This window comes from uncultured Dokdonia sp. (assembly GCF_947492535.1).
Lineage (GTDB): Bacteria > Bacteroidota > Bacteroidia > Flavobacteriales > Flavobacteriaceae > Dokdonia.
In genome coordinates this window covers 57,672-115,342 of the sequence record NZ_CANLNH010000005.1, presented here as the reverse complement: position 1 = coordinate 115,342, position 57,671 = coordinate 57,672, and the positions used below count along the sequence as shown (strand labels likewise).

The following is a 57,671-nucleotide window of genomic DNA, read 5'->3' as shown; positions in this document are numbered from 1 at the left end:
TCAAAACGACGTTTTCTGTAAGCCTCAGCTATATTAGCACATACAGATCTTGAACTTCTCCTTATTTGATCTGTTAAAGAATATTTCTCTTCTTTCGGAAATAACTTAGAAGTTTCAAAAATATCCATGGCGAGTATAAAACTACGTTCATAAGCCAAAAGAGATTTAAAACTCATATCTTCAAATTATTACTATTTAAAACTGCTTACTGCAACTGAATACTGCTTACTAGTCGGCATAGCTTATTTCTGCATTCTACTCATTGCTTGCATCATCTTACGGCCTCCGCCCCCTTGCATCATTTTCATCATTTTACTCATTTGATTAAACTGCTTGAGTAATTGATTTACTTGTTGCACAGAAGTTCCAGATCCTTTTCCTATTCGTTTCTTACGACTAGAATTAATCACAGATGGATTTGTACGCTCGTCTGGTGTCATTGAGTGAATAATAGCTTCTATATGTTTGAAAGCATCATCATCAATATCTACTCCTTTTAGCATTTTTCCAGCACCAGGTATCATCCCCATAAGGTCTTTCATATTACCCATCTTCTTCACCTGCTGGATTTGCTTTAAGAAATCATCAAATCCGAATTGATTTTTAGCAATTTTCTTTTGAAGTTTACGTGCTTCTTCTTCATCAAATTGTTCTTGTGCACGCTCTACAAGAGAAACAACATCTCCCATCCCTAAGATACGATCTGCCATACGAGAAGGATAGAATACATCTATCGCTTCCATTTTTTCTCCAGTACCTATAAACTTGATAGGCTTGTCTACTACAGATTTAATAGAAATCGCAGCTCCACCACGTGTATCCCCATCTAATTTTGTTAAGATAACACCATCAAAATTTAGAATATCATTAAAGGCTTTGGCAGTATTTACTGCATCTTGACCTGTCATAGAGTCTACAACAAATAATGTTTCTTGTGGTTGAATTGCCTTATGGATATTTGCAATCTCATCCATCATTTCAGTATCAACCGCAAGACGACCTGCCGTATCGACAATCACTACATTATGTCCGTTTGCTTTCGCGAAAGCAACACCAGCTTCAGCAATTGCTACTGGATCTTGATTATCTCTATCTGAAAAGACATCTACTTTAATCGCATCTCCAACAACATGTAACTGATCTATCGCCGCTGGACGATATACGTCACAGGCTACTAATAATGGCTTCTTTGTTTTCTTCGTTTTAAGGAAGTTAGCTAACTTACCAGAAAATGTTGTCTTACCAGACCCCTGAAGTCCGGACATTAAAATAACACTTGGATTCCCCGAAAGATTTATTCCAGAAGCATCACCTCCCATAAGTTCCGTGAGCTCATCTTTTACAATCTTAACCATAAGCTGGCCAGGTTGTAAGGTCGTAAGTACATTTTCTCCAAGAGCTTTGTCTTTAACTCTATTGGTAAAGTCTTTTGCTATTTTAAAGTTTACATCGGCATCTATGAGTGCTCGTCGCACTTCTTTAAGTGTCTCTGCAACATTTACTTCTGTAATACTCCCGTGTCCTTTGAGTACGTGGAGGGCTTTATCTAACTTATCACTTAAATTATCAAACATATCTTACTACTGAAAAATTGAACTTCGATATTTGATTATCGAGGTTGCAAATTTAATGATTTGAAGCATATATACATAGTCGTGACGCAAGGGATTCTAGTCTTAGAACTATAATTTTTTATAAATATGTCTATAAAAAATGAGCATACTATATAAATACAGTATGCTCATTATACATAAAGGCTAATTCTTAATAGGAATTACTCTTCGCAGATTACGGGTTGTAACGTAATAATTCTTGTTATAAATTCCATTGTTTGAGGGTTTTCTATACGCACATAGAGTTCTCTTACGTTTGTAAGAATTGCTGTGTCTGTAGCAATAGGGTTTGTACCTGCATTTGCATTTGCTTCTGAAGTATAGAAAGTAACTTGCCAATTTATAGGATCTGGTAATTCTCCCATAACATCTACTTCTGGTTGCGGAGCAGCTATTACAATGATACAATCTATATAATTTTCTAATGTAAAAAATGCTTCTTCTGGTGTATCTTCTTCTTCACATTCTTCAAAAACTAGCGTTGTACAATATGCATTAGGCTCACATTCTTTTTCAAGGATAAAATGTGTTTCCTCGTCAATTTCAATATCAATTACTTGATTGGTTATCTCATTTACTTTCCAATCAAAATTCCAATCTTCTCCTACTTCTTCTTCAGTATCAAGATTGATATTTATATGAAGCTCATCTTCAATAAAATATAAAATCCAAGTACCATTATACGCTTCACCTCTGTAATAAAAAACAACAATTCCATCATTAGCTACTTGAAAAACAGCGTCTGTATATATACTATATCCTATATCATCAGGAAGTTGAACTTCCCACACACATTCTACTAATATGGAAGTTCCATTCCCTATCGTTTCTTGTTGCTCTTCTTCTATACAAGCATCTATTGCTGCTCTAAGCTCATCTTTATCATTAATAACAAGTGAAGTCCCATCATCTAGTACGCTAGATATAGGAAAGCTAACATTAATATACTGTCCTTCTGATACCATGCCAAGCACATCACTAAATTGTGCATCGTCAGTCACAATAACGGTCGATTGAATATCAATATTTTCATTATAAATGACAACTGTAAATGAGTATAAAAAATCAATACAGGTAACATTTGTTGCAGCAGGATCATCTGTTGTGACACGACCTAACAAAGAAAACAATTCAGAATCTTCTGCAATAAGATCGGCTTCTGTGACTTGAAATAAATCATCTAAGTCTTCATTACCACAGCTTACTAAACAAAAAAGGATAGGTATACACAAAAGGAGGTTTCTACATTTCATAAAAAAGGAGTTATTCATAATTAGGCTATTATTTTAGGATCAAAACCATTTGTTTTTCTATTCTTAAGTATATGCTTTCGCGAAAGCGTATACAGAAATCAAACTATTATTTTTGATCATCTATTTATATATCGCCCATCCATTAAAAAGGTTGCGTGCTATAAGAAAACAATACGCATAAAAAAAGACTAACAATATTGTTAGTCTTTTAAATAATATATATAATGTATTGATTAAGCTTCTCTTTTAGCTTTACGAGCTTCTATTTTTTCTTTTACCATTTCTACAATAGATCCTCCTACCCAGTAAGGGATCACAAATGTTAATAAGAATATCATTAACCAAAAACCAATAGTTAATATCGTTAAGAATGCAAGAAATCCTAAATATTGATCAAAATCAAACATGAGTAATTGTGTTTTCTAAATTTTGGTCAAAGATACCGTATTAAATTCTATTTTCACAACAGAAATTTCAGATTTATTGACAGGTTATTGACAGTAAAATTGAAACCTAAATTTGTAAATTTGCTATTTAAAAATAAACTCACAAATGGAATATAGAATTGAGAAAGACACAATGGGGGAAGTTAAAGTTCCCGCAGATAAATTATGGGGTGCTCAAACAGAACGATCTCGTAATAATTTTAAAATAGGAGCTCCAGCTTCTATGCCTTTAGAAATTATATATGGTTTTGCTATTCTTAAAAAAGCGGCAGCATATACCAATTGTGAGCTAGGAGGTCTTCCTATTGAAAAGAGAGATCTTATTGCTCAGGCATGTGATGAAATCTTAGAAGGAAAACACGATGATCAGTTTCCGTTAGTTATATGGCAAACAGGTTCTGGTACACAAAGTAACATGAACGTAAATGAAGTAATTGCTAATCGTGCGCATCAACTAGCAGGGAAAGTGATTGGTGAAGGAGAAAAAACATTACAACCTAATGATGATGTAAACAAATCACAATCTTCTAATGACACCTTCCCTACTGGAATGCATATTGCAGGTTATAAGAAGATTGTAGAGACAACATTACCTGGAGTACAAAAGTTAAGAGATACCTTAAAAGAAAAAGCAACAGCATTTAAAAATGTAGTTAAGATAGGACGTACACATCTTATGGATGCTACTCCTTTAACATTAGGACAAGAGTTTTCTGGATATGTATCGCAATTAGATCATGGTATAAAAGCATTAGAAAATACATTAGACCACCTTGCAGAACTTGCATTAGGAGGGACTGCAGTAGGTACAGGACTTAATACTCCTAAAGGGTATGCCAAACGTGTTTCTGAATATATGGCTCAGTTTTCTGGTTTCCCATTTCGTACTGCCGATAATAAGTTTGAGGCATTAGCTGCACATGATGCTATTGTAGAAACACACGGAGCGCTAAAACAATTAGCTGTTTCTTTAAATAAAATAGCAAACGATATCCGCCTTATGGCTTCAGGACCTCGTAGCGGAATTGGAGAAATTACCATTCCTGCTAATGAACCTGGATCATCTATCATGCCTGGTAAAGTTAATCCTACACAATGTGAAGCATTAACGATGGTTTGTGCCCAAGTAATTGGAAATGATGTTGCTATCAGTGTTGGAGGTTTACAAGGTCATTATGAACTAAATGTATTTAAACCAGTCATGGCTTCAAATTTACTTCAATCCGCACAACTTATTGGAGATGCATGCATTTCATTTTCAGACCATTGCGCATCAGGAATACAGCCTAATGAAAAACGAATTAAAGAATTACTTGATAATTCTCTAATGCTAGTTACTGCACTTAATACGAAGATAGGATACTATAAAGCAGCTGAAATTGCGAATACTGCTCACGCAAATGGTACAACATTACGAGAGGAAGCTGTAAACTTAGGCTATGTAACACCTGAAGAGTTTGATGAATGGGTAAAACCTGAAGATATGGTGGGAGAGCTTTAAGATTCTTACAAAAGATACACAAGTATAGACAAAATACACAAAATCACCGATTAAATACTAATTTATAAATATATATTCCTATATTAGCACCCTAGAATTATGTGCTAATGCGGTTGATGTTTTTTATCATTAGTGTATTCTTTGTGATTACGGGGGTGTCACAGGAATCAATTTCCTATTACAAGACAACTACAGATCACCAGAATACAATATCAGAATTAAAAGAAATAGAATTCTCTAACATAGAGGATATAAATCTTGGAACAGACAATGGCATCTATTGGTTTAAAATAGATGCTATTGACTTACCTCGTTCTATCATAGAATTACATACTTCCCATATTAAGGAGGTATCTTTATATGATGCTAATGGAGATGAAGTTGGATTGATGGATGCAACTCGATATCCATCTTTTTTTGTCATAAATAAGACTGTACAATATCCATTATATCTCAAAGCTGAATTCCCCTTAGAAGCTCATTTTCTAATTGATATTCTAGATGAACAAGCATTTGCTAAACATGAAAAAAACAGCTTTTTAGGGATTGGTTTCTTCTATGGAACTGCACTTGCGCTGTTATTAGCAACATTAATATTTCTTATTACTACAAAAAACACACAATTCCTTTTTTACGGGATTCTCATTGCTGCTGTCTGTATCTCTATTATGACAAGAGATAATATTTTATACTTCTTTAATGCAAAACCAAGCATTATTAGTAGTATTGAATTATTTGGACATTTTCTAGTAGGGCTTTGTGCCACCGGGTATGTATTTAGATATCTAAAGCTCAAAAACAACAAAAAGCTTATACAGTCTATATTTGTTGTGATTAGTAGTATTTCATTTATTTCTTTATGTATTTATTGGATTTCAAATACGCATTGGAGCTTTTTATTAACTGACTTTACAACCATATTAAGTGTTTTATTATTATGGTCACTAACACTCTATAATGCAAAAAACACAAAATATCTTCTCATCATGATTGCTATTTATACCTTAGATATTATAGTGATGACAGATGCGTTTTTACTACATGGTCTAGGCATGAGTGTCTTTAATTTTTCTTCATTACACCTCAGTATTGTTTCCTTAGTTAATTTTACATTAATCGCACTTGCATTAATATTTAGTTTTAGAAAATTACAAGGTAAAACGGTGATTATGAAGCATCAAATAAAGATGCATTTAGAACGCCTTACACAATTAGATAGCTATAAAAACGTGCAAGATTCTAATGATCAATATTTAGAATCACTTATTCATCAATTTGAACTAGAGAATATTGAAATTAAGGTACTCGATGGTATTTCTAAAGGAATGACAAACGAACGTATCGCAACCAAGCACAATCTTTCTATTGAAAAACTAAAAACAGTAACTTCTAATTTATACCAAAAATTAGGCATTGAATCAGATCAAGATGCAACTACGCTTTTTATGAGTTAGGCTTTCTTATAATACTTAGCGTACTTTCTGTACGACAAGAACCCAATAATAGCGATAACTGCTGCAGATATGATAATTTTTTCATTAGCAATATCTCCGCCACTTTGATACGCATGTAATCCTGACAGATAGAAATTTACACCAAAGTACGTAAAGAGGATACTTCCTAAAGCAATAATAGAACATAGACTAAAGAACCATCTCCCGCGTAATCCAGGAATGAGTCGCATATGAATAACAAAAGCATATACAATTAAAGATATTAATGCCCATGTCTCTTTAGGATCCCAACCCCAGTAACGTCCCCAACTCTCATTAGCCCATTGACCTCCCAAGAACGTTCCAATAGCAAGTAACACCATACCTACGGTAAGTGCCATTTCGTTAATAACAGTAAGCTCCTTTATATTAAGATCCATCTTCGTCTTATTTTCTTTTGTTGTAAAGATCATTAAGAATAGAGATACAATTCCTAAAATAGCACCTAGTGTAAAAGGGCCGTAACTTGCTACAATGACAGCTGTGTGTATCATTAGCCAGTAGCTATTCAGTACCGCTTGTAGGTTTGCTATTTCTGGATTCATCCAGTTCATACTTGCAGCCCATAAGATAAATCCTGTTACAAAAGCAGTACTTGCAATTGTTAAACTTGAACTTTTTCTAACTGTCAATATATCTATTAAACCTCCTAATCCAGCGCCGATAATAGCAACAGGAGTAAGTGCTTTATTAACATTCTTTAAACTGTATATTTTTTCTGTTACTGTCCAATTCTGAATGGATATTGCAAGCCCAAAAAACATCGTAGCCCAAGCTACATACAATACAGATTCATACGCATCAGACCATGGTGCATGTCCTGAAATGTACCAACGCCAAATTAATGAACCTGTATGCAATAAAAATAAAATGGTTACTAGAAATGCTCCAATCTTCACCATCAAAGAAACAAATTTACTAGGGCTAAAAATCTCTGTGATCACAAACGTCATCATAAATAATGCGACAAGCATGTACAACCAATATAGTTTTTTAAAGGGGTCATTATTATTATACAAGATTTCCGCATCAATCCGCTCTGCAGTAGGCATAATATCTCCTCCTAGTCTTCTTTGGAATCGTTCAATTCCTTCCAAAATCTTATCAGCATCCGAATAATCTCCGTCTACTCTTGCCTTTCGAAGACTCAATAAATAGGCTGGGAAAATTTGATGTGCTACTACAGAATCGGTAGCGCGATACCCACCATCTCCTGCTGCAATAGGAGAAAGCCATAAATTATTAGGATCATTAGGCTTAGGAAGAATTTTTAAAATCTTTTTAGATAGCGTTCTATCTAACAACCCTAATCGTAAGGCAACATCTCTAAATTCTTTATCAATTATAGTAGGAGTTCCTTCACTAAAGGCTTGTGCTAAATAAGGTTCTAACTTGTATTTTAAATCGTCTGTAAAGAAATCCATAACTCTAAATTTCTTCACATCACTAGGCACTCCAATAACATTACGGATACTATCGTTTCCTTTTTTAAGATGCAAGATATCTACGTAATTCCATATAATAGGATTCTCCATCATAGAGATCATTACCTGATCTGCATTTAATCCCGCATAATGATCGGTACGACTTATTTTACGTAAGAGCATACTTGCATACGTATTGATAGGCATCATACGCCCTCCATCATCCTGAATAATCATACGCCCAAACTTAGCCGCATGTTCTGCAGGTACTGCATTTGCTACAATAGCCGAATCTATTTGCGTTTTTGTAGCTTCTTCATTTGTATGGTTTCCATGTTCATCTCCTGAAGATAATATTGGAAGTACTGGCTCTTCTTTTTCTTCTAAAGGTGTAATCGTATCTTGAATTACAACAGCAGAGGTATTGATATCTTGTGAAAATGCTGTTTCCGCTTTCGCGAAAGCGAATAAAAGAATAAGTACGGTAAGTTTTGCTTTTTTAGCTTTGATCTTATCCAATGATCTTTTTAAGTCACCAAAACGAGACCCTTTATCAAATAAAATAAGCATCATCCCTAAATACAGTAAGAAATACCCAATGTAGGTAACCCAAGTTCCCCAGAAATCATGGCTTACCGATAGAATGGTGGTACGCTCTTCATCCTTAAAACTCGCTTGAAAAAAACGATACCCTTTGTGGTCTAACACATGATTCATATAAATATCATAGTCAAAGGTTTCATCACTTTCTACTGTAATTTTACTCGTGAAAGATTCATAACTGTTTTGTGTTCCAGGATATTTTTTTGCAATAAAATCTTTTAATTTAATCGCAAAAGGAAGTTCTAAAGATTTACTGCCATAAGATAAATACATCTTATAGCCCCCTACTTCAATTTCTTTTTTATTATTACTATATCCTTTTCCACCAAGTAATCCTATTGTTTTTGTCTCACCATTTGCTGTTACATCAACAAATAAAGCATCTTGCTGGTTTTTTTCTTTAAACTCTTTTTCTATAATTCCAGATCTTCCTTTTACAGCAGGTTCTGGTATTACAAATAAGATGCCTTGTAGATTATATAGTGATCGTAATTGTAGCGGTTGCACACTATCTTTTACAAACGTATAATCTGTTTGCGTTGCCATCACTTTATATTCTCCTTCAAAAGGAGATTGTACCGTATAATTTTCTCCATCAAACCCTATATTGATAGCACCATCTGTTGGTTTATTAAATGCATACAATACATTGTGCATACTCACAAGTTCGCCTTCTTTAAGATAATGCTCATGCCTTCCACCTCCATCTCCAGTCTCTACAACTTTAAGGTGTAAGGCTCCTGCTTCATCTTCTATAAATCCATCTTCTGCACCGTCTATGAATTTATTATATTTTATTTTTATAGGGTCTTTATTAAAATCGGTATTCCAAGTAAACGTATTACTGAGTCTCGGTGAAAGCATTAATTCTTTATCCAAGGTTCTTTGCATAGGCTGCCCATCAATCTCTCCCTGCACTAGTACTTCTAAATACGTTTTTTCACTTAAAAACGTATTTTCCGTCTCGCCTTCTGAAATAGGCATTACCCCTTCAAAACTTATATATCGTGTAATACCAGCACCTACAAGGATAAGAATAAAAGAAATATGAAAAATTAAAGTAGTGATTTTCTCTTTTCGCAAGAGCTTAAATCGAGCAATATTTCCTAAGAAATTAATGACGAATAGAATGTGTATTAATGTAAACCACCAAGAATTATAGATCCAAACTCGTGAATAAGGTGTAGGAGACGTTTCTTGTCCGCGGTCTAAAAAAGTACCTACTGCCATCGCGACAAAGTAGGTTATAAAAAGCATTCCCATCAATCGAGTTGAGAACAAAAAATTTACAATTTTCTTTTGCATAGCGTTGGGCTAATTTTCCGAGTGCAAAGATAACCCACAGAAGGCAAATAACCGTATAACTGCCCCTGTTAATATTCGTTAAGAAATAGATTGCTTTATTGTCATGATTGACTTCCCAAATACCCATTCTCACAAATAGCATAATACCAACAAAAGCCCTATTTTTACCACGATGATGACGATCAATCTTATCGGAACAGGAAACGTAGCTTGGCATTTGGCAAATCAATTGGCTAAGATTCCTGAGTGTACCTTACAACAAATAGCAGGACGTTCTTTAAAAAAAGGAGAAGAATTCAGCCATTTAGCAGAAGAAGTTACTACGATAACATCTTTAAAACCAGCAACTATCACGATCATTGCCGTATCAGATACTAGTATAGAAAACGTAGCTAGTCTACTACCTTACCAAGACACTCTAGTAGTACATACATCAGGAAGTATACCCTTAGAAACAATTCCGCAAGACCGTAAAGGCGTTTTTTATCCATTACAGAGTTTTTCTAAAAAGGATACCATAGACTTTACAAACATTCCTATTTGTATTGAAGCAACGACCCAAGAAGACCTTGAAACATTACAAAAGCTAGCCCTATTTTTAAGTTCAAAAGTATATCACATAAATAGTCAGCAACGAAAACAAGCACATCTTGCTGCCGTATTTGTCAATAATTTCGCAAATCACTGTTACACCATTGCTCAAGAATTATGTGACACACATCAACTTCCATTTGAATTACTACACGCATTACTAGAAAAAACAGCACAAAAAGCGATAGACCACTCCCCTAGTGATGTACAAACGGGACCTGCAAAACGCAATGACACAAATGTCATCGCAGCGCATGTAGACATGCTTCAAGAAGACGATCATAAATCAATATACCAAACCCTCACAGCATCTATTATAGCACATTATGGAAAAGAGTTATAAAGAATACCTTCACCAAATCACCACCTTTATTTTTGACGTAGACGGTGTCCTTACTGACGGAACCTTAAAGATCACTACCGACGGACAAATGCATCGAGAGATGAATGTAAAAGATGGATATGCCTTAAAAACAGCGCTTAATGAAGGCTATAATGTATGTATCATTTCTGGCGGCACCGATGAAGGTGTACGTCATCGTTTACAAGGATTAGGTATTAAAAATGTCTATTTGGGAGCGCATCAAAAGGTGAATCAACTTACAGAATATATACAAGAACACGGTATCCAAACAGAAAACATTCTATACATGGGAGACGACATTCCTGATTATCCTGTGATGAAAATGGTGGGATTACCTGCCTGTCCGCAAGATGCCGTTAAAGAAATTAAAGAAGTTTCAAAATACATCTCACATAAAAATGGCGGAAAAGGCTGTGTACGTGATGTTATTGAACAAGTACTTAAAGTACAAGGTAAATGGATGCGCGAGTTTGATGCAGGGAGTCATTAACTGGTAGCCTTTAATTAAAAAAATATTTAACATACCTATTTATAATCATCAAAATCAAATGGATACCATAAAAACTGATCGTCCTAAGAAAACAAATTATAAGAAATGGGCTTTTATTCTATGTATCATCTGTATTTTGTTATGGATAGCCAGTACCGCTGTACTACTTAGTATTTCTACTACTATTGAAATAGAAATACTCGTTTTGATGTTAAATATATTTGGAACCATTAGTAACATTTCATTGATCACAGGAATGATACTAACAATTTTAAGTATTTCAAATAAAGAAAAGAAAAATTATCAATATTACACGTCCATCATAGTGTTCCCTATACTTATACTCCAGACAGCTCTAGTATATATACAGACATATATCGGTTAATATTTCACTTAAAGTATGGAAGGATTTTCAAGTAGTATTATTCAGGGTGATTTAAAAAAAATCATATACTACCTTACTTCTGGTCAAAATCTAACTAATGAAGAATTAGAAACCTACAGTAAACTAGCAAGAGATAGAGGCATTGCAATTATAGAAGCATTAATACTATTACATTATCCGAATGCTATTGATTCATATACATCACTTCAAAAAGAACAACTAATCATAGCGCTTTTAAGCCAATTTAGTCAAGATGTCTATGCTTCAAATTGGCAAGACAATATAGAATATGATGTATGGAATTGGGCAAGCAATCTATCGAAACCTCCTGACTATTTTACTAAAAAAAGAGTTATATCTGATTCAAAAATCATTTTAGAGACAGGAAATTTAATTCAGTTATGGGCAACGTGGGATACAACCAATGAAAAACCAATACCTATTCCTTTAAATCAGTGGATAAAAAAGACAGGATTATAAAGTAGATACACACATTATAATCTATAAATAGTATTGATCCCGCTTTCGCGAAAGCGCACAAAACCACAACCCCTTAATTACCAACACTGTAATACAGCTCCCTATTAATGTTTAAAAAAGACGCTAATTGACTACTATCACTACTATAGTGTAACATTTTTCACTTTTTGAGACTGATATAATAACCTTCTTGAAAAAGGAGTTCCTTAAATCAATTTTTTTACCGAAATTGAACATCCATTTAAATTACGTACAACATTAAAAACGATCCATACCTATGTCTGATGATTTTGACTTATTAGAAACCAATGACGCGTCTCAAGAAAAAACTGAAAAAGTAGATGTTAACTGGGGAAAAGCTGTAGATACAATGAAATCCAAGCTTGCTCAGGAAGATGATCCTGAAATGCGCCAAAAAATCCTAAACGCAACACTAGATGATGTGGTAGGAATGGCAGAAAAAGACAGATCATCGCTACTAGATGCAATCAAAGACCTTACCGATTATCAAGACGAAGTAGGGATTATCTTTGAGAAATTCTCTACCCTAAATGCTAATGAGCAAAAAGTAATAGACGATGCTCAAAAAGCCTTAGAGCGTGCAAAGATGGAACTTGAAGATGCCCAAAATGTAAAAGATAGCTGGTGGAATAATCTTTGGGGGCGTAAAGCAAAAATCCAAAAGAAAGTAGAAGAACTTGCCGCTAAGCAAAAAATACGTGATGGTGCAGATTTAAAAGCAAAGCAAATGTTTCAAGAGCGTATTGAGTCGGCAGATATACAGACTCTTTTAAATGAGCTTTCGTATAAGTCGCAAGCAGCTGTGACGCGTCTTAAAAATCGTGAAGTAGAAATCAAAGAGGTAGAAGACAAACTACAAGTAGCGATTGTTGAAGCAAGTAAAAATCATAACAAAGCGCTTGAAAAGAAAAAGGAAACAGAAGATAAACTTGAAGAGCAATATGCGCTTTTAAAACAAGCACGTCAAGCATTGGAAGAAGTTACAGATAAGCAATCTACTGACTATTCTGAGGCAATTTCAAAAATCACCATTTTAGAGCAGAAAGTAGAAGAACTAGAAGGTCTTAAAAATGCCTACACGACATTAGCTGCGAGTAAAGACAGCTTTGTACACAAGCATAATTTAACGATCAAAGTATTGACTTCGTTACGTAGTAATTTACAAACGCACAGAGCAAAGCTAAAAAGTGATACTGATGAGCGTTTAAAGTATTATGATGGTTATGTGGTTGCTTTAAAAGCACGTACCGATCAGGAATTTGCTGCGATCTTAGAACACCTAGGTGTGAAGACTGATGAGCATATTGGGCAGACATTAGCGGCTATGCATACTGCTAGTTCTAAAGCACGTCAGGATATGATGGACAACATCCCAGTACACGAAAAAGTAATGCAAGGAGTATACAGCAGTTATGCCGAGTCATTGCAAGAAATTCGTGAAAAAGATGCAAATATTCAGAAAGATTTTGCCAACCGTTACGGAATTGACATGAAAGAAATTTTTGAAGAATATTATGCAACTGATGGCGATGCACCTACTGGTGACGGTGAACCTACTCCAGAAAAGAAAGATGATGCTGGAGATGATGATCTTTTAGGATAATTTTATAAATACGCTTTCGCGAAAGCATATACAACACCTATACAATCTCATTATAAACTTCCCCTTCAAACAAGAGGGGGAATATGAGATATGGTGAACGTTTTTTAATTATTAAAATTTCACTTTCACTTAAAAGAATACTAGTAATAAACCATGTCTACTCATGAAGATCCAAAAGTTAAGGTTACCAAAGTAATTTTATTTATTGTAGTTGGGGCTTTTATCATGTATCATCAAAAATACAAGATGCCAAAGGAAACTGTCTATGATCTTCCTGTAAAGTATGAAACAAAAACATTAGGTTGGATATTACAAGTAAAAAAAACAGATGGATATAGAAAAAGTAGTAGCACTATAACGTACCAATATTTGATTGAAGGGGAATGGAAAAGAAAAAAACGCACAATAGAAAATAAGTATATAGACCAAGTAGACCTTAGGAAAGGAACATATTATTATGTAGGTTATGATGAGCAGAACACAAATAATTCTCAACTTCTAATTACAGAGCCTATATCCAAAAGAGAAGGTCGCAAAATGAGAGACAGTATCTTAAATTTATATAACAAGTAATATCTTAAATGCCCATAAACGAAATCATAACACCATTAGATAGTGCTACTTTAGAAAACAAGGAGCAATACAAGGTGTATTTTAAAATTGTCAAACACGCGTTTGAGGAGCTTGTCAAAGCACTTAAAGAAGAACAGTTATGCACGCCTTCTGAAACTACCTATATCAAGCAGTATTGTGATTTACTCACCTATACTTTAGAAGCCTTTAGAGTAAAATATCTCTTTGATGACGAAGAAAAGATGAAAGTAGATCTTACTGAATCTGGACTTCCAAATTATTCGGAGTTTCGATATCTCGTGAATGATATGGAGCTTAAAAATGAATACATTCAAAAACTTCCCGCGATAGAAACTTTAAAGGATGAGTTTCTAGAAACACTCCTAAAATACAAAGAGCCTATTTCTGATAAGAAATTACACCAAGCCTCTTCTATTGTCTATTATACGTCAGTAGAAAGTAAATACTTATTCAAACGTTTTGTACAAGGAAAAGTAATTAAAACGGCACCTTCGGCACCTACAGAATTTATGGTAAGCTGGGCATTTTATGATGTAGGTGTCAACAGACCTTTTATTTGCTTTATGTATTTCGATTTGCATAAAGTAGATATGGAAGAGTATATTGAAGACATCTACAAAGTACTGGAAGCCACTGCAGATCGTAGTATCACCTTAGATAGTATGGCCTATGCGATTGATAAAAAGTTGCCAAATCTATTACCTAAAAGAATAAAGAAAATAGATTTGGGTCCGATCCATAGTGTATTTGCCAAAGATGAATTACAAGTGACACATGCGATCTTACAATCTATCGTTGATAAAAGTCTAGATCTTTCTGCCTATGCCGTATCAATTACTATCAATGAAACATTTTCTAAAGATAGTATTCTAGAAGGAAGCATTTTTAACAAACAACACCTTCAGGTCTGGGAAAATAAAAGACCTGAAAATTATTTATTTACATCACACCGAGTGATGCAATTACTCTACGATAAAATTCCTGATAAAGTCTACGGACTCACCAGAGACCCTATCGAAATTGCAACACTTAAACTATAACTTATGGAACACAATACAACCTTCCCTATAAAATTAAGCGAACTTGCCACCTTACGTGATGAAGCGACTTCTTATCTTAAAGGAGTACAATGGGAACAAGGAAGCAAAGCACAACGCCGTGATAAAAATCAAAAAGACGAATCCATCTTATTATACCTTTCTAAAGCGACAAACGGAGGTGGTAGTGATGTCACGTCAGTATCTAAAACGATACTCGCTCTTAAAAAGAGACTCCTCCCCGACTCTGTCGCCATTCCGTTGCATTTAAATCAAGCATTATATGCATTACAGGAAGGAATCACGACTGGGATTTGGCTGAAGGATAGTTATTTTGATGCCTCTGGATTATCGATTCTTAATGAACGTAAATCAACATTAGATACTAGCGGAAGACGTGAGTACGAATCAAAAATGCATACGGCTACCGCTTTTATGTTGTATGGTACAGCATATCGAATTTTATTTGATATTAAAGAAGCAGCTTCAGATGATTTGAGTGTCATGAAAAACAAATTTGCAGGCATTCCTGAACTCTCATTTATGAGTCCGCTGAAAGGAATTTCCTGTATGCTTTTTTACTATGACAAATATTTAAGTCATCCAGACATTATAAAATCGGATGATGATGTTTTAGACTTTACTGTTGTCTTTTTTGAAGCTATTATTAGCGAAATCCAACAGCGTATTGGTTCGCTAGAATATACAGACACCATTACAGATAGAACGTACAAACTAGAAAAAAGCGAATTTGCCGTTTCTGGTTGGGAAAACGTATTTGAAGGTACGGCGGTAAGTGTGGAGTTTAATAAAATACAATTTGAAGAAATTGTAGGAAACCGTGATGCCAAGCATTTCGCACGCCGATTGACAGAGCGCATGCTGAGTTATGATTTTGAAGCAAAGAAAAACCCGTTTCAAGAATTGGGTGGTTTTATGCCTGTTTTTATGGGGTATGGAATTCCAGGAACTGGAAAATCAATGCTTATTGCTGCGATTGCTACACGACTAAAAGAACATTGTGACCATCTAGATATTCCATTTTTATTTCATCCCATGCCAGACACACTGATCTCTACCTTCCAAGGAGGATCGGCAGAAAAAATGGTACAATGGATGAAGCCCATGCAAGATCCTTCAAAGTTGATCTTTGCTCCTATTGATGATGCAGAAAACAACTTACAAGAGCGTACCGCACAAGGAGTTTCGGCGGGAGTAAAAGAAGTGATTGGTGTTTTCTTACGATATACAGAAGGAGCCTATGCGATTAACTATGGTAATAGTTCTATTGGATTGTTTACCAACCTTCCAGAAATGTTGGATAAAGCGGTGATCTCACGTGTTCAGGGACGTTTTAAAATAGATGGTGCGCGTACCATCCCTGATTTTATAGATCAAGATTACATCTGGTGGAATAAACTAGAAAAGTCGATGCCTGACTTTGTCAATATGACAAATCCAGAGAAATATGAATTCTTAAGCGAACAAGGACTTGCTAAAAACTTAGGAGAAATCTTAAATCAAAGCGAGAAACCTACAGAAGCTAAAGTCCTAGAAATATATGAGCAAGTAGCTTCTAAACACAAACAAACAGAGCACTTATTTTTTGCCGAGTTATATAAAGAGATTCAAAAAGCATTTCCGTTTTTCTCTTCGCGAGATATTCGAAATATTCAAAGTGCTATCTCATTACGTCTCACCGATTTTGATTTACCTGAACAGTGGTTTGAAGACCCATCGGCGTATTTCAAAAAAGACTATGACAGCAAACTCGTGCTATTACAAGACTTGATGAAGCAAAATATGAAAGGCTTGAACTTCTCAGATATTCGTCGTCAGGAAGTAGTGCGTTACTTAGATAATGTCGCTACTATTGCTGATACTGATTTTAAACGTAAAGTAGATGGACGCATACATGATATGAATGTACAACTAGAAGCAAGACGTCGTTTTGAAAGTGGAGAATAACCTAGCAAGGGGATTGAGTGATTTTTCGCCTTCGTGAAAATAGTATCGAAATTACCGACTATGAAAATAAAAATAGAGCGTTACTCTATTTTGAATGATTGGAGAAGAATTATGAGATACCCGCTAGAGTTTACCCTTAGAGATAGTCGAAGGGCAGACATATGATAATAATGAGATATCCGCCTTCGCGGATATGAAAAGAAGAGTTTCCCCTCTAGAAAGAGGGGATTAAGAGGTGTGTTAAAGCTGAGTGAGCTTTTGAATTTGAAATATATTAAATACGCTTTCGCGAAAGTTAATAACAAACTAACAACTAGATTATTAAATCAGTATCTAATTGATTATTTTGAGACTTTAAAACTGATTTAAAAAGTATATGAATAATAAAAATTTACTTAAATGGTTTGGAATTATAGGTTCAATAGCGTCCATAGCTTCTGTGGTTTATATTTTTCTTCCAAATAATGAAAATATAGAGATAGTAGTAAATACCCAAAATGTAGAACGTCTTACACAAACTCCTGGAGATGGTGAACCAAATTTTAAAGTAGATTATAGATATAAAGGAGTAGAAATACAAAATTTATGGAAATACAGTATTCAATTTAAAAATAATTCTGATAAAACAGTAATAGGTCGTGGAGCTCAAAAAAATATATTAATGGATGACTTCACTTTATTATTAAAAAAAAATTATACTGTTCTTGATTATAAAAAAGTAATATCAGATTTTAATAATAATCTTATTGTAGATAGCACTAATGTAAAAATTGCATTTGAACAATGGAGACCTGATGAAATCTTAGAATATTCTTTTTATGTTAAAACAGGTATAAATATAGCAGATACATTATTATTTTCACAGCCAAATTTTAGACAAATAATTGACGGTGATATTATATTTACTAATCAAATTCCAAAACCTAACAAAAAAGAAACAAGTGGTTTTATTCCTAAAGAAATAAAACTTATAGGTAGTATTATATTAAGTATTATTATACTTATTTTAATAATCATTTTCACAATAATTGTTTTTTTATTCCCATTTTCATTAGCTAAAGATATTAAATGGAAGAATAAAAACTTATTAGAATATAATTTATTAGTAGATAATTATTTTAATAGTACTCAATACCCTAACAAAGATAAAATAGACTTAGATATTGATAAATTAATTTACAAAAACAATCCTAGTTCTATGCTAATTGAAGATTTTTGGGAAAAATTTCACGGAGAGAAATATCCAAATACTACTGTCGGGATTAATGAGGTTAAAACTTATAAATCAATACTAGCAATTATAGGACTTCTATTTACTGATATATTCTTAATATTTATATTCTTAGACTTAGTATATCATATTATAAACTAACAATAATCAGACACCCATCTTCGTGGATACTAAAAGATGAAAAAATTAAAAGAAGCAGGGTTATATGGAGGTGCGTTGGTGCCTGTATCAGGATCGTTAGCACAGCGTTATAACGAGTGTCTTGCGATGTTAGGTGTTGCACCCACTGCATTAACTAGCTTTGCGATAGATGCTATGGGGTGGAGTCCCGAAATTGCGCTCGAGAAAAAAGAAAATTATTACCTCAACATTGGAGAAGCAAACACGAATGCGATTATTATTTCGCCAGAACAACGGTATAAACCTGTACAAATGCCTAGTCATAGTTTTGATCGGGATTTGATGGAAGCCGTTTTTGCTGCCAATAGCAGAATCATACGAGATATTACTAAAGACTCAGCTATTTGTGTTCATATTGATCAGCAGATTGATGCCTTTTATGAACCGTTTGACTTATTACGATACGATACCATTACCGTTACCTTTGAAATTCTTAATCAGTTAGATCAAAAACAAGCAGAGCAAAACGAATTGATTAAGGAATTTCAGGAAGGAAACAATTTTATCAATCGTGAGCTTCATAAAAAGATCATCGAGAACGCTAAAGAATATGGAGATTTACGCCATCGTAAATTGAATATTGATCCACTACCGCTTAAAGTGAGTTCGTTCTATACGAGAGCTTTTGGTGGTGTGTTTGTCTTAAAAGATTTTATTAATGACATTATGATCTTTGAAGACAAAGCGGTATTTGATAAAGCGATTGCAGATACAGGACATGAGGTGGCTTTATTTCATAAAGATCATGATGAGCTTATTGATAAATTGGTGAACGATTTTATCATAGACGGTGATCTTAAAAAAGCATCAAAGTCAAAACGTTTTGACCGTATTAAAAAACATCGATTTGTAGAACATTCTAAGGAGGTAACACATTCTTTTATTGAAATTCTAGACAGTCATTTTTTATTTAAAAAATACATTACGGGTCTTGACATAGACATACAAAAACAACTGAATGGTGTCGAGTTATTCTTCCAGAAAAGTATCATTAATAAAGAAATAAAACAGGAAGATTATATTGATACTGCGTATTACAAAGCATTGCATCAACCACATTCATCACTGGAGGAAGAGCAAGCTGATTTAATTTGGAAGCTCCTTATTAAAATCCAACCCAATGATCCGTTGCACTTATATTGGTATGACAAAGCACAGTTTTATGATACGTATCAAACATGGCCAGAAACGTATCAAGATTGGGTGATTACGTTGATTTTAGAGGAGAATGAATGATAATAGAGAAGAGAAAAGAGAACAGAGAGAAGAGAATATATAATAAGATATCCGCCTTCGCGGATATAAAAAGAAGAGTTTCCCCTCTAGGAAGAGGGGATTAAGGGGTGTGTCACTCATAAACATTTATGTTTGAAACATCGCTTTTAGCACTCCTAATATGAATCATACTATTGTAACATAACCTGCATAAACGCTACATATAACTAAAGACACCATATAACCATGACACTAGAAATCATCATATTCGTTCTTGCTATTCTTTTAGGCATTGTGCTCTATTGGAGAGAGTCTAAAAGTAATGCGGTGTATCGTTTCATCAATAAGCTTACACATAATGATGAACTCCAAATGAAACCCGATAATCGTAAAGGTTTTTTATATCTACAACCGTTTTTAATGCGGCTTGTATATGTCACATTACTATTTGTCATAAGCGCTATTATTGTGCGTTTTGTTACCCCCATCAATGCATTTTTTGTACAGTATTTTGTATCGGCTATTGTTGGCGTTATGATTGGAACGTATATCGCTTCGGCATTTTTATTTGCACGTGATAGTAGTAAAAAAGAAAATCTTGAGAAAGTATTTGACAAAGGAAAAGAAGCAGTTCAAGAGTTTGCAGAAGATGTAAAAGAGCATTTTGACGCAAAAGAACAGCCAACTCCAGAAACCAAGGAAACACCTACAGAAGAAGCTCCTAAGAAAAAAAGCGCTAGAGATCGTTTTAAAGATAAAGGAATGATTAAGTGATTAACGATTGGAGATTGTTGAAGTAAAAAATAAAGTAAGGTGATTGAGTGATTTTCGCTTTTCGCGAAAATAATATCGAAATTACCGAATACTGGAAGCAAAAGAATATAGAGAATAGAACATAGACTTAAAATAGCGTATTACTTTATTTTAAAAGAGAATAACTACGCTTTCGCGAAAGCGTATTAAGAAAGAGTAGAATTAATAATGATAAGATACCCACCAGAGTGTATCCTGAATGATACTTAAAGGGTGGGTATGAAAGAAAGTATGAGTAAAAACTGTCCATCAGCACCTATAAATAAAAAAGAATATATTTCTGAAATAGGTAGTATATTAGTTAAGGAACATGGAAAAAAGAAGTATTATAAACCTGAAGAGGTGAAAAAAGCTTCAAAAGCAATCTAAGTATTATGAATCGAGTGGTATAGATTGGCATTGCTGGGCTATGTGTACGTTTTCTTCTCATTCAGATTTTGATGCATATCATGCAGCTACTGGAGAGGTTTGCGATTATATAGCCATGAAAACTGAAATATTAGGAGGTATCACAACCTCTACCGCTTCGGCTATTACATCGGTAGATTGGTTATCTATTCCTGACATAGACATTGATGCTTCTTGGTTAGATTTTGGAGAAGTATTTGGAAGTATATTAGAAGGCGTAGGAGAATTTATAGCTGGTATATTTGACGGAGTATCATAAATAAGTATACGCTTTCGCGAAAGCGTATAATTGAAGAATTAAAAACTAACAACCAATCAAAACAAACAACCCATGATAAAATCCTATTGGAAAAAAGGCGGAAAACAAAAACGTATTGTCGTAATCAGTGCGATTGTGCTGATCTTGTTATTATTCTTCTTACGAGATGACTATCAGCCTGCATTATTGTTTGTACGTAAGTATATTTTTATCATACTGATCAGTAGTTTGTTCTTGTGGTTTATGTTGAGAAAATTTCGCGCAAGCGCACAAATAGGAAAGCGTATTTTATACCTAGTGGGGATTGCTGCTTTTTTTGGGGTTTTATGGTTCGCAGGATGGAAAACAGGATTGTATCAATATATGCAAACGTATAATGTATACAACAATCTAAATCTTGTCGAAATACACGAACTTCCATTAACGCAAAATGAACGTATCCAGCCGTACAATAATATTGTAACCATGGCATATGAATCTATTGGAGAAACACTAGAAGTATCGCCTCCACAATTGGTACGTATTGATACTGTCAATCAATGGACCATGGCGGTACAGCCATCAAAAGAGTATTCGTTTCAACGTATGAGTAACAATACCGAAGAGCTTTTTACCGTAGAAAGCACTTCTCCTTTTCCTCGTTTTGCTAATGAAAATAGAGTGCCTGTTACATTTGCTATAGGGGAATCTCTCGCGTTTAGTAGGAATACCTATAATGCAGTTGTGCAACGTTTTAATTTTTTCCAACTATTTACACTTGAACCTAGTCAGGTATATTATATGAAAAATGACGATGGGAAATGGGTACAGGTAGTTAACTTAATTAAGTGGAAAGGATTCTTTTTTCCATATCCGTCCTATGGTGGTGTTATGATTATTGAATCTGGAGAACACTCTGTTGCTGATTACCTAGAACGCGTTACGATTGGAAAAGGAACCTATGTTCCTCCATCCAAAACGCAGGATTATCCCTTTTTAACGAAGCAAAATACACTAAGTGAAGAAGTTTCTAGACTACAAGCAAAGTCACTCCAATTTTTAGGAGGCTTTACAGATCCGTTACCATGGAATATGGAAACAGCAGTAAAAATTCCAGACCTAGAAGATGATGAAAATCAGCAACCATTTGTCACTGATTTTAACTGGAGTGGTATCGAGACACAAGCGTATAGTGGTTTATATCATTGGTTTGGGTTAGAGCCTATAGGTGAAGAGCGTACGAGCTTATCATTTAGTGTTCTTATTCCTGGTGATGGTACAGATAAATTATATTACTACGACCATGCTGCTAAAAAAGAAGGACTGGCTGGAGTTTCAGCAATGCCATTAAAAGTAGTTGAATCTCGTAAGGAGTATGATTGGTCTGTCAATAAACCTGTAGAATTTAGACCTTTTATTAAAGAAGTAGGCGGTCGTAAGCGTATGTTTATGATAAGTACTATTGCTGCAAAACGTGATGATAGTAAGAAATTTGATGGTGCTGCAACACCAGATCTTGCACTTATTGATGTAGAATATAAAGATGTGATCTGGGTAGATGCTAAACATCCATCACAATGGGAAAGTACCATTCTTGAGCAATTAGGAGAGACTTGGAAAACTTCTGAAGGACTTACTGATGAAGATTTATATCCTTCTAGAAACGAAATAGACATCGAAGGGGCTAGAGATCTTACAACAATTATAGAAGCTACTCAAAACACCATACAAGAAACCGTAGAAACAAAAACAGACTCTATTATTACTGAGATTAAAGAAGTTGTAAAAGATTCTTTGCAACATGAAAATTAATTACGCATACAAATAGTAGTTAAAAATTATTAGTTTCTTTTATACTCTAATTAATTTATAGTATTTTGTTCTAAATACACCACACAGAACAAACTAAAGTGAACTATTTACGTCTCATTCGATTTCCTAACTTAATCATGGTGATTGTGATGCAATGCATTATTATGTTTGGATTTTTCAAACCTTTTGACATTGAACTATCCTTAAGTTCGTTAGGCTTTACGTTTCTTGTAATAGCTACTGTATTTATAGCTGCTGGTGGATATATTATTAATGATATAATAGATGTTACTGCTGACAAGATTAACAAACCTAAAAAAAGAATTATAGGTGTTTCTATAGATCCTAGACGTGCAAAATTCTTTTATTATATATTCACTTATGTTGGAGTTGGTTTTGGGTTTGTGATTACCGCAGTATTAAAAGAACCTTTATATTTCTTGATTTTTCCAGGAATTGCTTTCTTACTTTATTTGTATTCTAGGTTTCTAAGAAAAATAGCATTTGTAGGTAATCTTTTGGTGAGCCTTACAGTGGCCTTATCCATAATGATTGTAGGCATATTTGAATTATTTTCTATCGATGGTTATTATGATAATGAATTAAAAGCTTTTCTTTTAGATATTATTTTGAATATTTCAATAGCTGCTTTTTTAATTAACCTTATTCGAGAAATTGTTAAAGATATAGAAGACATTCAAGGGGATCATGTGGCTAGGTATCGTACATTGCCTATTATTTTAGGTGCACAAAGAACTGCTCGTATCGCCTCTATTTTATGCCTTATCACACTTACGCTTATATCTTGGTATACATTTACTTTTCTATACGACCATAAACTAACAGTTGCTGTACTGTTTTTTGGAGTTATTGCGCCTCTAGGATATGTAGCTACACGATTATGGGAAGATGATAAAAAAAGTCATTTCACAAGACTTTCACTTATCTTAAAAGTAATCATGTTTATAGGTATCCTAACGATTCCATTAATATCACAGACTATTGCAGATGCTATCTAAACGATTACAGCACAAAAACATCATCCTTGCTTCTGGTTCTCCTCGCAGACAACTTTTTTTCAAAGAACTTGATTTAGATTTTACCATCCTACTCAAGCCTATTGATGAAATCTTTCCAGAACATTATAAAGGAACTGAAATTACAGATTACCTTGCACAATTAAAAGCTGCTGCATTTACTGATTTACAAGAAAATGACATTCTTATTACCAGTGATACTATTGTGTGGCATCAAGATAAAGCACTTAACAAGCCTGAAAATAGAGATCAAGCATTTGAGATGATTTCAAGTCTTTCTGGGAATACGCATGAAGTAATGACAAGTGTTTGTTTTACTTCTCCAAATAAACAGGTTACCATTAACGATACGACAAAGGTCACTTTTAAAACACTTACAGAAGAAGAGATCAATCATTATATAGATAACTACCAACCGTATGACAAAGCGGGTGGTTATGGTATACAAGAATGGTTTGGATATATTGCAGTAACTCGATTAGAAGGATCCTATTTTAATGTGATGGGATTACCTACTCATAAAGTTTATGAAACGTTAATACAGCTTGCCGACTCTTAAGTTTTTAGTAATTTTAGCTTAAAATTTTAAGCTATGTCATTTCCCACAAAGATATTCAGATTAGAACGTACATTATTTTTTCTAATGGTTACTGTTGCGCTTGTTGCTTTATTTGTCAATTGTAAAGGAAACACAGAATCAACTACTATACAGGAAATGCCTGTTGCAAATAGCACGCTAGATGCGACAAAGAATAGAAACATTTCTCAAGAGTTTAAAGACTATTGGTATGCAGGAAAAGCAGAGATCTCTTCCTACAAATTGGAGCAAGCACGTTATGGAGAATTACGTGACGGTACTGCAGCGCTAATTTTTGTGACGGAAGATTTCCTCCCTGAAGTCCAAGTAAAAGCAGATCGTCAAAACGATACTAACGTCCCTGTACTAAAGGTAAATGCAACTAAAAATTTTAATACAGGAATCTATCCATATTCTGTAATGTCAAGTACCTTCTACCCTGTTTTTGAAGAAAAGCATGCCATTAAAGTATCCCAAAGTATGCAAGAATGGTGCGGACATCAATATGCCCAAATTAATAATAGAGAGCAGTTTGAGGTAAACTCGCATTCCTATTTTGAAGGTGAAGCAGATAAAAACTTTTCTATTCCGAAAACTACATTAGAAAACGAATTATGGGCACAATTACGTATTGATCCAACAGCATTACCTACAGGTAATTTTAAAGCCATTCCTGATTTTTCATTTACACGTATGAAACATGTTCCTATAAAAGCATATAATGCAAAAGGAACATTAACCGCTACGTCATACACTCTAGAATATCCAGACCTAAATCGTTCTTTAACTATTAACTTCTCTGGTTCTTTTCCGTATACGATTGAAGGTTGGGAAGAAACTTTTGTAGATGGATATGGAGCACGCGCCAAAGAACTCACCACCAAAGCGACTCGCATCAAAACCATCAAAAGCGCCTATTGGGGAAAAAATAGTAACGCAGATGCTGGTTTACGTACGGAACTCGGATTGGAATAATATAGATTTGAGATTAACGATTGCTGATTTTTGATCTAATATAAGGGGTGGTTGTTTTGAGCTTTTTGTAATTTTTTCAATACAAAAAATGAAAACTTTGCGTTCACATACTCCATAACGCAGATGCTGGTTTACGTACGGAACTCGGATTGGAATAATATAGATTGGAGATTAACGATTGCTGATTGCTGATTGTTGATTGCTGATTTTTGATCTAATATAAGGGGTGGTTGTTTTGAGCTTTTTGTAATTTTTTCAATACAAAAAATCAAAACTTTGCGTTCACATACTTCATAATGCAGATGCTGGTTTACGTACGGAACTTGGATTGGAATAATATAGATTGGAGATTAACGATTGTTGATTGCTGATTTTTGATCTAATAGCGGGGTGGTTGTTTTGAGCTTTTTGTAATTTTTTCAATTCAAAAAATCAAAACTTTGCGTTCACATACTTCATAATGCAGATGCTGGTTTACGTACGGAACTTGGATTGGAATAATATAGATTGGAGATTAACGATTGTTGATTGCTGATTTTTGATCTAATATAAGGGGTGGTTGTTTTCAGGTTTTTTGTTTCTTTTTCCAAAACAAAAAAATGAAAACTTTCCGTAATACACACCCATGATTTTTGTTTCTTTTTCCAAAACAAAAAAATCAAAACTTTGCGTTCACATACTTCATAATGCAGATGCTGGTTTACGTACGGAACTCGGATTGGAATAATATAGATTTGAGATTAACGATTGCTGATTTTTGATCTAATATAAGGGGTGGTTGTTTTGAGCTTTTTGTAATTTTTTCAATACAAAAAATGAAAACTTTGCGTTCACATACTCCATAACGCAGATGCTGGTTTACGTACGGAACTCGGATTGGAATAATATAGATTGGAGATTAACGATTGTTGATTGCTGATTTTTGATCTAATATAAGGGGTGGTTGTTTTAAGCTTTTTGTAATTTTTTCAATACAAAAAATCAAAACTTTCCGTAATACACACCCATGATTTTTGTTTCTTTTTCCAAAACAAAAAAATGAAAACTTTGCGTTCACATACTCCATAACGCAGATGCTGGTTTACGTACGGAACTTGGATTAGATAGACTTATTTATAATTGAAGCATGTATAGTTTCAATAAACTCTGATGTAATAAATGGTTTCATAATATATCCATCCATTTTATAACTATTAATTTTCTTCTCTACCTCTTCTGATGATGCAGCCGTTAGTGCTACAATAGCGATCTCTTTATCAAATTCTCTAATAAGAGTTGTTGCTTCATATCCGTTTAAACCTGGCATATGTAAGTCCATTAAAACACAATCAAAACACTCATTTCTAACTAGATCTATTGCCTTATAACCAGAATCTACTACTGTAGATTTTATACCCATTTGATCAAGAATTTTCTTAGTGACTAACTGATTAATTTTATTGTCATCCACTATAAGAATATGCTTATCTACTAAGTTCTTAACAAGTGCTTCATTCGTTTGTTTCTTAGATATAGACGCTTTATTTTTCGAGAACACTAACTCAAAACTAAAAGTCGAACCATTATTTAATTCACTCTCAATGGAAATTTTACTACCCATAGTAGTTAATATCCTTTTAACAATAGAAAGCCCTAAACCTGATCCTTTATAGGAATTTTCTTTTTCAGAATACTCTTGATAAAATTCTTCAAAAATTTTAACTTGTTTTTCTTTAGAAATTCCGATTCCATTATCTTTTATCTCAAAAAATATTTTAACAGTATCGTCAGAATTTTCAATAAGCTTTGCTGCTATACTGATCGTCCCATTTTTGGTAAACTTGATTGCATTAGAAATTAAATTAATGAAAACTTGTGATAATTTTAAAGAATCACCCAATAGTGATATTGGAATATTTTCATCATAAGACACTTGAATTTTATTATGACTATTCCGAAGCGCAAACTCAAGACTCTCAATAATATTATCTATTAAATTTTTAAGTTTAAATTCTAACAGTTCCAATTTCATCGTACCTGACTCTACTTTGTTAATTTCAAGAACATTATTGATTAATGACAATAAGTGATTTCCTGAAAAATTAAGAGATTCTAGGTATTCTTTATGTTTACTATTTACATTTTCATTTAACAGTAATTTTGAAAGTTCTATTACAGCATATAAAGGTGTTCGAAGTTCATGACTAATTTCTGAATAAAAATGGCTCTTAACTTTTGATAATTGCTCAGCTTTTTCTTTAGACACATTGAGTTCTTTATTTTTCTTAAATAAAAAATACAAACTCAATAAAAGTCCAAAAACAAAAAGAGTAACTACTGTATTATATGTATTCGTTCGTTTAATGATAGCTTCCTGATACTCTTTTTCTTTTTCGACTAAAAGCAATTTTTCTTTATTCTCTTTTAGAAAATTAGTAGCCTCTATTTGTTTGGCCTTTTCAAACTCTTTAATTTTATAAAGTGAGTCTTTTAAGATTAAAGTCTTTTTTACTAGATCATATGTTTTATCAACCTCCCCATATTCTGCATATAAAAGAGCATTTTCTTGATATACGTCCAATAATGCGCCTAAATAATTATTTTTTGTTGCAAAATCTACACTTTTATTAAAATACAAAAGATGATTTTCTTTATCCCCTATCTTAAAATAACCATACGCTAATTGCTGATACGTTTTCCCTACAACACTATATGTAGGATAATATCCACCTACACTATCTATGATAGCTAATACTTCATGAGAATGTCTAATTCCATCAAAAACATCATTATAATGAATTTCATTATCTGCTTTATTAGATAATGGATAAATTTGATCACTTAGGTAACCTCCAGCTTTGGCAAGTCGTATTGTTTTATCAAAAAAAACATTTGATTTATCGATACTATCAAAATCTTTGTAATTAACTCCAATATCATTATAAGCCAAAACAAGATTAAAAGTATCTTTCTCTTGTTCAAAAACATCTTTAGCCTTAAATAAATAATAAAAACTTAACGAGTCCTTATTTATATAATAATTACAATTACCCAAGCCAGAATAACACCTACCTTCTAAAATTTTATCTCCAGTTTCTTGAGCGTACTGCAAGATTTTCGTGTACAACTCAACAGCCTCACCATACTGACTCTTTTCAAATAAATTAAAGGCTCTCATAACCTCTTCCGTTATAGAGTCTTGCTCAACCTCTTGTTGTTCTGACACTTGTGCATACACCTGAAAGTGTGTGCATAAAAAAAACAAAAAAATATAATATCTACTGTTCAATAACTTTAATTTGAAAAAGCAAAATACAAAAAATACCATTTAATCGACCAAAAATAGCATTTAATCGATGATTTTAAAGTTTCAGCTTATAAATAACTTATACATTTAAATAATTCAAACCCTTCATAAATAACACGTAATCTATTCTTTAAAAATGGCATCTCTAATGGTGATTAAGATTCAAATCTTCCTTTTTGTTAAAGAAAACGTAAAGGATTTCTGCTCGCAGTCATTTTGGTTATATTTGAAAAGACTCAATACACCACACATAATGCGTACTATCACTTTTGTATTTGCACTCCTTTTTTGTTCGCTTTACGCGAAAACAAACGCTCAAGGAATTACAATTAAACCTAAGAAACCAGGTGCTTCAGCCATTTATGAAGACATTAAGAAACTCAACTTCTTAGGCTCTGTTTTATATGTAGCGGCACATCCCGATGACGAAAACACCACTGCTATTTCCTATTTTGCAAATACGGTAAAAGCACGTACCGCCTATTTATCACTTACTAGAGGTGATGGAGGTCAAAATATTATAGGGCCTGAGTTACGCGAACTTCTAGGTGTGATTCGTACTCAAGAACTCCTTGCTGCGCGTGCCACCGATGGCGGAGAACAACGATTTACAAGAGCTAATGATTTTGGCTATTCAAAACATCCCGACGAGACCCTTGCTATTTGGAATAAAGATGAGGTCTTGAGCGATGTAGTTTGGGCAATGCGTACCTTCAAACCCGATGTGATCATTAATCGTTTTGATCATAGATCGCCAGGGTCTACACATGGTCATCATACCTCAAGTGCAATGTTAAGTGTTGAGGCTTTCGACCTTGTAAACGATCCTACTAAATATTCAGATCAATTAAAGTATACAGAAGTATGGCAGCCGCAACGCCAATTTTTCAATACCAGCTGGTGGTTTTATGGGAGCAGGGACGCTTTCGCGAAAGCGGACAAATCCAATCTCGTAAAAGTAGATGTAGGCACCTATTATCCTGGTTACGGACTTTCTAACACCGAAATCTCTTCACTAAGTCGTAGTCAGCATAAATCGCAAGGGTTTGGAAATACAGGTACCCGCGGAAGCAGTGACACCTACTTTGAATTGTTACGTGGTGAAATGCCAACAAATAATGATGTTTTCCAAGGGATCGATACTTCATGGGGACGTGTAAAAGGAAGTGAAAAGGTAGCTTCTTTATTAGCGTCTGTTGAAGCTAATTTTGATCATGCCCATCCAGAAAAAAGTGTTCCTGAATTAGTACAAGCCTATGCAGAACTTCAAAAATTAGAAGATCAACACTGGAAAACCATAAAAAGTAAAGAACTCCAAGAATTAATTGCAGCTTGTTCTGGCTTATATATAGAAGCAGTTGCCAATACGCAAACAGCAACCTTAGGAGAAGAGGTAACATTAAGACTTGAAGCAATTAATAGAAGTGATGTCGATATGACATTAAGCAGCATCAGAGTTCCTACTAAAACAAGTTTACCTATTGCAGATAAAGAACTTAAATCTAAAAAACTCGCTAACAACGATAGATATCGAGGAGAAGATAAGTTTACGGTTACTAAAGGATTAACCTCTACCAATGCCTATTGGTTAGAAAACCCAGGTACATTAGGAATGTATCGTGTGGATGACCGCAGACTCATCGGAAAACCCGAAACACCAAGAACACATGTCGCTTCTTTTGAAATTAGTATTGATGGCGTTGGTTTTATCTTTGACAAACCCATTGTCTATAAATATAATGATCGTGTAAAAGGAGAAGTGTATGAGCCATTTGAGATCGTTCCTGAAGTATCAGCCGGTATAAAAGATAAAGTCCTCATTTTTGCCAATGCAGATGCAAAACAAATTCCAGTGACAGTAACTGCGCATAAAGATGCGCTTTCTGGAACAGTGCAACTTGATATTCCTACTGGTTGGAATGTATCTCCAAAAAGTGTTCCTGTAACTATAGCAACTAAAGGGGAGCAACAAATTATTAATTTTACAGTAACGCCACCTTCAAATCAAAATGAAGGCATCATCATTCCCAAAGTGACTATAGGAAACACTACCTATGATAAGGAATTGGTTAAGATTGATTATAGTCATATTCCGTTGCAATCGTTATTTCTTCCTGCGCAAGCAAAAGTAGTACGACTCGATATAGAACGTAGAGGAGATTATATAGGGTACATTCAAGGAGCAGGAGATGCTGTCCCTCAAAACCTAGAACAAATAGGATATCAGGTGGCTATTATCAAACCTGAAGAAATCACAAAAGAACGCTTAGCACAATTTGATGCAGTTGTTGTAGGAATACGTGCTTATAATGTGGTAGAAGAACTACAAAGTAAACAACCTACCCTTTTAGAGTATGTAAAAGAAGGCGGAACGTTGATTGCGCAATACAATACAAGTGGTCGATGGGGAAATACAAAAATAGGGGCCCCGTATCCTATGAAACTTTCTCGTGACCGCGTAACAGATGAATATAGTGATGTAAAGGTACTTGCTAAAGACCATCCGCTTATGAACTTCCCTAATAAAATCACTCAAAAAGATTTTGAAGGTTGGACACAAGAGCGTGGCCTCTATTTTCCTAATGAATGGTCTGATGAATACACACCAATATTATCTATGCAAGATAAAGGTGAAAATGCTAAAGAAGGTAGTTTACTCGTTGCTCCTTATGGAGAAGGGCATTATATTTATACAGGGCTAAGCTTTTTTAGAGAACTTCCTGCAGGAGTTTCTGGAGCGTATCGTCTTTTTTCAAATATGCTCTCTATAGGAAAAGAAAAACCTAAAAAAGTAAAAGGATAACCTTATGAGTAAAGAACCTAAATACGTTTGGAAAAAATCCTACACTGTAGTTCTTATAGCTAATCTGGTGTATTTTATTTTATTTTTCTTTTTAATGAAACAATACGCTTAGTATGGAAATTATTGATTGGATTGTTCTCGGGGCAACACTGGTATTTATTGTTCTTTATGGAGTATACAAAACACAAGGAAGCAAAAATGTAGAAGATTACATACGCGGAGGAAACACTTCAAAATGGTGGACGGTAGGTCTATCTGTGATGGCGACACAAGCCAGTGCTATTACATTCTTATCTACAACGGGCCAAGGGTTTTATAGTGGAATGGGATTTGTTCAGTTTTATTTTGGACTTCCTATTGCCATGGTGATTATATGTCTGGTATTTATTCCACTATATCATAAACTTAAAGTCTTTACTGCCTACGAATATTTAGAAAGTAGGTTTGACTTAAAAACCAGATCTCTTGCGGCTATCCTATTTTTAATACAACGTAGTCTTGCGGCTGGAATTACCATTTATGCACCTGCTATTATCTTATCAGCTGTATTAGGGTGGGATCTTACTACCTTAAACATTGTTATTGGAGTAATCGTTATTGCGTATACTGTTTCTGGAGGAACTAAAGCGGTAAGCGTTACTCAAAAACAACAAATGGCTGTCATCTTTATCGGGATGTTTATTGCTTTCTTTTTAATCTTAGATTACTTACCCGAAGAGGTTTCTTTTTCTGATGCATTAAGTATTGCAGGAGCTGGAGATCGAATGGAGTTACTTGATTTTTCTTTTGATTTTAATAATAGATATACGGTTTGGAGTGGTCTTATAGGAGGTACATTTTTAATGCTTTCTTATTTTGGAACTGATCAAAGTCAAGTACAACGTTATTTATCTGGAAAAAACATCAGAGAAATGCGTATGGGTCTTGTTTTTAATGGCTTACTAAAAATACCAATGCAATTTTTCATTCTTCTGGTAGGAGTGATGGTGTTTGTATTTTATCAATTTAATGCTACGCCACTCAATTTTAATCCTACAGCCACAGAAGCTGTGTACGCTTCTGAATATGCAGACGAATATAAAGCGATAGAAAAGCGATTAGAAAATAATCAACGGTATCAAAAAGGAGCTGCCTATAATTTTGCAAAAGATCCTGCAAATGATGTTTATCAGGAACATGGAGAGCAATTGTCTTATATCGCTAAATTTGAAGGAGTAGATAAGAAATTACGAGCAGAAGCTAAAGAACTTATAAAAAAGGCAAGTAGTGATGTAGAAAGTAATGATAAAGATTATGTCTTTATCCATTTCATTTTAAATAATCTCCCTAAAGGCTTAATAGGCCTATTACTCGCCGTGATTTTATCTGCAGCTATGTCTTCTACTGCCTCTGAATTAAATGCACTAGGAGCCACGACCTCTATAGATTTATACAAGCGGAATGTACGTGAAGAAAAAGATGAGCAACATTATGTAAATGCCACAAAACTATTTACGCTTGGTTGGGGAATACTTGCCATTATTGTTGCCTGCACCGCAAGTCTTTTTGAAAACTTAATTCAATTAGTAAACATCATAGGATCCATTTTTTATGGAAATATTCTAGGGATTTTCCTTCTTGCATTTTTTGTAAAATATGTACGTAGTAATGCCGTATTTATTGCGGCACTAATTACTCAAGTAATCGTACTTATAGGATATTTTGGAGATTGGATGCCTTATTTATGGTTAAATTTATTTGGTTGTATTTTAGTGATGGGAATTGCAATTATTATAGAAACAATATTCAGATCTACGACAAGTACACCATCTATTGAAAACTCATAGAGGGTTTTACGACAGATCGTATCAAAATAGTATATTGCATTCTATTTTATCGTAATCAACAAACCATTGAACGTAGAAAAGTTTTCTCCAGAAATCAATAAAGTATACTTTATAGAAAAGCATACACTTATTCATGTGCTTTCTGGAAAAGGAAGCATACAGGTTGATTTTGAAAATTATTATGATTGGCAAGAAAAAGCTATTTTCCTAGAAAAAGGGCAGTACATCAAGTTTTTATCTAATGACTTTACAGTACGAAAAATAGAGTTTGCTGATAAATCAAAATTTTACAATGACGACGTAAGAGTACTTTTCAAACATCTCATATCTCTAGGATATATCGATCTGATGGAATGTGAAGAATGTCAAGCATTTCTTTCAAAATCTACACTGACAGAAGACTCTGCTACGATTATAGATGTTTCTTCGAAACAATGGTATTGGCAAAATCCATTCAAGGCTAATAAGGAAGAATATCAAATTATTTTTGACACCAAAGAAATCATAGATCAAGAATATGCACACCATCTTTCTAGTGCAGACTTAGTAAGCTTGATTAATGATAGAGGTTATAATGCACAAACATTAATTAAAGATAAAGTGGGACTATCTGTCAAACATTTATTAGGTGCAAAAAGATTAAAAGAGAGTAAAAAAGAAATCGCCTTTACAGAAAAAAATATCCAAGAAATCTCTTATGATCTTGGTTTTAAAGACGATGCTTATTTTAATCGTGTATTTAAAAATGCGACAGGTGTTACACCTCGTCAGTTTAGAGAAAACTTTGATTTTAAACAAAGAGATCAGTTTACACAAGATATTTTAGAACTCCTTCAAGAATACCATACACAAGAAAGGAACTTAGACTTTTATGCTGATAAAATGAACCTTTCTATCAAAACATTGTCAAAAAAAGTTCAATTAAAAATGAACGCTTCTTTAGGGCAATTAATCCGTCTAGAGCTTATTAATACTGCTAAGTTAATGTTACTAGAAGGTCAATCTATCGTTTCCATTTCGGCTCAATTAGGTTTTGAAGAACCAAATCACTTCTCAAGTTTCTTTAAACATTATTCTGGAAGTACACCTACAGATTTCAAAATAGCAAAGTACAATTCTTAGTCCTTTTTTTGTAGCATCCTCCCTCCCCTTTTACTTCATCTTTGCAGTGTAATTAGTAAATAACACACAAACAAAAATAAAGATGAACATTAAAGACCAAGTAACTAAAATGGACGCTATAGTAGGTCAAGGAGCTATTGTAGACGCAGTAAAAGAATTTTTTGCAGACAATGCAACCACTTCTGATTATGGAAATGGAGGCACAAATGGAAAAGCAGAAATGATTACTAAAATGGAAGGATTTGCAGGAGCCATTGCTGCTGTAAATGGAATCACTCACCACTACTCTATTGTTGATGGAAATGTCTCAGCATCAGAATTTACATTCGATTTTGATATGAAAGACGGAAGTAAAATATACTGGCACGAAATCATTCGCAGAGTATGGAATGAACAAGGACAAGTAATTCAAGAAGAATACTTTAACGCAGCTTAAGCATAAATAACAGTAACATAAATAATAAAAAAAAGAAAAATGAAATTAATTAAATCCACCCTAGCCATCGTAGCATTATTTGTAGCTACATCCGTATTTGCACAAGACAAAATGGCAAACAACGTAGATAATAGTAATATCGCACTTCAAGGATATAGCCCTGTATCTTACTTAGATTTAGGTCTAGCACAAAAAGGGAATAAAGCGTATAAATCTGAGTATGAAAAAGTAGTATACTACTTTACGTCTGCTGATCAAAAAGCAGCTTTCGACAAAAGTCCAGCTAACTATGTACCACAATACGGAGGGTATTGTGCTTTTGGAACATATGCAGGAGCAAAATTCAGAGTAGATCCAAACAAATTTATTGTAAAAGATGGTAAATACTATTTATTCCTAAATAATGTAGAGTTAGATGCAAAACAATTATGGTTAGCAGAAAACAATCACAAAAAATTAAAAAGTGTTGCAGACAAAAACTGGAGCAAATTAAGTAAAACACATAACTAATGTTTTAAATCCAAATACATAATCGTGTTAAAAGCAAGCTGTCATAGCTTGCTTTTTTTCTATACATTTATATCGTATTACTTGTGATACACATAACTCGTATAAAAAAGAAAAATGCATAACACCAACTGGGCTATTTTAGGATGTGGCCATATCGCTCATAAATTTGCAGAAGATCTGCTAGCAACCGAAGGAGCAACACTCTATGCTGTAGGGAGTCGTCATCTAGAAAAAGCAGAAAATTTCAAGCAACAACATAACGCTCATAAAGCGTATGCATCATATGAAGAGCTCGTTAAAGACCCTGAAGTGGCTATTGTATATATCGCTACACCTCATGTCTTTCACAAAGAAGTTACCATGCTTTGTTTAGACCATGGAAAAGCAGTGCTGTGTGAGAAACCTTTTGCCATGAATCACAAAGAGGTTGAAGCTATGATCGCTTTCGCGAAAGCGAAACAAACCTTCTTAATGGAGGCCTTATGGACGTATTTTTTACCCCACTATCAATTTACTTTACAAACGGTACACGCAGGCGAATTAGGAGCTATTAAAAGTATAAAAGCAGATTTTGGCATTGATGTACCTAAAGATCCAACGCATCGATTATACAACAAAAGCTTAGGAGGCGGAAGCTTATTAGATGTAGGTATATACCCCGTATTTGCTGCTATGACATTAACAGGAATTCCTGAAAAAATTGAAGCCAAAGCCACATTAGATACTAACGAGATAGACTTAAATTGTGAGATAGAATTCACCTACGCTAATCAAGTAAAAGCACACTTATTTTCAGCAATCGATACAAAAACAGCCACTACCTGCCATATCGAATTAGAAAAAGGGACCCTAGTGATCAATAGTCGTTTCCATGACCCTGCAGGGATTTCTATTACCATAACTAAAAATGGTAGTACAGAAACTATTAATTTCCCTGACAGCGTACACGGCTATCATTATGAGATTTTACACTGCCAAGAAATGCTCGCACAAGGGAGAAAAGAAAGTACGATAATGACTTTTGAAAAAAGCATACAGTTAATTACACTGCTAGATACTATCCGTAAAGAAATTGGTTTAGTATATGAGTAAGCAAATACGATATACAGAAACACAATCAATGTATTGGTTTGTAGGCCTATTTGTATTTATAACTATTTTTATACTATTAGCTACCTATTTCCAATGGGGAAGTAAACCAATCACCTCATGGCTCTTTGCCCTTCCTTTAATTGTTATCAATATACTTCCGATACTTGCCTTTTATAACATGAAGATTATAATAGACTTAGAAGTAGCTAGTGTCAAATTTGGAATAGGATGGTTACAAAGAAAAATACCCATACAAGATCTTGACCTCTCTACAGCAGAGATTGTACGTCTTCCATGGTATGCTGGTGTGGGATATCGTATCAATAGTAAGGGTACTTTTTTTAACACAAGACCTGGTGCTGCATTATTAATTAAAACAAAGAATAGAAATACTGAGTTTTTTGTGGGCACTAAAAACGGAGAGCAAATCATTACGATCTTAAAAGAAATTCAAAAAGACAAGATGTAAAAACAAAAAACGCCTTCAAAAATTTTGAAGGCGTTTCCTTTATTTTATATGAATTATAAGGTCTTATAGTCCACCCCACTCTTTTAGTGAGTCTGTGTTTAACTTTATATAATCTGCATTATTAGAAGCTTTAGCATCTACAAGTGATGCTTTAGCTGCTTTGATTGCACCTTTCTTATCTCCTGTTTTTGCAAGAATAAGTGATTGCTGACGTAATTGCCAGAAACGTGGAGTTTCAATCATAGACATTGCTTTATCCATGTACTCTTTTGCCTTATTAATATCTTTTCCATTTTCAGCCATGTATACTGCAGCTGCGTAATAATCTCCAGCACCAGGACCTGCCATTACTTTTTCTATTTGAGCAGATACGGTCTTATCAGTTGGTACTCCAAAAGGTACTCCCACATATGAGTTTTCCCATAGGATCCCTAAGTTTGCTCCGTCACTTTTAAGATCATCAAAAGTGATTGTAAATGACTCAATATCCATAGGCATTTTTTGTACAGGTACGTTTACCATTGCAGCCACTTTTGAATCATCCCATTCTCTTGGCGCTCCACCTCCTTGATATTCTGTATAAAAATAAACTTCCCATTCAGTAGCTTGTGGCTTTGTAAAGATGGCATACGTTCCAGCTTTTAGTTCTTTACCTCCTACTGTAAAATCAGTAGAAAATGTGATCTTCGTTCTTTGGTTTGCTCCAGTTCTCCAGATTTTACCATAAGGAACAAGGTTTCCAAAAATAGTTCTTCCACGCATTGCTGGTCTTGAGTACTCTAAGCTAACTTCTGTTAACCCTACAACTTGTTCCATCTTTGCAAACGGGCTAGGTGCTGGTGTATCAATTTGAGCATATGATCCTACTGTAAATAGAGCCATTGCTGCAATAAGGAGTAATTTTTTCATAATAATTTTAGTTTTAAAAAGAGTTATATGGTTTATACGTTTTCTGTTCTAAAAAAGACTAAACATTTTCGTATTGTTAATGCATTCACAAAAATACTACTTCCCTCACCTATCAAACGTTAACAAAATCTTAATATCACAAGGCGTATCTTTGTGAAAAATGAAACATACATGAAGCGATATATCGCCGAAACAATAGGAACATTTTCAATGGTTTTTTGTGGTTGTGGAGCCATGACCATTAATGAAATTACAAATGGAGCGGTAACACATCCAGGTATTGCAATTACTTGGGGACTCATCGTCATGGGAATGATTTATGCTTTTGGAGATATTTCTGGAGCTCATTTTAACCCTGCTGTTACGGTAGCTTTTGCTTACGCGAAAAAATTCTCTTGGCGCGAAGTACCAAAGTATATTATTGCACAAATTCTAGGAGCGACACTCGCAGGAGCGATGCTTTGGTTTTTATTTCCTGAAAGTGAATTTTTAGGGAGTACAGTTCCCTCTTTTGATCATTACAAAGCATTTGTATTGGAAATTTTACTCACGTTCTTCTTAATGCTCGTTATCATAAATGTATCTACAGGATCTAAAGAAATAGGCGTTATTGCAGGAATTGCTATTGGTGGTATTGTATTACTTGAAGCTATGTTTGCTGGACCTATGACTAATGCCTCTATGAATCCTGCACGTTCTATTGGACCTGCTATCTTTTCTGGAAAATGGGAGCCTATGTGGTTATACGTGACAGCGCCATTTATAGGAGCGTTCCTCGCTGTTGTAAGTTGTAAACTTGTAAAAGATGAGCAATGCTGTGATGATGATTGTTAAAATAGTTTTCTTATAATTCATTACCGTTATGTATCTCTAATCATACCGACCTATCTTTTACAAAAGAATTACCTAACTTTCTAAAGGTTTTTAAAAGGATACGATATGAATAGAAGAACATTTAACTCAAAATTATCAAAAGCAGTAGGAGGTGTTGCTTTACTAAGTAACATTCCACTAGCATGTGCTTTCGAGTCCTCAGAAAACAAAAAAAGTTTAGGTATTGCCTTAGTTGGTCTAGGAACCTATAGTACTTATGAATTAGCTCCTTCCTTATTAGAAACCAAACATTGTCATCTTGCAGGTATCGTAACAGGTACACCTGCAAAGGAAAAGATCTGGGCTGAAAAATATAACATCCCTAAAGAGAATATATACAACTATGACAACTTTGATACCATCATAAACAATGATAGTATTGACATTGTATATGTAGTATTACCCAATGCCATGCATGCCGATTTTTGTATCCGAGCTGCCAAAGCGGGTAAACATGTGATCTGCGAAAAACCCATGGCAGTTAGTGTTGCAGAATGTCAAGCGATTATTGATGCTTGTGCAAAAGCAGACGTAAAACTAAGTGTTGGCTATCGATTACATTCAGAACCACATACGCAAGAAATACAACGCATAGTCAAAGAAAAAGAGTTTGGCAAGATTAATTTTATTACTACAGAAGCAGGATATCCCTCGTATGGAAATCCAGATCCAGACCAATGGCGATTAAATAGAGCCTTATCTGGAGGTGGTGCTCTAATGAATATGGGCGTGTATGCTATCCAAGGAGCACTTTATGGAACAGGAGAAAATCCTATCTCAGTAACCGCACAAGAATTTAGTACAAAACCCGACTATTTTAAAGATACCGATGAGACGATTACAGCACAATTTGAATTCCCAAGCGGTGCTGTAGGTTCTATATTTACGTCCCACAATGCTAGAGCAGATCGCCTATATGCCTCTTGTGATAAAGGATGGTTTGAACTCGATGTTGCCTATACCTATGGCCCATTACACGGGCGTACTTCAAAAGGAAATGAAATCACATTTCCGCATAAAAGACAACAAGCTTTACAAATGGATGACTTTGCATTACATATCACACAAGGACTTCCTAATAAAGTCCCTGGAAGTATGGGATTAAGAGATCTTAAAATTGTAGAAGCTATCTACCAATCCATCAAAGAAGGGGGTAAAAAAATAGCATTGAATTTATAATTTAAATGAATTTTAAACTTTGTTTAACCAAATACGTTTTATTATTAAACAAAATAGCAATACATTTATAGTCTATTATCAGATAGACTATGAAAATATATACATTACATGCAAAGCAAAACCTCCCTATCACTATTGATGAAGCATGGAGTTTACTTTCTGATCCTAAAAACTTAAAGACCATTACGCCCGATTATATGGGATTTGAAATCCTATCAGGAGCTGATAGACCTATGTATCCTGGCCAGATTATTCAATATATTGTAACGCCCGTATTAGGCATTAAAACCAAATGGGTGACAGAAATCACACATGTACAAGATCGCTCCTATTTTGTAGATGAACAACGCTTTGGCCCATATGCTTTATGGCATCACAAGCATTTTATAAAAGAAATTCCTGGCGGTGTAGAGATGGAAGATATTGTAGATTATAAAGTGCCTATGGGTATTTTAGGACAGCTTGTACATCCTATTTTGGTAAAGCCAAAACTCAACGAAATCTTTGAATACAGAAAAAAGAAATTAATAGAACTCTATGGAGAATTTAAAGCTCCTACCTCATCATTTAAATAGAAAAAGACATGTCAAAAAATATACTTCTTATAGGCGGTAGCCACGGAATTGGTTTTGAAATTGCTCAAAAACTACATACCCAACATACTGTATACGTTGCATCCAGAACTAATGAAAACCTAGGAAACCTAGATGTCAACTATATCCCATATGATGCAGAAAACGACGAATTAGACCTAAGCGCATTACCAGATCACATAGACGGATTTGTATATTGTCCTGGTACAATTAACCTAAAACCTTTCAAAATGCTTTCTACCGAAGTATTTAGAAGTGATATGGAACTTAACTTTTTAAGTATGGTTAAAACGGTGCATCAAATAATGAATCACCTTCAAAATTCTGAACAAGCCAGTCTTGTCTTTTTTAGTACGGTAGCAGTAAAAGTAGGAATGCCGTATCATACAAGTGTTGCTGCTGCAAAAGGAGCTATAGAAGGATTTGCAAAAGCGCTGGCGGCTGAATGTGCTCCAAAACTACGTGTCAATGTCATAGCACCTTCACTTACAGACACACCACTGGCGAAACGTCTTTTAAGTAATGATAAGAAAAAAGAGATGATGGATGCCAGGCACCCTATGAAACGTGTAGGAACTACTGAAGATATTGCCAATGTTGCTTCCTTTTTACTAAGTGATGAGAGTAGTTGGATTACTGGGCAAGTACTAGGCGTTGATGGTGGAATGAGTACGCTAAATGTAAATTAATGATGCTTGGTACGCTTTCAAGGAACATTGTGACGCAGAAGTTTATACTGAGCAAAGCCGAAGTGCGAAATATCATACTGCAACTATTGAGGCAGGTAAGCAAAAGTATATTTTGAATGTCACACTGAGCTCGTCGAAGTGTAAAGTAGAAGTGCGAAATCGAGCTTGCGAGATTCACGACCAAAGGGAGAGCGAAGCGATAAAGCATACGCTGAATGCATAAAAAAACACTAAATAAGATTTCCGTTGGAGTTTATACTGAGCAAAGTCGAAGTGCGGAAATGAAATAAGAAAAACCTAATGAAAAAAGTAACCATCTTCTGGTTTCGACGCGATTTACGATTGGATGACAATGTAGGTTTATATCATGCCTTACAATCTGATTTCCCCGTACTTCCTATCTTTATTTTTGATAAAACCATTTTAGATAAGCTTCCTAAAGACGACCCTAGAGTGACATTTATTTTTGAAACACTCCAACAGCTTCGTCAACAACTTCAAGAACAACATCAAAGCGCAATAGCATTCTATTATGACTCACCTGAAGCTGTATTTGAAAAACTATCTACAACCTATGAGGTACAAGATGTTTATACAAATCATGATTACGAACCCTATGCGTTGGAAAGAGACGAAGAGATAAAGAGTTTGCTTTCGCGAAAGCGTATACCTTTTAAAACATATAAAGATCAAGTTATTTTTGAAAAAGAGGAAATCGTAAAAAATGATGGGTTACCATATGTCGTATACACACCTTATAAAAATAAATGGAAAGAACGCTTTAACCCCGAAATAGATCTAAAAGAATACAATCCTACTCCACATTTAGGAAATCTCATACAGGATAAAGACGTACCTAATCTGACACTAAAAGATATGGGATTTGAAGAGGCAACTATCAAAGTACCTTCCTATACAGTGACAGAAGCACTTATCGAAAATTATGAAGCCACACGTAATTTTCCTGCTATAGAAAACGGAACTTCCAGACTAGGACCGCACCTACGTTTTGGCACTGTAAGTGTACGTCAAATGGTCAAAAAGGCGATTGCACAAGAAAATGAGGTCTTCTGGAGCGAACTCATATGGCGAGAATTCTTTATGCAAATTCTTTGGCATTTTCCGCTTACGAAAGACAAGGCTTTTAAACCAAAATACGATCGTATCGAATGGCGTAATAATGAAGAAGAATTTAAAAAATGGTGTACTGGTACTACAGGGTATGCCTTTGTAGATGCAGGCATGCGAGAATTGAATACCACAGGCTTTATGCATAATCGCGTACGTATGCTCGTAGCGAGTTTCTTATGTAAACATCTGCTTATTGATTGGCGATGGGGCGAAGCGTATTTTGCTGAGAAGTTATTAGATTATGATATGAGTGCCAATGTAGGCAACTGGCAATGGGCTGCTGGTTCTGGGGTAGATGCAGCTCCGTATTTTAGAATCTTTAACCCTATCACTCAGATTGATAAGTTTGACAAGCAAAAAGAGTATATCAACATGTGGGTTCCTGAACTACAAGAACTCACCTACCCACCTATGATGGTAGATCATAAAATGGCTCGCGAGCGTTGTTTAAAGGTGTATAAAGAAGCTGTGGGGTGATATTATTCTTTTAAAACTTATAAAGATTGTACTTTAGAGGTAATTAATATCCATGTTATATCTAAATGATGAAAAACATCTTGTTATTATTAACTCTACTGGTCATTACAGGTTGTCTATCTAAAAGTAAAGAAACAGCAGATGAAACATATGTCTTATTTATTGGAAATAGTTTGACATACTTTCATGAAATGCCTCAAACGGTTCAGGAAATGCTCAATGAAACAAATCCAAATATTCATATTGAGCAAATTACCTTTCCGAGTCAATCATTGTCAGGGCATTTATCAAATATCATAACCTCAAGAACAGAAAACGGAATTCGTACTAGACTCAAAGAAGAGGGAGAAAAAACAGAAACAGAAATTAAAATTGCTGAAAGAAAATGGGATGTCGTGATTTTACAAACTGGAGCTGTTAGTGTTTTAATTCCAGAAAATCGTGAATTAAAAGTAAATCCAGCCATTTCTAAAATTAAAGAATTGGTTGCTAATCCAAAATGTAAGTTTATACTTTTCAATACTTGGCCATCGATACACGAATATCCTGAACGGTATTGCTATCCATCTAGATTAATTGATACTTCTATAGAAAAGGATACATGCTGTTCACCTATTCTTCAGAGCTTAGAACAAGAATTACAAATAATTAATAATTCTTATGAGTTAGTGGCTCAAAAAAATAACCTCATCAAATCGGATAATGGAACCAAATATGTTGAAATCCTAACAAAGTATCCTAAAATCGAGCTTTACGAAGATAATAGTCACCCTAATAAATACGGAGCTTTTTTAAATGCTTGTATATTTTACCAAATGCTCACAGATAAAAAAGCCTCTGCTTTAAATTATAATGGAACTATTGAGCCCGAAACAGCAACATTATTAAAAGAAATTGCGAACTAAAACTATTGAAAGCATCATGAAAACAAATAGACTGATTAAAATATTCTTTGCTCTAGTCGTAATCGTATCTAATATAAGTTGTGATCAACTAACGAAAGAAAAAGTAAGAGAAGAAATTTCTAAAAATGAAACGATCAAGGTTATTGATGATAATTTCATTCTCACTAATGTAGAAAATACGGGAGCAGCAATGAGCTTAGGTGAAAATTTAAATCCTGGATTGAAAATTGTATTCTTGCAAGTCTTACCCTTATTAGTACTACTTCTACTCTTTCTATATATCATAAAAGAAAAAACATCTAGGTCTAATTTCATCGCTTTCTCATTCATCATTGGAGGAGGCATAGGCAATATATATGATAGAATTTTATATAACTCTGTGACAGATTTTATGTATGTAGAAGTTGGAGGTTTGCACACGGGCATTTTTAATATGGCAGATGTTTCTGTCGTTGTAGGAACTCTTTTGATCTTATTAAATTCTATACTATTTGAAATTAAAAAGAGACAACTCAAAAGAGTTAGTTTTTAATAGTATCTCTGAAGTAAGGCATTAGAATATTGAGCTCATCATCAAATCAAAATTTAGAATATTAATGACATTTGACATCATACAAACAAGTTATATAACCAACAATAAATGGTTTTCCCCATATTACCTCATTATTCTTGGGGCAGCTTTTATTCTACAGGTTTTAAAAATTTTTGACATTAATCTACCTTTTGAAAGTAAAACGTTAGAAACAGTTGCATCCATCATCATTATCTTATCTTTCATTCTTATACTATTAAATGGCGCACTTTTTACTAGAATAGGACATATCTCTTTTGAAAATGAAAAGATTATAGTCATTAAAAATGATATTCGTTCTGAATTTTCAGTATCAGATATTAATACCATAAAGATTACAGGAGGAGATAGAAAGCAGTATACTATAAAAGCGACACCGCTATTTGAAGAAATCATTGAATTAAGTCAAGATGATTTAACCCAGCTCAAAAACTTTCTAACAGAACATCACATTGACTATACACATCGTTCTATTATGAATTGGTTTAAAAATTTAGGTTTTATAAAGAATAGATGACTACTAAATATATTTATAATTTTGATAATCAGATGATCACTACAATAGAAATCATTTCTTTTAGATCCACCTGAAGAAGGAATGAGAAATTATACTTTGACATATTATTAAAAATCAATATCATTCCTGTATTGCTATGATAAAGCAATACCTAATTACTCCTAGCTTTTCCTTATCTTAGAAGCCACTATTAACTCAAGCTTCTTATGAAACACATTTACATTGTAATTTGTGCACTCTTTATCTCTTTTGGAGTCTCTGCACAGAAACTATCTAAAAACAAAAAAGCTATTATTGCTTCTGTTGAGAAACACGAGCAAGCACTTATTGAAATATCAAATAATATCTGGGCACTCGCCGAAACTGCTTTTGAAGAGACACAATCCAGTAAAATATTAGCTGATTATGCCGAGAAACAAGGATTCAATGTAGAAAGAGGTGTGGCTGGTATGCCAACCGCTTTTGTGGCTACTTATGGTTCTGGGAGTCCGGTGATTAGTGTACTCGGAGAATTTGATGCCTTACCTGGGATTTCTCAAAAAGCACAACCTACTAAAGAAGCACTGAATGACGGTGCGGCAGGTCACGGTTGCGGACATAATCTTTTTGGTGCGGGAAGTCTTGGTGCTGCCATTGCGATTAAAGAATTAATCGAAGCAGGAAAAATCAAAGGAACTGTAAAATTTATGGGAACCCCATCGGAAGAAAAATTCTTTGGAAAGATATGGATGGTTCGCGAAGGAGTTTGGGACGGTGTAGATGCTAATGTTTCTTGGCACCCATCTGCATCTACAAAAGCAGATGTGCAAAGTTCACTTGCGCTTGTAGATTTTAAAATAGAATTTTATGGACAGGCAGCACACGCCAGTGCCGATCCTTGGAATGGTCGTAGTGCTTCTGATGCCTTAGAATTATATACTACTGGAATTAATTACTATAGAGAACATGTAAAGCCTACCGTTCGTATGCACTATCACATTCAAGATGGAGGTCAGGTAGTCAATGTCGTACCTGATTATGCTCGTTTATGGATGCGTGTACGTGACACTAAACGTGAAGGGATGATGCCTGTATATGAACGTGTTCAAAAAATGGCAGAAGGTGCAGCGATTATGGCCAATGTAGATTATAAAGTATCCCTTATTTCTGGTATTTATGAAGTACTTGTCAATAGATCTGGTGGAGAAGCCATGCAAAAGAACTTAGAATTATTAGGACCTATTACATATACACCAGAGGAAGAAGCTTTCGGAAAAAAGATACAAGAAGTCACTGGAAAGCCTCAAGTTGGAATGGATAGTGACATCAATCCACTCGAAGCGACTAAAGAACATCCCGGTGGCGGAAGTACGGATGTAGGTGATGTAAGTTGGAATGTGCCTAATATTAATTTAGGCGTAACCACAGCTCCTAAAGACACTCCGTGGCACTCATGGGCAGTCGTTGCTTGTGGCGGTATGTCTATTGGACATAAAGGAATGGCATACGCTAGTAAAGCGATGGGAATGACCATGCTTGATCTCTTTGAAGACCCTACATTATTACAAAATGTAAAAGACGAATATAAAGAACGTAAAGGAGATGCTGTATATGAAGCCATCGTTCCTTCAGGACCACCACCAATCAATGGAAATTAACAATCAAATAAACTATCTATTAAATCCTATACTATGAAAAGAAAATTATGTTCGCTGGCAGCAATTATTTTGGTGTCCGCTTTCGCGAAAGCGCAAATAACTTTTACAGAATCTACTAGTATTCTTGAAAACACAACCTTATCTAGTGGCGTTGCTATGGCCGTTACAGATTTGAATAATGATAGACTTGATGATATTATCAGAATTGATGATGGAATTAATCTTCAAATAGAATACCAACAAGCTGACGGGACCTATCAAAGGGTACAAGTTGGGAATGTTGCGAGTCCTTGGGGAATTTCTATTGCCGATGTAGATGAAAACGGATTCAATGACATTATTGTTGGCGGTGCTTATGACGGATTAAGACTACTTACCGCAAATGATGATGGTACCGATTTTTCTTTATCCACACTTGGAGGTCCAAATATCTTTGTACAAAACACCAATTTTGTAGACATCAATAACGATGGAGCTATTGATTATTTTGCATGTCATGATGATGGTATTTCTTCTCCTTATGAAAATGATGGAAATGGAAATTTCACATACAACCTAGATATGATTAATGCAGTGAGTGCCGGTGAATCTGATAATTCAGGAAACTACGGTTCTATCTGGACAGATTATGATAATGATGGAGATTTAGATCTCTTTATATCTAAATGTAGAATACAAGCACAAGGAGATCCAACAGATCCGCGTCGTTTAAATGTATTATATCAAAATGATGGATCAAATAACTTTACAGAAGTAGCTGAAACAGCAGGTTTACGTCCCATGGCACAAACATGGGCCACCAATTTTGAAGATATTGATAATGATGGTGATTTTGATGTGGTGATGGTAAATCACTACACAAGAAGTCAGATTTATGAGAATAATGGTGATGGTACATTTACAGATATCACGACAACATCTGGCGTTGCACCAGCAATGGATGCATTAGGTTTTGGGATTCAAGTAGCCATGGAAGATTTTAATAATGATACATTTATTGATGTTGTCTTAACAACTACAGATGGCACACATCAATTATTATTAAATGATGGAGATTTAACATTTACTGCTGTTTCAAACCCATTTCCAAATGCTAACGATCAAATACAAAGTGCTGCCGTAGGAGATTTGAATAATGACGGTTTTGTTGATTTGATTGCTGGATATGCAAATGGATTTAATAACCCATCTGGTGTAGCAGATCAAGTATTTATGAATGATGGAAATGATAATAACTGGATCAAAATAGCATTAGAAGGTGTTGAGAGTAATAGTAATGGTATTGGCGCTCGTGTAGAAATAGAAGGACTATGGGGGTCGCAAGTACGTGAAGTACGTGCAGGTGAAAGCTACGGTACTCAAAACTCACTAATCACTCATTTTGGATTAGGGACTGCAGATGAGATAGAAACAATTACTGTGACTTGGCCATCAGGAACTGTAGACACTGCTGAAAATATAAACGGTAATATCACAATCACCGTTAGAGAAGGTGAAGGTGTATTAGGACTTGAGGATGTAACAGACGCTTCTGGAGTATCTGGTTTATTCCCTAACCCAGCAACAACACAAATAAGTTTTACGACCACTCCTAATATACAAGTAAATACTATTTACGTATACGATATATTAGGACAAAAAGTACGTACACAAAACATACAAGCAACAGGAATACAATCTATAGATATATCAAATCTTACCGCCGGCGTATACTTTGTTTCTATAGGAGATACTGTTCAAAAATTTATCAAAAAATAAATGAATAAAATATATCTTTTCATCTTGCTCATAAGCTGTACAGCTACATCTTATGGGCAAGAAAAAAATAGCGATATGAAATTTTCTATTGATCATTATGCTATTAATGTTACTGATTTACAACGTAGCGTTGATTTTTACCAGTCTGTATTTGGACTCAAAGAAATTTATAACGGGACACAACTCGACCATATTAAATGGTTTCGATTAGGTGAGCAACAAGAGTTACATATTATCAGTGTAGAGAAACTCCAATTGCAAATTCCTAAAGGAGTCCATATTGCATTAACGACAGCAAATCTATCTGTATTTATTAATCATTTAAATACCTTAGAAATTCCCTATTACGACTGGCCAGGAAAAAAAGGAGCGGTTTCTATACGACCTGATACTATAGAACAGATATATATTCAAGATCCAGATGGATATTGGGTAGAAATCAATGATGGAGAAAAACGTTTTAAATAATCAGTAATGCAACAACAGCCAGCTACAAACTTCAAAGCATTTTTAAGAACATTATCTATAATTCATCTAGCTATGATGAGTGGCCTTCTTATTTTTTCTGTTTTTATAATTACTACATCAAAAGAAATGGGAACACTATCATTTACACAACAACCTTTTGAATTTTTGATTCCAGCTTTACTTATTGGAGCTGTCTTTATAGGCAATTTCATTTCTAAAACTATCCTTAGTAAAGTCAATAAAGATCAATCATTACAGCAAAAACTAGGGATATATCAGACAGCACATATTATTCGTATTGCTCCTGTTGAAGGAATTGGTCTTTTTGCAGCTGTTACATACTCGGGTTCTAAGAACCTACTCTTTCTACTCATTGCAGTACTCGCTTTACTTATTTTATTTACACTGATTCCTACAAAAGAAAAAATAGAAAGTGCCATTCCTATAAACTCAGAAGATCAAGTTTATTTACGAAATACAGAGAAACCTTTTGAATCATAAATAAAAAAGAGGCTGTCTAAAAAGATATAATTTTCGTCAAACTGAACATGTCTCCGTTTCTCATTAGATTGACAACTAATTTGATAAGGTCCTGAAATGAATTCAGAATGACGTATTAAATTCCTTTTTAGACAGTCTCTTTTATTTTTTTATTCTTCTTTTACTTAATGATCACCTTTAAAGATTCGATACTATTTTGAGTTTCAACGTTAAGGATATAGAATCCTGAAGATACATTTTGTACTTGAAGTTGTCCCGTATCTCCATTAATTGTAGATTTTACAACTTCTTTTCCTGTTGTATCGTACAGAGTAAGGTCTCCTTCTATTGCATTTTTACTTTTAAAGAATAAGATACCGTTAGCATCTACTGGATTCGGGAACACATTAAAATCATTAGTAATGGAAGTTTCTGCTACACTCAAGAGTTCTTCTCCTTCTATAATTGTCAGAGATACGTTAGCCTCTATATTTTCATGATAATCTACCTGTCCGCTTAACCAAGTAACTTCTATAAAATCTACGGTCGTAGCGTCACCAAGTCCAAAAAATTCATAGGCACTATTTTGTCCTAAATACCCTTCTCCACAAAGTGTATAGTGATACTGCTCTTCTCCATTAATACCTATTCGAATCCAAGAGCCTATTCCCATGCGGTTACTTTCTGTTCCTTCTAATTTAACTTTAAGCCAGTTATTATCTTGAGGCGTTTCATTTTTCCATAGATATATCTCTTCAAAGCCATTATTCATTACAATAATTTCTGGGTATCCATCATTATCTATATCTCCCAATGCATTTGAATAACTACTACCAACATCTCCTTCAAATCCAGCTGTTTCTGGAATCAAAAATGTGTCATCACCTTGATTTTCATAAAAAGCAGCTTCTAGAAATTCACTCTGGTCACTTATGTTCCCACTAACATATAAATCATGATCTGTATCATTGTCTGCATCTAGAAATACAGCACCCCAGCCAATACTATCAAATCGGGTTCCATTTTCTTCGGCAATATTGGTAAAAGTACCATCACCATTATTACGCAAAAAAGCATTACCAACAACACCACCTTCAGCCTCTGGTGGGTAGAAATTAGTTACATAGATATCTAACCAACCATCATTATTATAATCATCTATGGTCGTAGACATAGCTCCCATATAGACTCCTGTCCCCGTAGTTTCACCTACACTTTCAAAAGTCCCATCTCCGTTATTATGATACAATAAGTTAGGTGTAGAAAACTTATCATTGGCTACATAGATATCTTGAAAACCATCTTTGTCATAGTCAAAAAAGGCAGCACAAAACGATAAGAAACCTTCAAGATCTAGGCCAGCTTCTACCGTTACATCTGTAAATGTACCGTCTCCATTATTTCTATATAACTGATTATAATCTATCTGATTAGGGTCTCTTATACTTAAGAATATGTCTAAAAAACCATCATTATTATAATCTCCCCATGATGCTCCAAAAAAATCAAAAACAGTTCCTGGAATACCACTTTCTTCACTCACTTCTACATACACCCCATCACCATCATTACGAAATAAGCGACATTTACTTTGATCACTCGCTGAGAAAAAATCTGCATCCCCGTCATTATCATAGTCTACCCAAATCACTTGTTTTGCTTGTTCTCCACCATTTGAAATATCTAAATCGTCAACGACAAAGTAGCCTCCTTCATTTTTTAGAAATATATGATCCCCACCATTTGCAGCTGCTAATGTAATATCATCTAAACCATCATCATTATAATCATAAAAAGAAATACCGACACCTAACGTATATCCTTCAAATTGAATATTTGCGCCAAGAGCTTCAGATTGATTTTCAAAATAAGACTGTCCGAATGTATTATAACAGCAAACTAAGCCTATAAAAAAGAGTAATTTTTCCCCCATATCTCGATTTTTAGACTAGTAATGTACTAAATTATCTTTACATCAAGAGTGTGTATTTTTATAAAAGCTTAGATACAACGGCTATCTAATCAGGCTATCAAGCCATTAGATTAATTTGCTTAAGGTTTTCAATACGATTACGTTGTAAGAAATCATCGATGGTTTCAAAGTGTTCGATCACGCGCTTTTCTTTAAACTCAAATACCTTCTTAGAAAGTCCGCGTAAGAAATCGCGATCGTGAGACACCAAGATTAAGGTGCCATCAAAATTCTGTAATGCCTCCTTAAGAACATCTTTAGATTTTATATCAAGATGGTTTGTAGGCTCATCTAATATTAATAGGTTCACAGGTTCTAATAAGAGTTTTACCATCGCCAGACGTGTTTTTTCTCCTCCGGACAAGACACTTACTTTCTTGTCAATATCATCACCTGCAAACATAAAACGTCCTAAGATATTTTTAATCTGCGTACGCACATCTCCTTTTGCAACCTCATCTACTGTTTGAAAGATGGTTAAGTCTGGATCTAGTAATGCTGCTTGGTTTTGTGCAAAGTAGCCTACTTTTACATTATGACCTAACTCACAAGATCCTTCATAATCAATCTCACCAAGGATTGATTTAATCATCGTAGACTTCCCTTCTCCATTACGACCCACAAAGGATACTTTTTCGCCTCGAGCGATAGACATATTGGCATCTTTAAACACCACATGATCATCATATGCTTTTGTTAAGTCTTCCACCTTTACAGGATAATCCCCAGAACGCATCGCTGGCGGGAATCGAAGTTTTAAAGAAGAAGTATCTATTTCATCAATCTCTATAATTTCAAGCTTTTCAAGCATACGTTCTCGTGAAGACACTTGATTTGTTTTAGAATAGGTTCCTTTAAAACGTTCTATAAACGCTCTATTATCAGCAATAAATTTTTGCTGTTCCTGATACGCTTTTATTTGATGTGTACGACGATCTGCGCGTAATTCTAAATAATGAGAATAGTTCGCTTTATAATCATAAATACGTCCCATCGTTACTTCAATAGTACGATTGGTAATGTTATCAATAAATGCTTTATCGTGAGAAATCACAATAACAGCTTTTGCTTTATTCAATAAGAAGTCTTCTAACCAAATCACAGATTCGATATCTACGTGATTGGTAGGCTCATCTAGCAAAATAAGATCTGGCTTTTGAAGTAAGATTTTAGCCAGTTCGATACGCATACGCCATCCTCCACTAAATTCGCTAGTAGGTCTATTAAAATCACTTCTTTTAAATCCCAATCCTTTGAGTGCCTTTTCTACCTCTTCCTCATAATTGGTATCTTCTATTGCATAAAACTTCTCACCAAGATCAGACACCTTTGTAATGATATCCATGTAGGCATCAGATTCATAATCGGTACGTGTTTCCAACTCTTTATTCAACCGATCCATTTCTGCCTTCATCTCAAATACATGCGCAAACGCTTTAGAGGCCTCTTCCATGACCGTAGAATCGTCATCGGTAAGTAGGTGTTGTGGTAAATACGCAATGACAGCATCTTTAGGGGTACGAACATTTCCGCGAGTGGCTTTTTGAACACCTGCAATAATCTTCATCATGGTAGACTTTCCAGCGCCATTTTTCCCCATTAAGGCTATCTTATCTTGCTCATTAATAGAAAAGGATACATTACTAAACAACGTATCTCCACTAAATTCTACGGCTAAATTATCTACTGCAATCATTGGTTTATTTTGAGGGTGCAAAAATAAGTAAAAAGAGTATCACTTTATCTTGAATATTTTATCACATTTCTTTTACAAAAGAACAATCAATTTAAATACTAAAACACACAAAATCAATGAATTCATATAGAAAAAAGGGGCTTTTACCTGTCTTCTCCTACAAGGCCTTAAACTAATTTTGACCCATTCAATAGAATAACTATTGATCTATAAATAATATAAACTTTAATTCAATTTGTATGAAAACCATCACATTAACCATCGTATTATTTTTGTCTTTTACCCTTGTAGGAAATGCGCAAAAAAACAAATCACAAGCTGTCAATAAAACATTGAGCTTTATTCTTTCTGATTATGCAAAACTAAATCAAGTAAAAGCAGTTGCTCTAAAAGAGTATCAAAAGTATTTATCTAAGAAAAAACTGAATGCAAAAGGAATGAAAATTAAAAAGGTAGTTGCACTTAATTATCTAACAAAAAAAGGTGAGAAAAATACTATTTACCTGATTCAAACTGCAAAAGGTCTTTCATTTAGTGGCCCTTCTTGTAATTTTAACAATGGTATATTTGGAGGAAATTATGAAAACCAATGTGACACTTCTGGAGATGAAGGAGATTGTGAAGTAATTACAGATACTTGTAATTTAGAAGACTGCACGGTATTCTGCGTTGTATCAAGTACTTGTGATGGAAGTAATGAATCCAATCCAAACTGTTGTGAGGGACAAACATGTACTGATGGCGATAGTCTTATAAGTAACCTAATGGATCCTTTAGAAGTCTTAATGGGGTAATTAATTTCTAAAACAAATATGGATAATGAGAAGTGTATGCATATGCTTCTCATTTTTTATTCCCTCCCTAACCGATCTACTTCTTTTAATAAAGTCGGAAAACGATAGTCTCCATGCATGTCTTGAATATGAGATGCTGCTTTTTGAAGTGAGATTCCTTTTGCAGTAATATATAGTGGTTTTTTACTATCCCCTCGAAGGACAGGCATTTTTAAGGTGTCTATTTTTGCAAAGTTATTCTTAGCAACCCCAATAATTGGAATTTGTTCATCTAAAGCTTCATATAAGTAGCCGCCGAGACCTAGTGCGCCTTTATCATCCAGCACAACAAAACCATCAATGATTATAAGGTTGATTGTAGTGAGATCGACTTGTTTTAAAAGACTTAGAATACAAGGCAGTTCTCTTTTATAAAATGATCCGGACTCATAGGCAGCAATGCCTGTAATTATTTCTGAATATACCTGCGTAGGTACTTCATCTGCCCAATGCTCAAACTGAACAGCAACAGTCTTTGCCTTGTCGTCAAAATAATGGGTATCAAAAGCAAGAATCATAGAATTGGGTGATTGTATTTTTAGTTCAAAACTTTCAATCGACTGTCATTCTTAATCGTTAATCGTTAATCGTTAATCGTTAATTAAAATACTTCAAAAATCTTAAATCGACAATCAGTAATCTCCAATTTTATAGATCAATATTTAAAAATAGAGTACTACTCTAAATTAGAGTGTTACTCTATTTTGAGGTTTCTATTTTATACGCTTTATCGCTTCGCTCTCCCTAGGGTCGTGAATCTCACTGGTTCGATTTCGCGAACCTGCCTGCCGGCAGGCAGGAGCGTATACAGAATTTATATAATAAAAAGCATTAAGTTTCCCCTCATCCTAGCCTTCTCCCAAAGGAGGAGGAATTGTTATTAGGGAACTATATTCTCAAAATAGAGTAGTATTCTATTTTAAGTCTATGCTATATTTTCTATGTTCTTTTATCTTTTGGGAAACTATGCTGTTCTGATAATCTTTGCACCAATCGCACGAAGGCGTTCGTCTATATTTTCATATCCTCGGTCAATTTGCTCGATATTATGAATGATAGACGTTCCTTTAGCACTCAAAGCGGCAATAAGCAAGGAGATTCCAGCACGTATATCTGGAGACACCATTGTGGTTGCTTTAAGCGTTGACTTGAAGTCATGTCCTATAATTGTAGCACGATGCGGATCACATAAAATAATTTTGGCACCCATGTCTATTAGTTTATCTGTAAAGAACAGACGACTTTCAAACATCTTTTGATGTACCATTACTTCGCCTCTAGCTTGTGTGGCAACTACCAAAACGATACTCAATAAATCAGGTGTAAATCCTGGCCAAGGCGCATCTGCAATGGTCATAAAAGAACCATCGATATAACTTTCTATTTGGTAGCCTTCTGTATGCGCAGGGATATAAATATCATCGCCTTTGCGTTCAAGCGTAATTCCTAATTTTCTAAAGGTATTTGGAATCACACCTAAATCATCCCAGCTTACATTTTTAATAGTGATTTCACTTTTAGTCATGGCGGCAAGTCCGATCCAAGAACCAATCTCAATCATATCAGGTAAAATACGATGCTCACAACCCCCTAGGGATTCAACACCTTCTATATGAAGCATGTTTGATCCTACGCCCGTAATCTTTGCACCCATGCTATTGAGCATTTTACAAAGTTGCTGTAAATAGGGTTCACAAGCTGCATTATAAATCGTTGTCTTTCCTTTAGCAAGTACGGCAGCCATTACAATATTTGCCGTTCCTGTAACCGATGCTTCATCCAGAAGCATATACGTACCTGTAAGACCATCTGGTGCTTCTACACCATAGAAACGCTCTTCTTTATTGTATCTAAAATCAGCGCCTAGTTTGATAAATCCTTCAAAGTGGGTATCTAATCGGCGGCGACCGATTTTATCACCTCCGGGACGCGGAATGTATCCTTTTCCGAATCGAGCTAATAATGGTCCCACGATCATAATAGATCCACGTAAGCCACTTCCTTCTTCTTTAAAAAGTTCACTTTCTAAATAATCTAATTGAAGGGCATCACTTTTAAACGTATAGGAACCTTTTCCAAGTTTTTGAATTTTCACACCTAAATTCCCTAAGATATGGATCAGTTTATTGACATCTCTGATATCAGGAATATTAGTAATAGTTACTTTCTCGGGAGTTAATAATACAGCACATAAAATTTGTAATGCTTCGTTTTTTGCTCCTTGTGGTTGGATTTCACCTTTAAGTTGATGTCCTCCTTCTATTTGAAATGTACCCATGTAATGCTATAAAGAAAGGTGTTAGTATCGTTTTTTACGACCGTAATTTTTAGATTTTTTAACCGGATGATCTGCTGCTTTTGCTTTTTTAGTCGCTCTGATTAGTTTTTCAGACTCACGTAAGGTTTCATCCTTTTCGCGAAGATTAATGTCTCCTTTGCTCAACTCAAAAAGATGATCAAAAATCACATCATCTTCTACGGTATCTTTATTCCAATTAAGGAAACACTTCTTCATGTGATTTGCGATGGTATACTCTAAGGCATCACGCATTTCTCCTTTTTCCCATCCTACAGCAACATCAATCATACGTTTGATGTTATTACCATAAAATCGGTATTTAGGAAAGTTTTGAGGATACCCTAATGGCTCAGGGCGCTCAGCAAGCTCTTCTCTAGAAGGTTTTCCAAAAGGAGAATCTACATCTAGTTGGAAATCAGACATAATAAATAACTGATCCCAAAGCTTATGTTGAAAATCTGGCACATCTCTTAAATGCGGCTGTAAATTACCCATCACAGATATAATAGCCTTTGCCATATTATTACGTTCTTCTCTATCTTCTATCTCTGTCACTTGGTCTACCATCTTTTGAATATGGCGTCCATATTCTGGAATGATCAAGTGATCTCTCTCTGTATTGTATTCTAATTGATCTATCAACTGTAAAAAATTAAGTGAAGTTTGTTTACTATATATAAACAGTTGCAAAATACTAAAAATTGTGCAAACTCTAGTTTAAATTTATTTTGACTTTTTAATATGTTTTAAAATCTAGCTATTAGCTGTTAGTCTTTAGCTATTAGTTACCTGTACTTAGCTGATTTAAGTTAATCCCTTTAAAATTCAAAAATCAGCAATCATTTTTAGTCGGTAGTCCTTAGCTATTGGTCTTTAGCTATTAGTTACCTGTATTTAGCTGATTTAAGTTAATCCCTTTAAAATTCAAAAATCAACAATCACTTTTTAGTCGGTAGTTATTAGTCTTTAGCTATTAGTTCTTAGACTTTACAATCTGTACGGTTGTTCGTTTTAAAATTCAAAAATCAACAATCAACAATCAACAATCAACAATCAACAATCGTTAATCTCCAATCATTCATCTCCAATCATTCGATAGTCGATAGCTTTTAGTCATTAGCTCTTATTAGATCGTATAAAGTTGGTAAAAATCTATATTCTATATTCTTTTCTCTTTTCTCTTTTTTCTTTTTTCCGCTCCTACCTTCCTGCAGGCAGGTTCGCGAAAATATATAGAGCACCATTTTAAACGTGTTTACGGGTTTCCGTAAGGTGGAGTGTTTTGGAATGGGTAGTTTTCATTCTAATTACAAACGTTTATACGTATTTGAATTGGTTTGTATACGGTAGCGAGTACAACTTAAAGGCACACAAAACATCTAAATTACAACGAATTACAGCTGCATTTTTTAAAAATTAAATTACATTTGGAAGAAAATAATCTAACTATAGCGCTATCGTATAGGGAATGATATATACTAGT

Annotated in this window: 51 protein-coding genes (1 of these 51 only partly in view); 39 read left to right on the top strand and 12 right to left on the bottom strand. The window is 34.4% G+C overall.

Annotated elements, in window-relative coordinates:
• The 4 genes from Q1A60_RS08415 to Q1A60_RS08400 all read right to left on the bottom strand — a co-directional run.
• A protein-coding gene (locus tag Q1A60_RS08415) for a four helix bundle protein (protein WP_299766275.1) crosses the window boundary here: on the bottom strand, window positions 1–176 show its start. The gene continues 187 nt to the left of window position 1, outside the view; the window shows 176 of its 363 coding nt (coding positions 1–176); its start codon is at window positions 174–176; its stop codon lies off the left edge, out of view.
• Window positions 177–242: 66 nt separating this feature from the next.
• On the bottom strand, window positions 243–1,574 hold the full coding sequence (gene ffh, locus Q1A60_RS08410) for a signal recognition particle protein (protein WP_299766277.1): 1,332 nt from the start codon (window positions 1,572–1,574) through the stop codon (window positions 243–245).
• Between the two features lie 200 nt (window positions 1,575–1,774).
• Window positions 1,775–2,866, bottom strand: coding sequence for a hypothetical protein (locus Q1A60_RS08405; RefSeq protein WP_299766279.1), 1,092 nt, complete (start codon window positions 2,864–2,866; stop codon window positions 1,775–1,777).
• Between the two features lie 233 nt (window positions 2,867–3,099).
• A complete protein-coding gene (locus Q1A60_RS08400; protein WP_299680523.1) occupies window positions 3,100–3,273 on the bottom strand; it encodes a hypothetical protein in 174 nt (57 codons plus the stop codon).
• Window positions 3,274–3,418: 145 nt separating this feature from the next.
• Between Q1A60_RS08400 and fumC the strand changes: the two genes are divergently transcribed.
• Window positions 3,419–4,813: a class II fumarate hydratase gene (gene fumC / locus Q1A60_RS08395; RefSeq protein WP_299766280.1), complete on the top strand. Its 1,395-nt coding sequence runs from the start codon at window positions 3,419–3,421 to the stop codon at window positions 4,811–4,813.
• A 116-nt stretch (window positions 4,814–4,929) separates the two neighbouring features.
• Window positions 4,930–6,267 (top strand): 7TM diverse intracellular signaling domain-containing protein, encoded by a 1,338-nt coding sequence (locus Q1A60_RS08390; RefSeq protein ID WP_299766282.1) that lies wholly within the window; start codon window positions 4,930–4,932, stop codon window positions 6,265–6,267.
• On the opposite strand, the gene ccsA is transcribed toward Q1A60_RS08390, so the two are convergent.
• Window positions 6,264–9,638, bottom strand: coding sequence for a cytochrome c biogenesis protein CcsA (gene ccsA, locus Q1A60_RS08385; protein WP_299766285.1), 3,375 nt, complete (start codon window positions 9,636–9,638; stop codon window positions 6,264–6,266). The two genes, Q1A60_RS08390 and ccsA, sit on opposite strands and share 4 nt — an antisense overlap.
• A 172-nt stretch (window positions 9,639–9,810) precedes the next feature.
• On the opposite strand from ccsA, the gene Q1A60_RS08380 reads away from it, so the two are divergent.
• The 17 genes from Q1A60_RS08380 to Q1A60_RS08300 all read left to right on the top strand — a co-directional run bounded on the left by Q1A60_RS08380 (window position 9,811) and on the right by Q1A60_RS08300 (window position 25,657).
• On the top strand, window positions 9,811–10,572 hold the full coding sequence (locus Q1A60_RS08380) for a DUF2520 domain-containing protein (RefSeq protein ID WP_299766287.1): 762 nt from the start codon (window positions 9,811–9,813) through the stop codon (window positions 10,570–10,572).
• Complete coding sequence (locus Q1A60_RS08375; RefSeq protein ID WP_299766288.1) at window positions 10,556–11,083, top strand: HAD-IIIA family hydrolase; 528 nt, start codon at window positions 10,556–10,558, stop codon at window positions 11,081–11,083. The genes Q1A60_RS08380 and Q1A60_RS08375 overlap by 17 nt, the downstream gene beginning before the upstream one ends.
• Before the next feature lie 58 nt (window positions 11,084–11,141).
• Window positions 11,142–11,468 carry a hypothetical protein gene (locus Q1A60_RS08370; RefSeq protein WP_299766290.1) on the top strand — a complete coding sequence of 109 codons (327 nt, stop codon included), beginning with the start codon at window positions 11,142–11,144 and terminating at the stop codon, window positions 11,466–11,468.
• Between the two features lie 15 nt (window positions 11,469–11,483).
• Window positions 11,484–11,948 carry a hypothetical protein gene (locus Q1A60_RS08365; RefSeq protein ID WP_299766292.1) on the top strand — a complete coding sequence of 155 codons (465 nt, stop codon included), beginning with the start codon at window positions 11,484–11,486 and terminating at the stop codon, window positions 11,946–11,948.
• Between the two features lie 277 nt (window positions 11,949–12,225).
• Complete coding sequence (locus Q1A60_RS08360; RefSeq protein WP_299766294.1) at window positions 12,226–13,572, top strand: microtubule-binding protein; 1,347 nt, start codon at window positions 12,226–12,228, stop codon at window positions 13,570–13,572.
• Window positions 13,573–13,725: 153 nt separating this feature from the next.
• Window positions 13,726–14,145: a hypothetical protein gene (locus tag Q1A60_RS08355; protein WP_299766296.1), complete on the top strand. Its 420-nt coding sequence runs from the start codon at window positions 13,726–13,728 to the stop codon at window positions 14,143–14,145.
• 8 nt (window positions 14,146–14,153) lie between these two features.
• Window positions 14,154–15,206 (top strand): hypothetical protein, encoded by a 1,053-nt coding sequence (locus Q1A60_RS08350; RefSeq protein ID WP_299766298.1) that lies wholly within the window; start codon window positions 14,154–14,156, stop codon window positions 15,204–15,206.
• A gap of 3 nt (window positions 15,207–15,209) precedes the next feature.
• Window positions 15,210–17,171 carry an AAA family ATPase gene (locus Q1A60_RS08345; RefSeq protein WP_299766299.1) on the top strand — a complete coding sequence of 654 codons (1,962 nt, stop codon included), beginning with the start codon at window positions 15,210–15,212 and terminating at the stop codon, window positions 17,169–17,171.
• A 376-nt stretch (window positions 17,172–17,547) separates the two neighbouring features.
• Window positions 17,548–18,543 carry a hypothetical protein gene (locus tag Q1A60_RS08340; RefSeq protein WP_299766301.1) on the top strand — a complete coding sequence of 332 codons (996 nt, stop codon included), beginning with the start codon at window positions 17,548–17,550 and terminating at the stop codon, window positions 18,541–18,543.
• Window positions 18,544–18,579: 36 nt separating this feature from the next.
• On the top strand, window positions 18,580–19,818 hold the full coding sequence (locus tag Q1A60_RS08335) for a DUF6638 family protein (protein ID WP_299766303.1): 1,239 nt from the start codon (window positions 18,580–18,582) through the stop codon (window positions 19,816–19,818).
• Window positions 19,819–20,043: 225 nt separating this feature from the next.
• Window positions 20,044–20,571 carry a hypothetical protein gene (locus tag Q1A60_RS08330; RefSeq protein ID WP_299766305.1) on the top strand — a complete coding sequence of 176 codons (528 nt, stop codon included), beginning with the start codon at window positions 20,044–20,046 and terminating at the stop codon, window positions 20,569–20,571.
• Between the two features lie 258 nt (window positions 20,572–20,829).
• The gene (locus tag Q1A60_RS08325) at window positions 20,830–20,979 is read left to right on the top strand and encodes a hypothetical protein (protein WP_299766307.1); all 150 of its coding nucleotides are present in this window, start codon (window positions 20,830–20,832) and stop codon (window positions 20,977–20,979) included.
• A 40-nt stretch (window positions 20,980–21,019) separates the two neighbouring features.
• Window positions 21,020–21,277 carry a hypothetical protein gene (locus tag Q1A60_RS08320; RefSeq protein ID WP_299766309.1) on the top strand — a complete coding sequence of 86 codons (258 nt, stop codon included), beginning with the start codon at window positions 21,020–21,022 and terminating at the stop codon, window positions 21,275–21,277.
• A gap of 72 nt (window positions 21,278–21,349) precedes the next feature.
• Window positions 21,350–23,068, top strand: coding sequence for a hypothetical protein (locus tag Q1A60_RS08315; RefSeq protein WP_299766311.1), 1,719 nt, complete (start codon window positions 21,350–21,352; stop codon window positions 23,066–23,068).
• A 98-nt stretch (window positions 23,069–23,166) separates the two neighbouring features.
• Window positions 23,167–24,087: a geranylgeranylglycerol-phosphate geranylgeranyltransferase gene (locus tag Q1A60_RS08310; RefSeq protein ID WP_299766313.1), complete on the top strand. Its 921-nt coding sequence runs from the start codon at window positions 23,167–23,169 to the stop codon at window positions 24,085–24,087.
• Window positions 24,077–24,664, top strand: a complete 588-nt coding sequence (locus Q1A60_RS08305) for a Maf-like protein (protein ID WP_299766314.1) — start codon at window positions 24,077–24,079, stop codon at window positions 24,662–24,664. Before Q1A60_RS08310 ends, Q1A60_RS08305 begins: the two co-directional genes overlap by 11 nt.
• 33 nt (window positions 24,665–24,697) lie before the next feature.
• On the top strand, window positions 24,698–25,657 hold the full coding sequence (locus tag Q1A60_RS08300) for a septum formation inhibitor Maf (RefSeq protein ID WP_299766316.1): 960 nt from the start codon (window positions 24,698–24,700) through the stop codon (window positions 25,655–25,657).
• Between the two features lie 1,099 nt (window positions 25,658–26,756).
• Here the strand turns inward: Q1A60_RS08300 and Q1A60_RS08295 are convergent.
• Entirely contained in the window at window positions 26,757–28,862 is a 2,106-nt protein-coding gene (locus tag Q1A60_RS08295) for an ATP-binding protein (protein WP_299767991.1), read from the bottom strand.
• A gap of 334 nt (window positions 28,863–29,196) precedes the next feature.
• On the opposite strand from Q1A60_RS08295, the gene Q1A60_RS08290 reads away from it, so the two are divergent.
• From Q1A60_RS08290 to Q1A60_RS08260, 7 genes are all read left to right on the top strand, one after another.
• On the top strand, window positions 29,197–31,746 hold the full coding sequence (locus Q1A60_RS08290) for a PIG-L family deacetylase (RefSeq protein WP_299767994.1): 2,550 nt from the start codon (window positions 29,197–29,199) through the stop codon (window positions 31,744–31,746).
• A gap of 113 nt (window positions 31,747–31,859) precedes the next feature.
• Complete coding sequence (locus Q1A60_RS08285; protein ID WP_299767997.1) at window positions 31,860–33,572, top strand: sodium:solute symporter; 1,713 nt, start codon at window positions 31,860–31,862, stop codon at window positions 33,570–33,572.
• A 66-nt stretch (window positions 33,573–33,638) separates the two neighbouring features.
• Window positions 33,639–34,694: an AraC family transcriptional regulator gene (locus Q1A60_RS08280; protein ID WP_299768000.1), complete on the top strand. Its 1,056-nt coding sequence runs from the start codon at window positions 33,639–33,641 to the stop codon at window positions 34,692–34,694.
• A gap of 82 nt (window positions 34,695–34,776) precedes the next feature.
• Window positions 34,777–35,130 (top strand): hypothetical protein, encoded by a 354-nt coding sequence (locus Q1A60_RS08275; protein WP_299768002.1) that lies wholly within the window; start codon window positions 34,777–34,779, stop codon window positions 35,128–35,130.
• Between the two features lie 39 nt (window positions 35,131–35,169).
• Window positions 35,170–35,640, top strand: coding sequence for a YHS domain-containing (seleno)protein (locus Q1A60_RS08270; protein WP_299768005.1), 471 nt, complete (start codon window positions 35,170–35,172; stop codon window positions 35,638–35,640).
• 114 nt (window positions 35,641–35,754) lie between these two features.
• Window positions 35,755–36,732 carry a Gfo/Idh/MocA family oxidoreductase gene (locus Q1A60_RS08265; protein ID WP_299768008.1) on the top strand — a complete coding sequence of 326 codons (978 nt, stop codon included), beginning with the start codon at window positions 35,755–35,757 and terminating at the stop codon, window positions 36,730–36,732.
• Window positions 36,725–37,201: a hypothetical protein gene (locus Q1A60_RS08260; protein WP_299768011.1), complete on the top strand. Its 477-nt coding sequence runs from the start codon at window positions 36,725–36,727 to the stop codon at window positions 37,199–37,201. Before Q1A60_RS08265 ends, Q1A60_RS08260 begins: the two co-directional genes overlap by 8 nt.
• Before the next feature lie 63 nt (window positions 37,202–37,264).
• Here the strand turns inward: Q1A60_RS08260 and Q1A60_RS08255 are convergent, their stop codons facing one another.
• Window positions 37,265–38,110 carry a DUF2911 domain-containing protein gene (locus Q1A60_RS08255; RefSeq protein ID WP_299768014.1) on the bottom strand — a complete coding sequence of 282 codons (846 nt, stop codon included), beginning with the start codon at window positions 38,108–38,110 and terminating at the stop codon, window positions 37,265–37,267.
• A 171-nt stretch (window positions 38,111–38,281) separates the two neighbouring features.
• Here Q1A60_RS08255 and Q1A60_RS08250 point away from each other — a divergent pair, with 171 nt between their 5' ends.
• The 12 genes from Q1A60_RS08250 to Q1A60_RS08195 all read left to right on the top strand — a co-directional run bounded on the left by Q1A60_RS08250 (window position 38,282) and on the right by Q1A60_RS08195 (window position 49,409).
• Window positions 38,282–38,944, top strand: a complete 663-nt coding sequence (locus Q1A60_RS08250; protein ID WP_299768017.1) for an MIP family channel protein — start codon at window positions 38,282–38,284, stop codon at window positions 38,942–38,944.
• Window positions 38,945–39,049: 105 nt separating this feature from the next.
• Window positions 39,050–40,162: a Gfo/Idh/MocA family oxidoreductase gene (locus tag Q1A60_RS08245; protein ID WP_299768020.1), complete on the top strand. Its 1,113-nt coding sequence runs from the start codon at window positions 39,050–39,052 to the stop codon at window positions 40,160–40,162.
• Between the two features lie 89 nt (window positions 40,163–40,251).
• Window positions 40,252–40,737, top strand: a complete 486-nt coding sequence (locus Q1A60_RS08240; RefSeq protein ID WP_299768023.1) for an SRPBCC family protein — start codon at window positions 40,252–40,254, stop codon at window positions 40,735–40,737.
• Between the two features lie 8 nt (window positions 40,738–40,745).
• Window positions 40,746–41,444, top strand: coding sequence for an SDR family oxidoreductase (locus tag Q1A60_RS08235; RefSeq protein ID WP_299768025.1), 699 nt, complete (start codon window positions 40,746–40,748; stop codon window positions 41,442–41,444).
• Between the two features lie 300 nt (window positions 41,445–41,744).
• On the top strand, window positions 41,745–43,052 hold the full coding sequence (locus tag Q1A60_RS08230; protein WP_299768028.1) for a deoxyribodipyrimidine photo-lyase: 1,308 nt from the start codon (window positions 41,745–41,747) through the stop codon (window positions 43,050–43,052).
• A gap of 65 nt (window positions 43,053–43,117) precedes the next feature.
• Entirely contained in the window at window positions 43,118–43,957 is an 840-nt protein-coding gene (locus Q1A60_RS08225; RefSeq protein WP_300007533.1) for a DUF4886 domain-containing protein, read from the top strand.
• A 16-nt stretch (window positions 43,958–43,973) separates the two neighbouring features.
• Entirely contained in the window at window positions 43,974–44,489 is a 516-nt protein-coding gene (gene lspA / locus Q1A60_RS08220) for a signal peptidase II (protein WP_299768034.1), read from the top strand.
• Between the two features lie 64 nt (window positions 44,490–44,553).
• Window positions 44,554–45,045 (top strand): hypothetical protein, encoded by a 492-nt coding sequence (locus tag Q1A60_RS08215; protein ID WP_299768037.1) that lies wholly within the window; start codon window positions 44,554–44,556, stop codon window positions 45,043–45,045.
• Window positions 45,046–45,251: 206 nt separating this feature from the next.
• Complete coding sequence (locus tag Q1A60_RS08210) at window positions 45,252–46,682, top strand: amidohydrolase (protein WP_299768040.1); 1,431 nt, start codon at window positions 45,252–45,254, stop codon at window positions 46,680–46,682.
• 33 nt (window positions 46,683–46,715) lie between these two features.
• On the top strand, window positions 46,716–48,440 hold the full coding sequence (locus tag Q1A60_RS08205) for an FG-GAP-like repeat-containing protein (protein ID WP_299768043.1): 1,725 nt from the start codon (window positions 46,716–46,718) through the stop codon (window positions 48,438–48,440).
• A gap of 75 nt (window positions 48,441–48,515) precedes the next feature.
• Window positions 48,516–48,908, top strand: coding sequence for a VOC family protein (locus Q1A60_RS08200; RefSeq protein WP_299768046.1), 393 nt, complete (start codon window positions 48,516–48,518; stop codon window positions 48,906–48,908).
• Between the two features lie 6 nt (window positions 48,909–48,914).
• Entirely contained in the window at window positions 48,915–49,409 is a 495-nt protein-coding gene (locus Q1A60_RS08195) for a hypothetical protein (RefSeq protein WP_299768048.1), read from the top strand.
• A 160-nt stretch (window positions 49,410–49,569) separates the two neighbouring features.
• Here the strand turns inward: Q1A60_RS08195 and Q1A60_RS08190 are convergent, their stop codons facing one another.
• A complete protein-coding gene (locus Q1A60_RS08190) occupies window positions 49,570–51,321 on the bottom strand; it encodes an FG-GAP-like repeat-containing protein (RefSeq protein WP_299768053.1) in 1,752 nt (583 codons plus the stop codon).
• A 97-nt stretch (window positions 51,322–51,418) separates the two neighbouring features.
• On the bottom strand, window positions 51,419–53,056 hold the full coding sequence (locus Q1A60_RS08185) for an ABC-F family ATP-binding cassette domain-containing protein (RefSeq protein ID WP_299768056.1): 1,638 nt from the start codon (window positions 53,054–53,056) through the stop codon (window positions 51,419–51,421).
• Window positions 53,057–53,295: 239 nt separating this feature from the next.
• Between Q1A60_RS08185 and Q1A60_RS08180 the strand changes: the two genes are divergently transcribed.
• A complete protein-coding gene (locus tag Q1A60_RS08180) occupies window positions 53,296–53,850 on the top strand; it encodes a hypothetical protein (protein ID WP_299768059.1) in 555 nt (184 codons plus the stop codon).
• Between the two features lie 56 nt (window positions 53,851–53,906).
• Here Q1A60_RS08180 and Q1A60_RS08175 read toward each other — a convergent pair whose 3' ends face one another.
• The 3 genes from Q1A60_RS08175 to Q1A60_RS08165 all read right to left on the bottom strand — a co-directional run bounded on the left by Q1A60_RS08175 (window position 53,907) and on the right by Q1A60_RS08165 (window position 56,830).
• A complete protein-coding gene (locus Q1A60_RS08175) occupies window positions 53,907–54,407 on the bottom strand; it encodes an endonuclease V (protein ID WP_363322580.1) in 501 nt (166 codons plus the stop codon).
• Between the two features lie 446 nt (window positions 54,408–54,853).
• A complete protein-coding gene (gene murA / locus Q1A60_RS08170) occupies window positions 54,854–56,167 on the bottom strand; it encodes a UDP-N-acetylglucosamine 1-carboxyvinyltransferase (protein ID WP_299768063.1) in 1,314 nt (437 codons plus the stop codon).
• Between the two features lie 21 nt (window positions 56,168–56,188).
• Window positions 56,189–56,830, bottom strand: a complete 642-nt coding sequence (locus tag Q1A60_RS08165) for a DUF4290 domain-containing protein (RefSeq protein ID WP_299768066.1) — start codon at window positions 56,828–56,830, stop codon at window positions 56,189–56,191.
• Window positions 56,831–57,671: the final 841 nt, after the last annotated feature.

What these genes read in the sequence shown, in the direction of transcription:
- ffh (WP_299766277.1), bottom strand. Translation starts at nt 1,574, where the DNA reads ATGTTTGATAATTTAAGTGATAAGTTAGATAAAGCCCTCCACGTACTC.
- Q1A60_RS08405 (WP_299766279.1), bottom strand. Translation starts at nt 2,866, where the DNA reads ATGAAATGTAGAAACCTCCTTTTGTGTATACCTATCCTTTTTTGTTTA.
- Q1A60_RS08400 (WP_299680523.1), bottom strand. Translation starts at nt 3,273, where the DNA reads ATGTTTGATTTTGATCAATATTTAGGATTTCTTGCATTCTTAACGATA.
- fumC (WP_299766280.1), top strand. Translation starts at nt 3,419, where the DNA reads ATGGAATATAGAATTGAGAAAGACACAATGGGGGAAGTTAAAGTTCCC.
- Q1A60_RS08390 (WP_299766282.1), top strand. Translation starts at nt 4,930, where the DNA reads ATGTTTTTTATCATTAGTGTATTCTTTGTGATTACGGGGGTGTCACAG.
- ccsA (WP_299766285.1), bottom strand. Translation starts at nt 9,638, where the DNA reads ATGCAAAAGAAAATTGTAAATTTTTTGTTCTCAACTCGATTGATGGGA.
- Q1A60_RS08380 (WP_299766287.1), top strand. Translation starts at nt 9,811, where the DNA reads ATGATGACGATCAATCTTATCGGAACAGGAAACGTAGCTTGGCATTTG.
- Q1A60_RS08375 (WP_299766288.1), top strand. Translation starts at nt 10,556, where the DNA reads ATGGAAAAGAGTTATAAAGAATACCTTCACCAAATCACCACCTTTATT.
- Q1A60_RS08370 (WP_299766290.1), top strand. Translation starts at nt 11,142, where the DNA reads ATGGATACCATAAAAACTGATCGTCCTAAGAAAACAAATTATAAGAAA.
- Q1A60_RS08365 (WP_299766292.1), top strand. Translation starts at nt 11,484, where the DNA reads ATGGAAGGATTTTCAAGTAGTATTATTCAGGGTGATTTAAAAAAAATC.
- Q1A60_RS08360 (WP_299766294.1), top strand. Translation starts at nt 12,226, where the DNA reads ATGTCTGATGATTTTGACTTATTAGAAACCAATGACGCGTCTCAAGAA.
- Q1A60_RS08355 (WP_299766296.1), top strand. Translation starts at nt 13,726, where the DNA reads ATGTCTACTCATGAAGATCCAAAAGTTAAGGTTACCAAAGTAATTTTA.
- Q1A60_RS08350 (WP_299766298.1), top strand. Translation starts at nt 14,154, where the DNA reads ATGCCCATAAACGAAATCATAACACCATTAGATAGTGCTACTTTAGAA.
- Q1A60_RS08345 (WP_299766299.1), top strand. Translation starts at nt 15,210, where the DNA reads ATGGAACACAATACAACCTTCCCTATAAAATTAAGCGAACTTGCCACC.
- Q1A60_RS08340 (WP_299766301.1), top strand. Translation starts at nt 17,548, where the DNA reads ATGAATAATAAAAATTTACTTAAATGGTTTGGAATTATAGGTTCAATA.
- Q1A60_RS08335 (WP_299766303.1), top strand. Translation starts at nt 18,580, where the DNA reads ATGAAAAAATTAAAAGAAGCAGGGTTATATGGAGGTGCGTTGGTGCCT.
- Q1A60_RS08330 (WP_299766305.1), top strand. Translation starts at nt 20,044, where the DNA reads ATGACACTAGAAATCATCATATTCGTTCTTGCTATTCTTTTAGGCATT.
- Q1A60_RS08325 (WP_299766307.1), top strand. Translation starts at nt 20,830, where the DNA reads ATGAAAGAAAGTATGAGTAAAAACTGTCCATCAGCACCTATAAATAAA.
- Q1A60_RS08320 (WP_299766309.1), top strand. Translation starts at nt 21,020, where the DNA reads ATGTGTACGTTTTCTTCTCATTCAGATTTTGATGCATATCATGCAGCT.
- Q1A60_RS08315 (WP_299766311.1), top strand. Translation starts at nt 21,350, where the DNA reads ATGATAAAATCCTATTGGAAAAAAGGCGGAAAACAAAAACGTATTGTC.
- Q1A60_RS08305 (WP_299766314.1), top strand. Translation starts at nt 24,077, where the DNA reads ATGCTATCTAAACGATTACAGCACAAAAACATCATCCTTGCTTCTGGT.
- Q1A60_RS08300 (WP_299766316.1), top strand. Translation starts at nt 24,698, where the DNA reads ATGTCATTTCCCACAAAGATATTCAGATTAGAACGTACATTATTTTTT.
- Q1A60_RS08290 (WP_299767994.1), top strand. Translation starts at nt 29,197, where the DNA reads ATGCGTACTATCACTTTTGTATTTGCACTCCTTTTTTGTTCGCTTTAC.
- Q1A60_RS08285 (WP_299767997.1), top strand. Translation starts at nt 31,860, where the DNA reads ATGGAAATTATTGATTGGATTGTTCTCGGGGCAACACTGGTATTTATT.
- Q1A60_RS08275 (WP_299768002.1), top strand. Translation starts at nt 34,777, where the DNA reads ATGAACATTAAAGACCAAGTAACTAAAATGGACGCTATAGTAGGTCAA.
- Q1A60_RS08270 (WP_299768005.1), top strand. Translation starts at nt 35,170, where the DNA reads ATGAAATTAATTAAATCCACCCTAGCCATCGTAGCATTATTTGTAGCT.
- Q1A60_RS08265 (WP_299768008.1), top strand. Translation starts at nt 35,755, where the DNA reads ATGCATAACACCAACTGGGCTATTTTAGGATGTGGCCATATCGCTCAT.
- Q1A60_RS08260 (WP_299768011.1), top strand. Translation starts at nt 36,725, where the DNA reads ATGAGTAAGCAAATACGATATACAGAAACACAATCAATGTATTGGTTT.
- Q1A60_RS08255 (WP_299768014.1), bottom strand. Translation starts at nt 38,110, where the DNA reads ATGAAAAAATTACTCCTTATTGCAGCAATGGCTCTATTTACAGTAGGA.
- Q1A60_RS08250 (WP_299768017.1), top strand. Translation starts at nt 38,282, where the DNA reads ATGAAGCGATATATCGCCGAAACAATAGGAACATTTTCAATGGTTTTT.
- Q1A60_RS08245 (WP_299768020.1), top strand. Translation starts at nt 39,050, where the DNA reads ATGAATAGAAGAACATTTAACTCAAAATTATCAAAAGCAGTAGGAGGT.
- Q1A60_RS08240 (WP_299768023.1), top strand. Translation starts at nt 40,252, where the DNA reads ATGAAAATATATACATTACATGCAAAGCAAAACCTCCCTATCACTATT.
- Q1A60_RS08235 (WP_299768025.1), top strand. Translation starts at nt 40,746, where the DNA reads ATGTCAAAAAATATACTTCTTATAGGCGGTAGCCACGGAATTGGTTTT.
- Q1A60_RS08230 (WP_299768028.1), top strand. Translation starts at nt 41,745, where the DNA reads ATGAAAAAAGTAACCATCTTCTGGTTTCGACGCGATTTACGATTGGAT.
- Q1A60_RS08225 (WP_300007533.1), top strand. Translation starts at nt 43,118, where the DNA reads ATGATGAAAAACATCTTGTTATTATTAACTCTACTGGTCATTACAGGT.
- lspA (WP_299768034.1), top strand. Translation starts at nt 43,974, where the DNA reads ATGAAAACAAATAGACTGATTAAAATATTCTTTGCTCTAGTCGTAATC.
- Q1A60_RS08215 (WP_299768037.1), top strand. Translation starts at nt 44,554, where the DNA reads ATGACATTTGACATCATACAAACAAGTTATATAACCAACAATAAATGG.
- Q1A60_RS08210 (WP_299768040.1), top strand. Translation starts at nt 45,252, where the DNA reads ATGAAACACATTTACATTGTAATTTGTGCACTCTTTATCTCTTTTGGA.
- Q1A60_RS08205 (WP_299768043.1), top strand. Translation starts at nt 46,716, where the DNA reads ATGAAAAGAAAATTATGTTCGCTGGCAGCAATTATTTTGGTGTCCGCT.
- Q1A60_RS08200 (WP_299768046.1), top strand. Translation starts at nt 48,516, where the DNA reads ATGAAATTTTCTATTGATCATTATGCTATTAATGTTACTGATTTACAA.
- Q1A60_RS08195 (WP_299768048.1), top strand. Translation starts at nt 48,915, where the DNA reads ATGCAACAACAGCCAGCTACAAACTTCAAAGCATTTTTAAGAACATTA.
- Q1A60_RS08190 (WP_299768053.1), bottom strand. Translation starts at nt 51,321, where the DNA reads ATGGGGGAAAAATTACTCTTTTTTATAGGCTTAGTTTGCTGTTATAAT.
- Q1A60_RS08185 (WP_299768056.1), bottom strand. Translation starts at nt 53,056, where the DNA reads ATGATTGCAGTAGATAATTTAGCCGTAGAATTTAGTGGAGATACGTTG.
- Q1A60_RS08180 (WP_299768059.1), top strand. Translation starts at nt 53,296, where the DNA reads ATGAAAACCATCACATTAACCATCGTATTATTTTTGTCTTTTACCCTT.
- Q1A60_RS08175 (WP_363322580.1), bottom strand. Translation starts at nt 54,407, where the DNA reads ATGATTCTTGCTTTTGATACCCATTATTTTGACGACAAGGCAAAGACT.
- murA (WP_299768063.1), bottom strand. Translation starts at nt 56,167, where the DNA reads ATGGGTACATTTCAAATAGAAGGAGGACATCAACTTAAAGGTGAAATC.